This window comes from Kitasatospora sp. NPDC001159 (assembly GCF_053598235.1).
Window position 1 is genome coordinate 1 of record NZ_JBSFJV010000029.1, and the last position, 49,760, is coordinate 49,760.

Annotated in this window: 37 protein-coding genes and 4 pseudogenes; 23 read left to right on the forward strand and 18 right to left on the reverse strand. The window is 69.2% G+C overall.

Annotated elements, in window-relative coordinates; all coding sequences use genetic code 11:
* Positions 1–229: 229 nt before the first annotated feature.
* Entirely contained in the window at positions 230–1,618 is a 1,389-nt protein-coding gene (locus ACWC9T_RS17165) for a HAMP domain-containing sensor histidine kinase (protein WP_449821866.1), read from the reverse strand.
* 467 nt (positions 1,619–2,085) lie between these two features.
* Positions 2,086–2,235 carry a hypothetical protein gene (locus ACWC9T_RS17170; RefSeq protein ID WP_449821867.1) on the reverse strand — a complete coding sequence of 50 codons (150 nt, stop codon included), beginning with the start codon at positions 2,233–2,235 and terminating at the stop codon, positions 2,086–2,088.
* 57 nt (positions 2,236–2,292) lie between these two features.
* Between ACWC9T_RS17170 and ACWC9T_RS17175 the strand changes: the two genes are divergently transcribed.
* Both ACWC9T_RS17175 and ACWC9T_RS17180 read left to right on the forward strand, forming a co-directional pair.
* Complete coding sequence (locus tag ACWC9T_RS17175; protein WP_449821868.1) at positions 2,293–2,502, forward strand: hypothetical protein; 210 nt, start codon at positions 2,293–2,295, stop codon at positions 2,500–2,502.
* Positions 2,503–2,528: 26 nt separating this feature from the next.
* On the forward strand, positions 2,529–3,047 hold the full coding sequence (locus ACWC9T_RS17180) for a hypothetical protein (protein ID WP_449821869.1): 519 nt from the start codon (positions 2,529–2,531) through the stop codon (positions 3,045–3,047).
* A 6-nt stretch (positions 3,048–3,053) separates the two neighbouring features.
* On the opposite strand, the gene ACWC9T_RS17185 is transcribed toward ACWC9T_RS17180, so the two are convergent.
* Both ACWC9T_RS17185 and ACWC9T_RS17190 read right to left on the reverse strand, forming a co-directional pair.
* Positions 3,054–3,731: a hypothetical protein gene (locus ACWC9T_RS17185; RefSeq protein ID WP_449821870.1), complete on the reverse strand. Its 678-nt coding sequence runs from the start codon at positions 3,729–3,731 to the stop codon at positions 3,054–3,056.
* A 302-nt stretch (positions 3,732–4,033) separates the two neighbouring features.
* Positions 4,034–4,768 (reverse strand): SDR family oxidoreductase, encoded by a 735-nt coding sequence (locus ACWC9T_RS17190; protein WP_449821871.1) that lies wholly within the window; start codon positions 4,766–4,768, stop codon positions 4,034–4,036.
* A 71-nt stretch (positions 4,769–4,839) separates the two neighbouring features.
* Between ACWC9T_RS17190 and ACWC9T_RS17195 the strand changes: the two genes are divergently transcribed.
* Positions 4,840–5,784, forward strand: a complete 945-nt coding sequence (locus ACWC9T_RS17195; RefSeq protein WP_449821872.1) for a LysR family transcriptional regulator — start codon at positions 4,840–4,842, stop codon at positions 5,782–5,784.
* Positions 5,785–5,968: 184 nt separating this feature from the next.
* Positions 5,969–7,648 carry a DUF885 domain-containing protein gene (locus ACWC9T_RS17200; RefSeq protein WP_449821873.1) on the forward strand — a complete coding sequence of 560 codons (1,680 nt, stop codon included), beginning with the start codon at positions 5,969–5,971 and terminating at the stop codon, positions 7,646–7,648.
* A 198-nt stretch (positions 7,649–7,846) separates the two neighbouring features.
* Here the strand turns inward: ACWC9T_RS17200 and ACWC9T_RS17205 are convergent.
* The 3 genes and pseudogenes from ACWC9T_RS17205 to ACWC9T_RS17215 form a co-directional block, all read right to left on the reverse strand.
* Positions 7,847–8,080: pseudogene (locus ACWC9T_RS17205) on the reverse strand (helix-turn-helix domain-containing protein); the annotation flags it as partial.
* Positions 8,081–8,089: 9 nt separating this feature from the next.
* Positions 8,090–8,599, reverse strand: a complete 510-nt coding sequence (locus ACWC9T_RS17210; protein ID WP_449821874.1) for a mycothiol transferase — start codon at positions 8,597–8,599, stop codon at positions 8,090–8,092.
* 445 nt (positions 8,600–9,044) lie between these two features.
* The gene (locus tag ACWC9T_RS17215) at positions 9,045–9,395 is read right to left on the reverse strand and encodes a hypothetical protein (protein WP_449821875.1); all 351 of its coding nucleotides are present in this window, start codon (positions 9,393–9,395) and stop codon (positions 9,045–9,047) included.
* A gap of 495 nt (positions 9,396–9,890) precedes the next feature.
* Between ACWC9T_RS17215 and ACWC9T_RS17220 the strand changes: the two are divergent.
* Positions 9,891–10,679, forward strand: a pseudogene (locus ACWC9T_RS17220) (transposase); the annotation flags it as partial.
* A 380-nt stretch (positions 10,680–11,059) separates the two neighbouring features.
* Here the strand turns inward: ACWC9T_RS17220 and ACWC9T_RS17225 are convergent.
* Positions 11,060–11,344: a hypothetical protein gene (locus tag ACWC9T_RS17225; RefSeq protein WP_449821876.1), complete on the reverse strand. Its 285-nt coding sequence runs from the start codon at positions 11,342–11,344 to the stop codon at positions 11,060–11,062.
* A 922-nt stretch (positions 11,345–12,266) separates the two neighbouring features.
* Here ACWC9T_RS17225 and ACWC9T_RS17230 point away from each other — a divergent pair.
* On the forward strand, positions 12,267–13,526 hold the full coding sequence (locus ACWC9T_RS17230; protein ID WP_449821877.1) for an MFS transporter: 1,260 nt from the start codon (positions 12,267–12,269) through the stop codon (positions 13,524–13,526).
* A 467-nt stretch (positions 13,527–13,993) separates the two neighbouring features.
* On the opposite strand, the gene ACWC9T_RS17235 is transcribed toward ACWC9T_RS17230, so the two are convergent.
* Positions 13,994–14,155: a hypothetical protein gene (locus ACWC9T_RS17235; RefSeq protein ID WP_449821878.1), complete on the reverse strand. Its 162-nt coding sequence runs from the start codon at positions 14,153–14,155 to the stop codon at positions 13,994–13,996.
* Between ACWC9T_RS17235 and ACWC9T_RS17240 the strand changes: the two are divergent.
* Positions 14,152–14,429, forward strand: a pseudogene (locus ACWC9T_RS17240) (N-acetyltransferase family protein); the annotation flags it as partial. The gene ACWC9T_RS17235 and the pseudogene ACWC9T_RS17240 overlap by 4 nt on opposite strands.
* 54 nt (positions 14,430–14,483) lie before the next feature.
* Here the strand turns inward: ACWC9T_RS17240 and ACWC9T_RS17245 are convergent.
* Complete coding sequence (locus tag ACWC9T_RS17245; protein WP_449821879.1) at positions 14,484–14,804, reverse strand: SbtR family transcriptional regulator; 321 nt, start codon at positions 14,802–14,804, stop codon at positions 14,484–14,486.
* Positions 14,805–15,683: 879 nt separating this feature from the next.
* Here ACWC9T_RS17245 and ACWC9T_RS17250 point away from each other — a divergent pair.
* A complete protein-coding gene (locus tag ACWC9T_RS17250; protein WP_449821880.1) occupies positions 15,684–16,208 on the forward strand; it encodes a MepB family protein in 525 nt (174 codons plus the stop codon).
* Positions 16,209–16,726: 518 nt separating this feature from the next.
* On the opposite strand, the gene ACWC9T_RS17255 is transcribed toward ACWC9T_RS17250, so the two are convergent.
* The 4 genes from ACWC9T_RS17255 to ACWC9T_RS17270 form a co-directional block, all read right to left on the reverse strand.
* Positions 16,727–17,692, reverse strand: a complete 966-nt coding sequence (locus tag ACWC9T_RS17255) for a ferritin family protein (RefSeq protein WP_449821881.1) — start codon at positions 17,690–17,692, stop codon at positions 16,727–16,729.
* A gap of 476 nt (positions 17,693–18,168) precedes the next feature.
* Positions 18,169–18,573, reverse strand: a complete 405-nt coding sequence (locus ACWC9T_RS17260) for a DUF6009 family protein (protein WP_449821882.1) — start codon at positions 18,571–18,573, stop codon at positions 18,169–18,171.
* Entirely contained in the window at positions 18,570–20,201 is a 1,632-nt protein-coding gene (locus ACWC9T_RS17265) for a phage/plasmid primase, P4 family (protein ID WP_449821883.1), read from the reverse strand. The genes ACWC9T_RS17260 and ACWC9T_RS17265 overlap by 4 nt, the downstream gene beginning before the upstream one ends.
* Positions 20,198–21,304 (reverse strand): bifunctional DNA primase/polymerase, encoded by a 1,107-nt coding sequence (locus ACWC9T_RS17270; protein WP_449821884.1) that lies wholly within the window; start codon positions 21,302–21,304, stop codon positions 20,198–20,200. The genes ACWC9T_RS17265 and ACWC9T_RS17270 overlap by 4 nt, the downstream gene beginning before the upstream one ends.
* A 1,426-nt stretch (positions 21,305–22,730) precedes the next feature.
* Between ACWC9T_RS17270 and ACWC9T_RS17275 the strand changes: the two genes are divergently transcribed.
* The 9 genes from ACWC9T_RS17275 to ACWC9T_RS17315 all read left to right on the forward strand — a co-directional run bounded on the left by ACWC9T_RS17275 (position 22,731) and on the right by ACWC9T_RS17315 (position 35,245).
* Positions 22,731–23,174 carry a DNA/RNA helicase domain-containing protein gene (locus ACWC9T_RS17275; protein WP_449821885.1) on the forward strand — a complete coding sequence of 148 codons (444 nt, stop codon included), beginning with the start codon at positions 22,731–22,733 and terminating at the stop codon, positions 23,172–23,174.
* A 473-nt stretch (positions 23,175–23,647) separates the two neighbouring features.
* Positions 23,648–24,802, forward strand: a complete 1,155-nt coding sequence (locus tag ACWC9T_RS17280) for a ParA family protein (RefSeq protein ID WP_449821886.1) — start codon at positions 23,648–23,650, stop codon at positions 24,800–24,802.
* A complete protein-coding gene (locus ACWC9T_RS17285; RefSeq protein ID WP_449821887.1) occupies positions 24,799–25,998 on the forward strand; it encodes a ParB/RepB/Spo0J family partition protein in 1,200 nt (399 codons plus the stop codon). The genes ACWC9T_RS17280 and ACWC9T_RS17285 overlap by 4 nt, the downstream gene beginning before the upstream one ends.
* A gap of 506 nt (positions 25,999–26,504) precedes the next feature.
* Positions 26,505–26,684 (forward strand): hypothetical protein, encoded by a 180-nt coding sequence (locus ACWC9T_RS17290; RefSeq protein WP_449821888.1) that lies wholly within the window; start codon positions 26,505–26,507, stop codon positions 26,682–26,684.
* 705 nt (positions 26,685–27,389) lie between these two features.
* On the forward strand, positions 27,390–28,238 hold the full coding sequence (locus tag ACWC9T_RS17295; protein ID WP_449821889.1) for a hypothetical protein: 849 nt from the start codon (positions 27,390–27,392) through the stop codon (positions 28,236–28,238).
* 615 nt (positions 28,239–28,853) lie between these two features.
* Positions 28,854–29,465: a Tn3 family transposase gene (locus ACWC9T_RS17300; RefSeq protein WP_449821890.1), complete on the forward strand. Its 612-nt coding sequence runs from the start codon at positions 28,854–28,856 to the stop codon at positions 29,463–29,465.
* A gap of 168 nt (positions 29,466–29,633) precedes the next feature.
* Positions 29,634–31,889 carry an IPT/TIG domain-containing protein gene (locus ACWC9T_RS17305; RefSeq protein ID WP_449821891.1) on the forward strand — a complete coding sequence of 752 codons (2,256 nt, stop codon included), beginning with the start codon at positions 29,634–29,636 and terminating at the stop codon, positions 31,887–31,889.
* A 1,117-nt stretch (positions 31,890–33,006) separates the two neighbouring features.
* Complete coding sequence (locus ACWC9T_RS17310; protein ID WP_449821892.1) at positions 33,007–33,660, forward strand: hypothetical protein; 654 nt, start codon at positions 33,007–33,009, stop codon at positions 33,658–33,660.
* A 1,207-nt stretch (positions 33,661–34,867) separates the two neighbouring features.
* Positions 34,868–35,245: a VOC family protein gene (locus ACWC9T_RS17315; protein ID WP_449821893.1), complete on the forward strand. Its 378-nt coding sequence runs from the start codon at positions 34,868–34,870 to the stop codon at positions 35,243–35,245.
* 221 nt (positions 35,246–35,466) lie between these two features.
* Here the strand turns inward: ACWC9T_RS17315 and ACWC9T_RS17320 are convergent, their stop codons facing one another.
* Positions 35,467–35,616 (reverse strand): hypothetical protein, encoded by a 150-nt coding sequence (locus ACWC9T_RS17320; RefSeq protein WP_449821894.1) that lies wholly within the window; start codon positions 35,614–35,616, stop codon positions 35,467–35,469.
* 4,605 nt (positions 35,617–40,221) lie between these two features.
* Here ACWC9T_RS17320 and ACWC9T_RS17325 point away from each other — a divergent pair.
* The 4 genes and pseudogenes from ACWC9T_RS17325 to ACWC9T_RS17340 all read left to right on the forward strand — a co-directional run.
* Positions 40,222–40,467, forward strand: a pseudogene (locus ACWC9T_RS17325) (beta-ketoacyl synthase N-terminal-like domain-containing protein); the annotation flags it as partial.
* Positions 40,468–40,495: 28 nt separating this feature from the next.
* Positions 40,496–40,987 carry a hypothetical protein gene (locus tag ACWC9T_RS17330; RefSeq protein WP_449821928.1) on the forward strand — a complete coding sequence of 164 codons (492 nt, stop codon included), beginning with the start codon at positions 40,496–40,498 and terminating at the stop codon, positions 40,985–40,987.
* 381 nt (positions 40,988–41,368) lie between these two features.
* Positions 41,369–41,953, forward strand: a complete 585-nt coding sequence (locus ACWC9T_RS17335) for an ATP-binding protein (protein ID WP_449821929.1) — start codon at positions 41,369–41,371, stop codon at positions 41,951–41,953.
* Positions 41,954–42,042: 89 nt separating this feature from the next.
* Entirely contained in the window at positions 42,043–42,354 is a 312-nt protein-coding gene (locus ACWC9T_RS17340; protein ID WP_449821895.1) for a hypothetical protein, read from the forward strand.
* A gap of 548 nt (positions 42,355–42,902) precedes the next feature.
* Here the strand turns inward: ACWC9T_RS17340 and ACWC9T_RS17345 are convergent.
* The 3 genes from ACWC9T_RS17345 to ACWC9T_RS17355 all read right to left on the reverse strand — a co-directional run bounded on the left by ACWC9T_RS17345 (position 42,903) and on the right by ACWC9T_RS17355 (position 45,589).
* On the reverse strand, positions 42,903–43,301 hold the full coding sequence (locus ACWC9T_RS17345; RefSeq protein ID WP_449821896.1) for a nuclear transport factor 2 family protein: 399 nt from the start codon (positions 43,299–43,301) through the stop codon (positions 42,903–42,905).
* 250 nt (positions 43,302–43,551) lie between these two features.
* Entirely contained in the window at positions 43,552–43,980 is a 429-nt protein-coding gene (locus ACWC9T_RS17350) for a hypothetical protein (RefSeq protein ID WP_449821897.1), read from the reverse strand.
* A 226-nt stretch (positions 43,981–44,206) separates the two neighbouring features.
* Entirely contained in the window at positions 44,207–45,589 is a 1,383-nt protein-coding gene (locus ACWC9T_RS17355; RefSeq protein ID WP_449821898.1) for a Mu transposase domain-containing protein, read from the reverse strand.
* A gap of 1,047 nt (positions 45,590–46,636) precedes the next feature.
* Between ACWC9T_RS17355 and ACWC9T_RS17360 the strand changes: the two genes are divergently transcribed.
* On the forward strand, positions 46,637–47,389 hold the full coding sequence (locus ACWC9T_RS17360) for an IPT/TIG domain-containing protein (protein ID WP_449821899.1): 753 nt from the start codon (positions 46,637–46,639) through the stop codon (positions 47,387–47,389).
* A gap of 1,812 nt (positions 47,390–49,201) precedes the next feature.
* A partial coding sequence (locus ACWC9T_RS17365) for an IPT/TIG domain-containing protein (RefSeq protein WP_449821900.1) occupies positions 49,202–49,760 on the forward strand: 559 nt, incomplete at its 3' end.

The following is a 49,760-nucleotide window of genomic DNA, read 5'->3' on the forward strand; positions in this document are numbered from 1 at the left end:
GACGACACGACGCGCCAATACTGCCCGCACACCCCTCCGCGTCATGCCTGACCAGCGGGAATCACACGATCACGCCCGGATTGATAACGGCTTCTCAGCCTCCCCGGCCCGGCGGGTGAGGAGGTGGTCGAGCTCAGTCATCACCGTCGGGGAGATGATCAGCACCCGGGCGAGCGACAGGGCTTCGGCGCCCCGGGGTGGAGGTCGTCCTTGCGGTTGAACGCGGCGATCAGGGCGGAGGTGTCGGCGAGCCCGGCAACCTTACGGTGGCCACCGCACCGCCCGTCGTGCCATCTGGCCCGGGTGCCGCGGGGGCGAGTGACACCTCGCCGCCAGCGTTGCGGATCGCTTGTGCGACGATCGCCAGGCCCAGGCCGGAGCCGGGCAACTGCCTCGCGGATGGCGCGCGCCAGAACCGGTCGAACACGTGCGACATGTCTTCGGGCGCGATGCCCGGTCCGTGGTCGCGAACCGTGAGAACGCCGGAGGTCAGCGAAACATCGACGGCGCCGTCGGTCGGGCTGAACTTCACCGCGTTGTCGAGGAGGTTGACCACGGCCCGCTCCATGGTGTGCGCATCCGCCCATACGTACCAGGGCTGCAGATCAACGTTGAACACCAGAGAGGGCCCGCGCAGCCTTGCACGGTCCAGCGCACGGGAGACAATGTCGTGCAGCCCCAGCGCGGCGACAGGAGCGGCCCCCGCCGATGGCAGGGGGCGGGAGAGGACCAGCAGATCGCCGATGAGGGTAGACAGCTCCGCCATCTGAGCCTTCAGGTTGGCGAAAAGCTTTGCGCGCATGCCCTCGGGCAGTGCCCGCCCGGTCTCCTCGCTGCGGACCAGTAGATCGATGTTGGTGCGCAGGGAAGTCAGCGGGGTGCGCAGCTCGTGGCCGGCGTCGGCGATTAGCTGCGACTGGCTGTCGCGGGAATGGGCGAGGGCGGTACTCATGGCGTTGAATGCCTGGCCGAGGCGGGCAATCTCGTCACTGCCGGCCACGTCAATGGTCGTGCCCGGCTCCTGGGTGCGTGCGATGTTCTCTGCCGCCTGGGTGAGTCGGTCGACGGGCTGCAGGGCTGTACGCGCGAGCCATAGTGCGCCGAAAGCCGAGGCCGCGATCACCAGTGCGGCTGTGATGGTCGTGATCAGGGCAAGTCCGAGCAGTGCGTCGTGTACCGGGCGCAGGGGCTGGGATAGCGCGACGGCTGCAGTGGTGGGCTCGCCGTTGAACACGACAGGTCCGTAGCTGACCACATACACACGCACGGCGTCACCGTTGGCCAGCTGTCCGTCGCGGAAGTAGGAGTGCGCGCCTGTCCCCCATGTCCCGCTGCTCGCCACCGGCAGATCGTCATCCGTGACTTTCACGGACCGGGTGTCGTTCGGTGGACAGGACGTCCCGTCCGCGAAGATCACCGTGGGAATGGTGTCCCTCGTCATCCACGGTTGAGTGACGACCCCGCGGCACCAGTCGTTCATCGCTCTGATCTCGGATTGGGGAGACGCATGGACATTTGGTGCCCATGCGCGCGCCAGAGTCTGATCGACTTGAGCGGTCATCTCCCCGCGGGCCACGAACCAGCCGGTCACCGCACACATCACCACAGCCAGTGACACAGCCGCAGCCGTAAATGACGCCAGCCGACCACGCAGAGTCATCCGGCCGAACCACCTATCACGCAACCGAGACATCCCACCCGTCCCCGCCCGCCCCATCTCAGGGCCCTTATCTGCCTTGGTCACGGCCAAAATCCCACCCCCAAGTCGTCCCTTCCGAATTTGGCACCAGGACGCCCCTACTAAAGGTCGGACACGAAGATAAGAAATACCTAAACAACTACCTGGGATATGTCTGAGAAGCCGTTGTCTTTCCCGAGAGAGACGGGCGTGTTTCCGCTGGTCAGGCATATAAGCGATACCGCACCACGACTTCGCCGAAGGTCGCCAGCCGAGGTGCAATGACCTACACCAGGCGAGCTGGCGGCCCGGCAGGTGGAGGACAGGCACCGGCGAGTGCTGGAGTGGGCTGCCGACGCCGTCGAGCAGGCCTGCGGCCGGGAGGTCGTCCCGGGCGGCGGGGGCGGTCACTGGTCGCCGCCGGCGGCGCGGAGCCGGGCGAACACATCGGCAGCCGGGGTCAACTGCTGCCCGCCGATGGGCGCTGCGAGGGAGTCCATGGCCGCGGGGCTGCTGCGCAGCACCAGAACGCCGAGGACGCCCTCAAGGCCGCCCACGCCGAGATCCTCACCCAGCGCACCCGAACCGGCGAACTCCTTGGCTATATACGAGACTTGGAAGCCGAATGGACCGAGGAGGCCATCCAGCGGATCACCGCAGAGAACACCACCCTCAAGCAGCGCGTCCGCCAGCTCACCGCCGACAATCGAACCCTGGAAGAGCGGCTCCAGGCAGCCCGCTCCAACCTCCGCTTCCAGGACCGCCGCGTCGCCGACCTCGAAGCCCGTCTCGCCGACGGGCCCGATGTCGACACCCGTCGATAGCCTCCGGACCGAAAGGGGATTCCTCCGTGAACGACACCGGAGCGACCGAGGTCCTCGGCCGGTCCTGGTTCACCTCCCAACCCCTGCAGTCGGGAGTCGAAGCGGCCCGGACCGAGCGAGGCCTCCGCGTCGACCTCACCACCTACACCTCCGGCGCTCCTGATCAGCTATTCGATGGAGATCCAGAGCTCGTGTTGGGGGTCCTGCTGGCAGGCGAAGATGAGGAGTTCGTCGCGGGCGCCGCGGAAGCCGGTCGGGTTGTGGAACTCCTCGTCGTAGCCCGGCTCGGCCGAACGGGACCGGTTCTCCGGATGACGCCCGCGCGCACGGCGGCGGGCCGTCGGCGCCTGACCGACGCCGAGAGCGTGCTGGCCGTCCTCGGACAGGGCAAGGGCCCGCTGCGAGCCAGGGAGGTAACCGTCCTGCTCGGACTCGACGACCAGAACGGAGCGGTCGACGCGGTGCGCACGATGCTCGAACGCCTCGCCAAAACCGGGCGGGCGCAGCGGACGGGTCGCGGCGTGTACGACGCGCTGGCCGGCTGACGGCCGTCACCCCTGGCGGACCCGGCTGACTCGGGCGGTGCCGATGGGCACCACGGCACCACCCCGGCCCGTTGAGGGGATGCGCGCTCGTACATCCCCATCTCGCCGTGGCCATTGGGCGTGTGTGGGTAGGGCGGCCTTGAAGCCCTCGCGTCGGGAGGTGGGTTGGAAGCGCTCCTGGTACTGGGCGCACCAGTCCTGCAAGAGGTGGTCGAGGCGTTCGCCGGACGGTGAGGCGTGATCGTGGGTTGCCCCGATAGCGCGGCGCAGCAGGGCGGCCGTGCGTACGGGGAGCCGGTGTGCCCACAGGTCGATGCCTTCGAGCCGGGCCTGGGTCATGAGTCCGGGCTGGAAGAGGCGCTCTCCGGCGATCTGTGGGTCCCATTCGTCGGCGAGCTGTCGCAGTGCGGTCAGCGGGGTGTGCGCGGCGCGCAGTAGGGGGGTGTCGTCGAGGTGGGGCTGGGCGGTGTCCAGCAGGTTGGTGAGTAGCTGTCCGCGGTGGCGCAGCTGGTCGGCGCAGGCGGTCAGGTGGGTGCGGGGGTCGTGGGCTGGGCGGGTGGGGTCGGGGTGGCTGGCCCAGGCGGGGACTTCGATGATGAGGGTGTCGCCGCCGTGGCGTTGGGGGGTGAACCAGGTGGTGGCCTGGACGCCTGGCGCGGTGCTGTCCGCGTCGTCCGTCGCCAAACGCCTCGTCATCACCACCGGCACGAAGAAAGGCCAGCACCCCTCACCCGCCACCGTCATGCGCCTGCTGCGTGAACACGACGAGCACACAACCGCGATGGAAACCACCGGCTGACCCGCGGCCCAGCCCTTGATGCTGACTCCGCGAGATGAGTGATCACGTCGTGCCCGTCTTGGCTTGTGCGCCCACCAACTACCAGTAAGGCCCGTGGGGATGGGCGCCGCGCAAGAGGCCAGTGATCGTCACGGCGGGGGTTGAAAACACCCCGGCAGGCTTCGGGCGGAGACGGCACGGCATGGTCTCACCAGGGAATCGGCCCGTCCTCGGCCAGAAAGGCGCCCGTCGGGCCGTCCTCGCCCACAGTCGCCAGGTCAACCGCCACGGCCGCGCCCTCCTCCGCCGCGCGTATCCCGGTGCGGCGGTTGAGGTCGGTCGCGCAGTAGCCGGGACTCACCGCGTTGACCAGGATCCCTTCGGCGCGCAGTTCATTGGCGTAGAGCACCGTGATCGCGTTCAGCGCGCTCTTCGAGGTGCAGTAAGGGAGGAGGATCGAGTAGTAGGCGGACCACGGGCTGCCCGGGTCGGCCAGGTGGGTGAGGGAGCCGAGTTCGCTGGACATGTTGACGATGCGTGCGGCGGCGGAGCGGCGGAGCAGGGGGAGCATGGCGTGGGTCACCGCGATGACGCCGAAGACGTTGGTCTCGTAGACCTGCCGGACGGTAGCGGCTGGGGTTTCACTCGGCTCTTGCGGTCCGGCGGCGATCGCGGCGTTGTTGACGAGGATGTCGAGGCGGCCGAACGTGGCGTCGATGTGCTGGGCGGCGGCCTGGACCGAGGTCTCGTCGGTGACGTCCAGCGGAACGAACCGTACGTCGGCGCCGCCCGCGCGAAGCTCCTCGGCCGCCGCCTCGCCACGCTCGGCGTTGCGGGCGCCGATCAGCACGGTGATGCCGAGGGCTGCGAGCCTGCGCGCCGTTTCCTTGCCGATGCCCTTGTTCGCGCCGGTGATCAGAGCAGTCTTCTGCGAAGTCGTCATGGCACCCAGCCTCCCCTCACCCACGGGCGGAAGGGAAAGACCAGAAGACTCTGGATCTATAGTCCACAGATATGACTGAGCTGGAGGTGCGGGAGCTGAGGTACTTCATCGCGGTCGCCGAGGAACTGAACTTCAGCCGGGCCGCGCAACACCTGGGGATGGCGCAGCCCCCGCTGTCGAAGGCGATCGCCCAGATGGAGTCCCGGCTCGGTGTACGCCTGCTGGAGCGCACCACCCGGCAGGTGAGGCTGACCACCGCCGGTCAGGTGCTGCTCGACCAGGCCCGGATCGCGGTCGACGCGGTGCACGCGGCGGCCCGGCGTGCACGCCGGGCCGGTCAGCCGACACCCCGGCTCGTCGTGGCGGTCAAGCCGGGAGGCGATGCCGGGCTGCTGCGGGAGATCCTCGCCGCCTACCGGGGAACGGGTTCGCATCTGCCGCCGCCTGAAGTCGTCGTCGGCGGCAGCGGAGAGCCGATCGCCATGCTGCGGGACGGCCGTGCCGATGTAGCGCTGCTGCGCAGCCCGTTCGACGGTCAAGGGCTGGATTCCCAGACGCTCGTGGTCGAGCCGCGACTGGCCGTCCTCCCCGCCGCGCACCGCCTGGCCGGACGCCGGCGACTGCGGCTGGCCGACCTCAAGGGCGAACCGATCCCGCGCTGGAAAGGGGCCGCCCCCTCCACCACCGCCTACTACACAGGATGCGACGGAGCGGAAGCAGGCGATGGCCACACAGGCTTGGCGCCGGCTGACACTCCTGAGGGGCCGCTCGTGGCCAGCGTCGAGCAACTCCTGGAGGTGGTCGCGCTGGGGCAGGCGGTGGCGTTCCTGTCACGCTCCACCACCGAGCGGCACCAGCGCCCGGACATCGCATACCGGCCGGTCACCGGCCTCAGCCCCAGCGCGGTCATGGTCGCCTGGCCGGAGGCCTCGCGATCCGCAGCCGTCGCCACCTTCGTCCAAGCCGCCCACGACGTCGCCACCCACCACCCTGACCACATGACCGCACTGGCCTGACCGGCGTACTCAACCCTTGGCCGACGACGGCCACCACACCGTCCTCACCGGCCACGATGGCCTGTCCGACCCGACCCGAACCGCGTCACCGCCCGCAACCGGCTCCAGCACACCGACACCGGCCGAGCAGCACCTGCGGCGAAAACATCGGGCGGCCGACAGACGGCTGCGCCAGGATGGCGCCATGGCAGAAGAAACGATCACCGCGCGCACCATCGCCGACCGCCACCTCGACCAGGTGGCCGCGCACGACCCGTTGAAGGCCGCCTGGCTCGGCGTGCACCCGGGCGACGACCGGCAGCCGGACCTCTCCCCGGAGGGATTCGAAGCGCTCGCCGACATCGCCCGACGCACCCTGACCGCACTCGACACCGTCCCCACCAGCGCGGACCCCGCCGACCTGACCTGCGAAAAGCTCCTCAGGGAGCGCCTGACCGCCGAACTGGCCATCCACGACGCGGGCGAGAACTTCCGCCAACTGCGCAACATCGGCGCGCACGTCCACCACGTGCGGGACATCTTCACCTTCATGCCGACCACCACCGACGACGACTGGGCGGCGGTGGCCGGGCGACTGCGCAACCTGCCCGCCGCACTGGACGGGTACCGCGCCACCCTCACCGAGGGGATGTCCCGGCGCCTGCTCGCCGCGCCCCGTCAGGCAGCCGCAGTCGTCGACCAGCTCACCGCCTGGACCGGCGAAGACACCAGCGGCGCGGGGTGGTTCGCCGACTTCGTCTCCCCCGGCCCCGAACGGCTGCGCGGCGAACTGGACACCGCCGCGCTCCGAGCCACCACCGCCGTCGCCGGATTCCGCGACTGGCTGCGCGACACCTACACGCCGGCCACCATCGATACCCCGGACGCGGTCGGACGAGAGCGCTACCGGCTCGCGGTGCGCCACCACACGGGCGCCGATCTCGACCTGGCCGAGGCCTACACCTGGGCCTGGAACGAGTTCCACCGCACCGCCGCCGAGATGCGCACCGAGGCCGAACGGGTGCTGCCCGGAGCGAGCGTCCAAGAAGCGATGCACCACCTGGAACAGCACGGCCACACGATCCAGGGCAACGAAGCAATCCGCGACTGGCTGCAACAGCTCATGGACCAGGCGATCACCGCGCTCGACGGTACCCACTTCGACATCTCCGGGCCCCTGCGCCGGGTGGAGTCCCGGATCGCGCCGGCAGGCAGCGCCGCGACACCGTACTACTCCGGCCCCAGCCTGGACTTCAGCCGCCCCGGCCGCACCTACCTGCCCACCCTCGGGCGCGACACCTTCCCGACCTGGCAGCTCGTCAGCGTCTGGTACCACGAGGGCGTCCCCGGCCACCACCTGCAACTCGCCCAGTGGGTCGCCCTCGCCGACCGGCTCAGCCGCTACCAGACCACGCTGGGCATGGTCAGCGCCAACACCGAGGGCTGGGCCCTGTACGCCGAACGGCTCATGGACGACCTGGGCTTCCTCACCGACCCCGCCCACCGCCTCGGCTTCCTCGACGAGCAGATGCTGCGCACCATCCGGGTGATCATCGACATCGGCATGCACCTGGGCCTGGCCGTCCCCGCCGATGCGGGCTTCCACCCCGGCGAGCGCTGGACTCCCGAGCTCGCCACGGAGTTCATGGCCACGTACAACGGCAGCCCCGCCGAACTGCGCGACAGCGAGATCGTGCGCTACCTCGGCCGGCCCGGCCAGGCCATCGGCTACAAGCTGGGCGAACGTGCCTGGCTGCGGGGGCGTGAAGCCGCCCGCCGGCGGCAGGGCGCCGCGTTCGATCTCAAGACCTGGCACATGAAGGCGCTCGCCCAGGGCTCGCTCGGCCTCGGCGACCTGGTCGACCAGCTCGCCGCACTCCAGTGACCTGTGCCGGAGATTCGTCGGCAGGAGTCGGCGGCCTTGCCGAGGATCTCGTCGGCGGTCCTGGTCCGGATGAACGGGCGAAGGTCGTCGTTCCGGTCGGCGAGCCGGCTCCGGATGGCGGTGTCGGGCGCGGCGAAGAGCGTGGTGGTGCCCGAGCGACGCACTCCTGACTGCGGCACTCGGGCACCGGCCCCGCTCGATGAAGCGCCGACGCCAGGTGCGCACCGTGTTCGGGACGATGCCGAACCGCCCGGACACCTCCGAGATCGAGTGACCCTCGGCGCACACCAGGATGATCCACGGCCTCAACGCCGCCGCCTGGCCGGCCGAACGACGACGCACCCGGGACCGCAGCCCCCGCTGGGCATCGGTGACCGACGACGGCGGGATCCTCGGACCAGGGCGACTCGCACCCGGCCAATGCCCGATCACCGACCCGGGTCACCGGCGCCGGGTCAGCAGGCCGCGCACGAAGGCCGCCTGGCCGACGTGTTGGAGGTCCTCGGCGATCACGCTGATCAGACGCACCCCCAGGGTCACCGGGGGCTGCCACGACTCGTCGACGATCCGGGCAAGGGATCGGTTGTCAAGGCCGCGCACGTAGTCGGCGGTCCGCGCGTGGACGGCCTCGTGGTAGCCCAAGAGCAGGTCGGCGGTGGCGGTGACCTTGGCGACCTGCGCGGACCGGTGCCCGTAGCCGGTGGACGACACGGCGAACGGCAGGGCGAACCGGTCCGCCCAGCCCTCGGCGGTCCACACCTGTTCACGGCCGGCCGCATCCGCGAGGTGGTCGTCCTGCACCCGGGTGAGGTGCCAGACCAGCCAGGCGATCGGGTTGGCCGAGTCCCGCACCCGGAACGCCAACTGCTCGGGGGTCAGGCCGTCGACCACGTCGGCGACCGTTTCACGGATCCTGTCGAACGCGTCCACGAGAAGATCGGCGCTGGTCACACCGGTCACTGTCGCCTCCCGGTCGAGTACTCCGCCTCACCGGCGGCGTGGCGGGTCGCGCGCCGCCCCGACGATTGTGTCCCGCCCGCGGAGCCCCAGCCACCCGGGCCCGGCGGGCCGCCGCCCGGGCGGCCTCAAGGGCGTGGGCCGAACTGTCAAGGTGCTGATCTCGATCGGGCCGGGCGGCCAGACAGGCCCGCGCACCGATCGTCGAAGACCACGAGGGGCTGTCGTGGTTCTCACGTGAGGCCCGCCGGTCGAGCGGGAGTTCCGATACGCCCGCGCACCCCGCAAGGCCCCGACCGCGAGATTGGGGCCCTGCGGGGATGTCCTTCCAGGCGCTTTCCGCCTCGTCGAACCAGGCGTCCAGGAAGCAGACCCCCAGGTGCTGTGGGGCGGCGTCGCTGACCAGGGGACGGACCTTCCCACGCCCCGTCGGCGCCGATCACCAGGACGGCCTCCACGGTGGTGCCGCCAGCGAACTCCAGGCGGTGCCGGCCGTGGCCGAGCGGGGTCGCGCGGACGAGCCGGTGGCCCCAGCGGACGGTGCCGGGCCGCAGGCGGTCGACGAGCAGGCGGCACGCCTCCGGCGCGGCCTCGACGCCGGGCCCGGGGCGAACTCCGCCAGGACCGTGCCGTGGTAGTCGCGGCGAGTCTTGACCTGGCCCTCCGGCCGGGCCTGCGCCGTGAAGGCGTCGAGCAGCCCGGCGTCCGCGAGGGCGATCTGTCCGGAGTCGGCGTGCAGGTCGAGCGTCCCGCCGGGTCGCAGGAGTCCACGGCGTCGTCGGCGTCGCACACGGTGACCTCGATGCCGTGCTGTTGCAGGATGCGGGCGCAGGTCAGGCCAGCGGGCCTCGCGCCGACCACGCAGATCCGGGCTGTGCTGTTCGTCATCGAAACCGGACGGGTGCTCACGACACCCGGCGCCGTCCACAACCCGGGGCCTGTCGACCGTGACCGGCGCAGCCAGAAGCCGATACGGCTGGAGGTCGTCGCCCGCCGCCATCACGGCGACCTGCCCGCCGAGACCGCCGACCCCCGAGGCCTCCGACCGGCCGCCGTGACACGCAGGCCCGGAAGCGGGGGCGGCCCCGCGACCGTGGTTCGGCGCATGGGTCCCGAGCTGCTAATATTCTTCTTGTCACGAGGGATATGATTCCTCGTCAGGCGTCAGCGGTGCTACCAGAGCACGTCCTACTTTCAGTGGGAAGAGTCCGTGCAACCCGGGCCTGGCGCTCCACTCTCGGACGGGGTCCGGCGCCTACCCAGATGCCGGGCCCCGTTCGCGTTTGCGGTCGCGGCCTGCGGAGCCAGCGGGATGCCGGGCAGGAGCGGCGTGCAGCGCAGCCGGGCGCTGCGGGAGCGGTCCCGACGCAGCGGGTGCAGGCGGCCGGGTCTCGGGAGCAGGGAGTGTTCCGCGGGACCCCGGCCGTGGGAGGCCAGCCTCGCCACCGTCAAACGGTACGCCCGCATGAAGGAACCCACCGGCGACCGCCGCGCACCCCCGTTACAAGCCCGCGCTCGTCGACCCTTACCGCGACCACCTACGGGCCCGTCGCGTCGCCGAACCGGCCGCCCCCGTCAAGCAACTGTTCCGCGAGATCCAGGAACAGGGATACGCCGGCAGCCTCAACCTGCTCTACCGCTACATCACCCAGGGCCGCGCCGAGGGCGACAAGCCCGTCACCACCCCACAGCGCTTCGCCCGCCTCCTCCTCACCCGCCCCGAGAACCTGCGCGACAAGGACACCGTCTCCTGCGGGAACTCACCAATGCCTGCCCCGAGATGACCGAACTCCCCTGCCTTACGCGCGAGTTCGCGAAACTGCTGACCCCGGCCGAGGGCAACGACGCCAAGCTCACCGACTGGATCACGGCAGTCCGCGCCGTCGACCTGCCCCACCTGCACTCCTTCGCGAACGGCCTTGAACTCGACCACGCCGCCGTCGACACCGGACTCACCACCCCGTACCACAACGGCCGCACCGAGGGCGTCAACACCCGAACTAAGAAGATCACGAGGCAGATGCACGGCCGAGCCGGGTTCCCCCTGCTCCGCCACCGCCCCCTCCTCCAGTGATCACCACACAGCGCTACCACCGATTACGAGACAGAGTAGTCCGGGGGCCTTGAGGCCCCACCCTGATGGGCCGAAAATCTGGGTGGGGGTTGGCTGGACACGCCCACGCCCGCCTCGTCGTCCGTGATGCTGGTGCCCTTGGCGGCCCGCGCCCAGAGGGCGAGCAGGGCGGGGATCTCGTCGGGGATGGCAGCGCGCAGCACGATCCGGTCGCGCGCCTGTCTAGCAGCCGGTTCCGCCCTGGCACCGGGAATTCCACGCCTTGGGCAGCCACAGCCCACCACCGCGGTCGGCCACCGCGGCCTCGGCGGCGAAACGACGGCGCCGCCCGCCCCGGCGGGCGGCGCCGATCACGCGGCGATCGCCAGAGGCGACGACCGTCAGATGTGGTGGCTGGTGTCGCGCTCGGCCTTCTCCAGCTGGTCGATCCGGCGCTGCAGCGCGTCGGCCTGGGCACGGACCCGGCGCGCCGCGTCCCGCTCGCCCTCGTGGTCCAGCCGGTTGGCCTTCTGGCGCAGCTCGTAGACCTGCTGGCGCATCTGCTTGAGGTCAACAGTGATCGAGGCGGCGGCCGCGGGCTGGGCGGTGGCGACCTGGGCAACCGTCGCCAGAGCGCCGCCGGCCAGGGCTGCGGTCAGGACGAGGGCGGACATGCGTCGACGCATGGGTGACTCCTTACGGTGGTGCGCGGTTCTCTGACTGGACATCACTGGATTACCAGTCAGTAACTATCATGGCACGATCTTGCGTCGCCCTTGTACCCGTCCCGACGCCGGCCAGGACGAGGGCAGGCATCTTTCGGATCTTGTCGGATCAGCACGCGAACCTCCCAACTGCCGGGGGACTGGGAGGTTTTCGACGTCGTGCACCTGGCAGGCGCGAATGCAATCCGCTTGCCACCCCCTCCGCGACGTCCCTAGGGTCGGTGGAATGACACACAGCACTGTGGATCTGGTGACGATCACGCCGGAGATGGCTGTTCAGATCCGCACGTGGCGAGTCGATGCTGACTTCTCCTGGCGAGCTGGTCAGAGGTTCTGCCGGCAGGCGAGCTGGGCGACGCTGGCACCCTTCCAGCCTCGGGCATCGCTTCGGCTCGGGAGTTCGGCGTCCAGCTCGACAGCTGGGGGTTGCCCATGTGTTCGGTCAGCTCTCTTGTCAGGCGAATCGAACCTTTGAGGGGCTTCCTCGGCGCCTGTCGACCGGAGCCGAGGAAGCCCCCCTCGCTGCGATCCTCACGCCCATGACACGCCCACGACAAACACGCATAGTCACCACGGTCAACCACCACCCGACCGGGCTCACCTAAAAGCTGATCTGGCTCCCGGACTCCGCGGCCGACGCCCGGCAGCCCGGGAACCGGGAACCGGGACGAACTGTCCGCACTGCTCCCTGCCCCGGGCCCGGCGATCGCCGGGATGCTGCTGTTCCGGTCCATCGGCTGCTGGACTCTGCAGCCGATCGTCGCGGAGAGCCAGCTCGCCGCCGTCCTCCGCCCCGACCGTAGAATCCGTAACCGTCCGTCTTCGCGCCGTGTCGGACGGCCCGTGCACGGCCGTTGCGGAGCGCACACGGCACTATGGGTGAGTGTTCGCTGCTCTGCGGGTGCCGAACTTCCGGCTGTACTTCGCCGGGCAGTCGGTCAGCCTGGTCGGCACCTGGATGCAGGCCGTGGCCCAGTCCTGGCTGGTACTCGAACTGACTGGATCGGGCACCGTGCTCGGGCTGGTGGTCGCCGCGCAGTTCCTGCCCGTCCTGCTGGGCGCCCCGTACGGCGGGCTGATCGCCGACCGGACCGACAAACGTCTCCTGCTGATGGCCACCCAGACCACGCTGGCATCGCTCGCCCTGCTGCTGGGACTGTTGGCGGTGACCCACGCCGTGCGGCTGTGGATGGTCGTGGTCCTCGCCGTCGCGTTCGGCTCGGTCAATGCGGTGGACAATCCCGCCCGGCAGACCTTCGTCCCGGAGATCGTCGGACAGGGGCTGCTGCGCAACGCGGTCAGCCTCAACAGCGTCATGACCAACACCGCCCGGGCGATCGGTCCCGCACTGGCCGGCGTCCTGATCGCCATGGTCGGCGTGGGCGTGTGCTTCCTGGCCAACGCCGTCAGCTTCCTCGCGGTCCTGCTGGCCCTGCGCCTGATGCGCACCGACCAGCTCACCACGACCCAGGCCGTCGAACGCGGGCCCGGACAGCTCATCGCCGGGCTGCGTTACGTGCGCGACACCGCCGGGTTGTGGGCACCGCTGGCGATGATGGCCCTGATCGGCACCCTGGCCTACGAATTCCAGGTCGTGCTCCCGCTCCTGGCCCGCACCGCCCTGCACGGCGGCGCGCGGACCTACGGCTTCCTCACCTCTGCCATGGGCCTGGGCTCAGTGGTCGGCGGCCTGGCCGTCGCCGCGATCGGAGAGGCGGGTGTTGTCCCCCTGATCGGGGCCGCGGCCGCATTTGGTGCCGCGCTGACGGCGGCCGCCACCGTCCCCGGCATCCCGGCCACACTCGCGGCGCTGACCTTCGTCGGCGTCGCCAGCACTGTCTTCCTGGCAACTGGCAACACCACACTGCAACTGGTCAGCCACCCCCAATTCCGCGGCCGGGTCATGGCCCTGTGGTCGGTCACCTTCCTTGGCAGTACTCCGATCGGCGGCCCGATCCTCGGCGTGGTTTCCCAGCATCTGGGCCCCCGCGCCGGACTCGCGCTCGGCGCCGGCACCTGCCTGCTCGCCGCCGTACTGGGGCTGTTAGTCCTGCCCCGCGTCCCCCCGGAACACCGCTTCCTCGAGCGCCGCGCCGCCCGTAGACAGCACCCGCCGACCGTTACCGGGGCCGACCGGGCCTGACCGGAAGCTGCCCGCACAGACGGGAACCGCCTCACGCGGGCTCCTCCTGCGGGCGTGGCAGACAATCCGCGCGCACGCTGGCGTCGCCTGCGTCGGTGATCGTTTTCTCGCGCGAGCGCCGCAGCAGGATCGCAGGCGGCGGCACTACGCAGTGCGCCTGCCGCTGGCTGCCCAATCCGCCCGGCAGGGGTGGACGCCCGCGCGCACGGCGTGGTTCCTGCTACAGGAGAGCGGGGATCACCGTCGGTGAAGGGCCGGGAGTCCTGCCCGGAGACTTCCGCTTCACGATGCACAACCCGGAGCCCTGCCACTGCCGCATCACCGTGGCCGGTGAGTTCGATATCGCTGCGGCGCCGTACCTGCGACCCTCCGGCCCGTCCGTACCGCCACCACACAGGGCCCATCGGCCGTGCTCGGCGGGCTGGTCGATGAAGGTGGCGAAACCTCGGGGCGGAATGCCTGTTCGGCTACCAACCGGAGTCGACCAACACGCTGTCTAAGGTGATGTAGTGGGTGCAGCCTGAGTAACCGACCATCCGGCAGTGGCTGGTCACCTTGAGGCGGGGCGCGATCGCGGCTTCCTCCAGGCGGATGCCGAAGCCGCCGTACATGCCCGGCAAAAGCCGCACCGACCTGGGAGGCCTTCGACGCCTCCCGGCTCACCGAGCACCGCCTGGTCGCCCTCAACGAGGCGGGCCACGTGCTCGGGTGGTCCGCAGTCGTGCCGGTCTCCGACCGGTGCGCGTACACCGGGGTGGTCGAGCACTCCGTCTACGTCCACCCGACACCCACGGCCTGGGCGTTGGCCTCGCGCTGCTGGAGACGCTGCTGGCCTCCACCAACGCCGCCGGGATCTGGACCGTGCAGTCCGGCATCTTCCCGGAGCACGCGGCAGGCCGGGCATCTCGCGCTGCCGGAGCTGCTGCCCGCCGCCAGGCTTGGGCAGTGCCGGGAGGGCTATCGGCCCGTGCCGTAGCGGAGCCCGTCGAGGAGCAGGTCGAGGAGGCGGCCGGCCCGTTCGCGCTGGGCGGGAGTGCTGGTGACCGGTGCGACGCCGGCGAGGCTGAAGCCGACGTCGAGGGGGTCGACGTCGGGGCGCAGGAGACCGGCGTCGGCGCCGGCGTGCAGCAGGGTGCCGATCGTGGTGCCGAGCTTGTCGAGGGTCTCGGCGAAGGGGTCCGCGCCGGAGGCGACGGCGGCGCGCAGGGCGTCCGCCGGGCCTGGCGGCCGGACAGCGCGACCCCGCCCAACAGGCCGAGCCAGGGCGGGCCGGGCCACCAGCGCGAGCCCGGCGGCCCGGACGGCGGCACTGTCGGTTCCGGTGAAAGTGTCAGCACCGAGTCCCCGTGGGCGGTGACAGTTGCACCTCGTCGGGGAGGACGATGATGCGGGTGCCGTTGGGCGCGGTGCGGCCCAGGGACAGAACTCGTCCCGGTTACGGACGAAGACCAGTCCCGTCAGGAGGTCCCAGTCGACGGGGCCGGGGCCGCAGGACGCCGTACGGCCGGTCGCCCACGTAGAAGGGTGTGCCCGAGGACCCAGCGGCGGTCGCCGTCCTGACGGCGCAGGACGGCGTGGACGTTGTGCAACGCGCGGGCCTCGGCGAGGACGGTGACGTGCAGACGTCGTGCTCGTCGCGGGGTAGATCGACTTCCCACTGGAGTTCGGTGTCCGGGACATCGCGCACGGGGCGTTGGGGTGACAGCGCCCGCGTCGCCGCTGATGCGGCCCGCGGTTACCTCCGCTCGCCGCTGTGCCAAACGGCGGCGGGACTCGCCGTTGTCGCGGACCTCGACGCGGAACAGCTCACAGTAGGCGGTGAACTTCGCGGCGCCCCGGGCGGGCGCGGTGCCGCCGCGCACGAACGCCACACCGTCTCGTTCACCGCCATCGCGTGCGGGGCGCCCGAGGCCCCGGCGCCCCGGGCCGTGGAGCCCATCTCGGTGCGGGGGAGCCAGAGGACGTGCCCGGCCGCCTCCAGCCCGGCCGCACCCTCCAGCCGCCACGTCTTGTGCCGCGCCGCGGTGTTGCCGTCCGAGGCGACCAGACCGTGCAGCGCGCGATCACCCAGCGCCTGGCGGATCGCCTTGTTCTGCGCCGCTGCGGGGCGCAGCGGGCGCTGGAGCTGGTCGGCGGTGGTGATGGCAGGATGACGGGATGGTGATGAATCAGCCGTGGGCGGGGTTCCACGGTGACCTGCGGGCGGCGAAGGCATTGGTGTACGACCCGAGCGGGTTCGTCTGTTCGCTGCCGGTGGCCGAACCGGAGAGCGCCGAATACGCGGCTTGCGGAATGAAGATCGATGGGCGCTCGGTCCGGTTCCGCGTGGCCAAAACCACCCCGACGAAGGTGGGCCAGTTCGTCACCGTGTGGCAGCGGTCCGAGGAGGGGCCGATCCGGCCCTTCGACGCCGCCGACGGGGTGGATCTCTTCGTCATCGGCAGCCGTGACGACAACGGCTTCGGGCAGTTCGTTTTCCCGCGCGAGGTGCTGTGCGGGCGCGACATCGTCTCCCGCAACGGCTCCGGCGGGAAACGAGGATTCCGCGTCTACCCGCCGTGGGTGATCACGACCAACCGGCAGGCCCGCAGCACGCAGGCATGGCAGGTGGACTACTTCTTCCACATCGGCCAGGACGGGCCTACCGACGTGACACGTGCCCACGCCCTCTACCACCCATAGGTGCCCCTTCGGTCCTGACGTCGGTCTGCTGGTCGAACGGGTCGTACAGGAGTCGTCGGGCACGGGCCTGCCGCTCCCTTGCTCCGCCGCCAGGTCAGGCGGCCACGGCCACGAACAGCATCATTGACGTGTACCGGATCGGTGACTCGGGTGCGAAGGCGGTCTGGCAGGGCCGTTTCTCAACAAACCAGTCCGATGGCAGGCGGTGACGCGGCAACAGTCGCGCCCGTGGCAACGCGGTCGGCCCATGTGACGTGTCAATCGGCCGGCCGTTGCGGCTTGCCTCCGGCCGGTCTCGCGGCTTGGCCGGGGAGCCGGCGCAGTTGGTTGAGTGCCTGCTGGTAGGCGGCTGGGTGCGTGGCCTCATCGGCGGCCGGACGACCTTCGCCGACTCACCCCGGGCGGACCAACCGCCCGGTCCGAAGGGCTCCGACGCGAGCATCGTCCGGGAGATGTGCTGACGAAGAAGGCCGGGGGCGGTCGAGTCGACCACCCCCGACTTCTCTGGCACCGTCCGGTCAGCCCAGGCCCTTGCGGGCGGTCTGGAATGCCTGGGCGTGGCCGGCCTCGTCGGTGGCGTTGTGCTGGAAGAGGGTGGCCGCGGCGGTGTCGCCGGCGGCCTTGGCCTGCTGGGCGAACGTCGGGTACATGGTCTGGGACTCGTAGGTCTCGCCGGCGATGGCCGTGGCCAGGTTCTGGCTCGTGGTGCCGACCGTTCCGGCCAGCGCCGCCTCGCCGGAGAGGTGCTCCTGCAGTTCCACGTTGGAGACGGCGGTGAACAGGCGCGCCAGGGCGGGGTTGCCGCTCTGCTGGGCGCGCTGGGCGTAGAGGCTGTACTTGGCGTGTGCCAGGGCTTCACCGTGCATGGCGGTGTCGAGGTTGGCCTTGGTCTGCGCCGAGGTGACCTTGGGCTTCCCGGCCGGTACCGTCACGGGGTTGACGGCCGGTGGTGCCGGGATGGCGCCCTTGCCGGTGCGGAGCGCGGTGAGGGCGGCCTGGTACGCGGCCTGGTGGGCTGTCTCGTCCTTGGCGATCTCGGTGAAGAGGTCGGCGGCGGCGGTGTCGCCGGCCGCCTTGGCCTGGCGGGCGAACGTCGGGTACATGGTGGTGGACTCGTACCCCTCGCCGGTTATGGCGTCGGTGAGGTTGGCCTCATTGCCGCCCACGAGACCGCTCAGTGCGGCTTCCTGGGTGAAGTGCTCACCCAGCTCCACACCGGCGGTCTTCCGGAAGAGGTCGGCCACCGTCGGCCGGCCCTCGCGCTGGGCCTGGGCCGCGAAGAGAGTGTAGGAGGCGTTGGCGAACGCCTCGCCCTGCATGGACTGCGTGAGGTTGGTCTGCGTTTGATGCTGCAGAGCCGGGATCGCGGTCCTGGCAGCCGAGCCGTCGACAACCGGTGCGGCAGACGCGGCGGAGACGGCACACATGGCGACGCTCGCGGCCAACGCACCGGTGACCAGAGCGCGTATCGGGTAGGCGGTCATCTCAACCTCCTTGACGGACGCATTCATCGGACACGCTCGCCCAGCACAGCAAGACGCCCCGGATGCGGCCAACCGGCCGCACCCATTCAGGTGAATACGCAAAGTGACGACCGCGCGCACAGGCGCCTTGGCCGCTGCCCGCGGACCGCGAGGATCGCACAGGCCCTGACCTGCGACGGGGGTCCGCAGGACGTGGTAGGCGCGGGTGAGGAATTTGCGGGCGACAGCCGTGGTGGCGATCTTCTTGCCCCGGCGGTGGGCCATCTGCTGGTAGCCGGGGGCGAACAGCGGGTGCCGTTTGGCGGTCTGCGCCGCCTCGCAGAGGATCCAACACGCAGCCAGGGGGAGCCCTGTGTGGAGACTGTAGTTCCTCCTGGCGGGCCAGGAGGAACTACGCCGAGAGGGCAGGTAGGTTCCGGGCCGGACAGCGGTGGGGGGCGGCCCGTGGCGCACCCCACCGTCGAGTTCGGAAGCCATCAGGCCTTCGGCAGCGTTATCCCCAGCTCGAGCATGGCCGGCGAGGCCGGGCCGCCCTCGGAGCGCTCGGTCTTGTAGCCCTTGACGCCCGGGGCGACGGTGCGCGGGTCCACGGCCTCCGAGGGGGCGCCGGTGGTGTAGAGGCCCTGCGGGTCCTGATCGCGGTCGTGGGGGAGCAGCCAGAAGACGCGGCGGCGGAAGGTGCCGGAGGCTCGGGAGGACTTGGCGTCGGGGCCGAGGATCGCGTAGCCGACCATGCGGCCGTCGCGGTGGTAGGCCGGGCGGCCGCGCCGGGTGGTGAGGCGGTCGAGCGACTGGCGGACGTAGTCGAGGTCGCTGGTGTCCTCAAGCCAGACGAGGTCGGTTTCGTGGGCGAGCTCGGCCGGGTCGATCAGCGCGCTCACGCGTTCTGCTCCTCTGTGTCGTCGGTGATCAGGCCGATGCCCGGGTAGTACTTGCGGCTGTTGGACAGGACCATCTCCTTGGGAGAGGTCATACCCAGTGTCTCGCGAACTCGTGCGGCGAACGCGCGACCGGATACGGGATTGGCCCCTTCGAAGCCGCACCAACGGGTGTAGGCGCCGAAAAGCTGGGACTGCTCGGCGCGCGTGCCCTCGCCGGTGATGCAGGCCTCCTTGAGGAAGCGGCCGACGTGGTCCTCCGTCTCGGCGTACGCGGTGGTGGCGGTCTGGACGGCCTGGGGGCCGGCCAGGTCCTTCTCACCGGCGAAGTAGCGACGGGCACCGTTGATGAGCCAGGCGAGGATACCCGGGCCCTCCTCGGCGACGAGGACGTGGGCCAGGTTGTCGATCTTGCGTTCCTCGGGGACGACCCGTTCGAACGGGATCAGGCGCATGCGCCGCCAGAAGGCGAAACCGCCGGTGCCGACCTCGGGGCGGTGGTTACCGAGCAGCCAGAGCTTGTGGGTGGGCTCGAAGGAGAAGAAGTCCTGGCGCATCCGGCGGGCCTTGATCTTGTCGCCGCCGGTCAGCAGCTTGACCCGGGCCTCGTCGAAGCGGTCGCCGGGCTTGAGCTCCGAGCAGACGATGATGCGGCGCCCGTGGAGTTCGGCGAGGTCGGTGGGGTGGCCGTCGAAGGTCTTGGCCATCAGGAAGCCGGGCGGGGCCGCGTCGGCGTAGTCGCCGAGCAGCTGGATCATGACGTCCAGCAGGACGGACTTGCCGTTCTTGCCCTGCCCGTAGAGGAAGGGCATGACCTGGGCGCCGACGTCGCCGCTGATCGAGTAGCCGAGCAGCAGGTGGAGGAAGTCGCGGGTCTGGCGGCCTTCCCTGTCGTCGCCGAAGGTGTCGGTGAGGAAGCGGTCCCAGCGCGGGGTGGGCATCCGGGCGGGGGCCAGGGTGGTGGAGCGGGAGTGGTGGTGGACTTTGGGGTCCGGCGGGACGATGGCGCCGGTGCGCAGGTCGACGACGCCGCCGGGGGTGCACAGGGCGTAGGCGTCGGCGTCCAGGAGGGCGGCGTTGAGGACCATGCCGGGGGCGGATTTGGCCTGGGCGAGCATGGCGTTCATGCCCGAGGTGGACAGGGCGCGGCGGCGGTGCCGGCGCAGGTCGGTGTTGGTGTAGAGGCCGCGGGGGTCGTGGGTGGCGATGCTCTCGGCCATCTCGCCGGCGGCCCACAGGACGGTGTCGTCCTCGTCGAGCTGCCAGCGGTGGGTGGCCCAGCGGTACCAGCCGATGCCGGGGACGTGGCGGTAGTCGCGTCCGTAGAGGTGGACGAAGAGTTTGGCGTTGCCGCGGTCTGACAGGGAGTCGGGCAGCAGGCCGTTGGGGCTCGCCTGCGGGCCCGCCTGGGCCTGGGCAGGCTGGGGGACCTGGGCCGTCGGAAGGGGCTGGACGGGCGCCTGCGGGACATGCGGGGCCGCGACGGGGGCGGGGGACTCGAGGAGGCTCTCCTGGACGGCGGTGCCGTGCCAGGGGGCCTGTGAGGGGCCGGGAACCGGCGGGTACTCCAGGATCTGCTGGGCAGCGGCCACGGGGTCGAAGACCGTCCTCTTGCGGGTGCTGTCGTTCATCCGCGGGCCTTCCCTACGTGCAGGGGCTGCCGGGCTCCGGCGGCGAGACCGGAGCGGATGACGGCGGAACTGTGCCGGTCCTGGGAGGGACGGGCGGTGCGGGCGGCGTCGGTGAGCAGTTGTTCGGCGGCGGCGTGCGTGAGGTGTCCGGCGGAGACGAGGCCGCCGACGGTGTAGGCGGCGCGGTTGAGCTTGCCCGTGAAGCCAGCGCCCTCAGGGGTGGTGGCGCAGTCGGTGACGTCCTGCAGAACCGTGTCGAGGGCCCGCTCGGCGCCCCGCTTCCCTCCGCCCGCCGCGACGACGGCCTGGCGGGCGCGGTCGGGGACGGCCGACTGGGGGGTGCTGGGCTGCTGGCCGGGGCGGTCCTTGAGGTGGCCGGTGCGGATGAGTTCCCCGGCGAGCCACTGGGGGAGCGGGGCGGGGATCGTGGCGCCGGGCAGGGGGGTGTAGGTGCCGTTGGCGGTGGTGGTGCCGGGAACGACGATGTAGCCCCCGTGGGCTCGGACGTCGACCTGCCAGGCGAGGGCCCGTCCGGTGGAGGAGCCGGCGGAGCAGGCGAACCGGTGGTGGGCGTGGTCGCGGTACCAGATGTGCATGCCCCCGGAGGGGGTCCGCACCCGCAGGGTCCCGGTGTCCTCAGCCGGGTCGGGGGCCTTGCGCAGGGCCGCGAGCAGGGCAAGGGTGTGGTAACCGTTCTCCAGGCCTTCGAGATTGACGTGCTCGTGGATCGGGATGCCGGGCAGGATCCGGTCCCGGGAGGGGACGGCGCCCGGGTGGCTGTCGACGTCGATGACGACCAGGCCCGCGGGGCCGCAGGCCACGCCGGCGCCGAAGCCGGGGTTGACGTGCCACCAGGCCGACAGGACGTCCTGGTCGACGGTGGCGGCGTGGAAGCCGTGGCACCAGCGACCGACGCGGGGGCAGGCGCACTCGGCGGGGGAGTGCGGTGAGGCCTGGCAGGCCTGGCAGTTCGCGGGCGGGGTCTTGCGCCCAGGCGCCAGCGGATGGACGGGCCAACCCTGAGCCGCACACCAGCGCGCGACGGTCAGCGCGTCCGGCTGACGCTCCGCTCGGTCGCTCCCCACGGCCTTCGGCGCCGTCACCCTGGTCCCTTCCCCTTGGTTCGGTAGCTGCTTCAGCTTCTTCGGTCGCTCGGTAGCTGCCCGATTTTGAGTCGCTCGTTCAGTCGCTGAGGGCAAAAAGCCAGGTCAGAGCACTGGCGGGTGCCTAAGCAGCGACTGAAGCGACCGAAGTCCAGAAGATAGCTCACACAGACTAGCCGAGCGAGGACATACGGTCCCGAACTGGCCGAGTTTGCGGGCAATCTCAGCGACCGAGTCCTGGGGGAGCGACCGAGTCGCTTCGGTCGCTGTTTTCGGTCCACCGGCGTTTTCGCAGGTCAGAGCCAAAAAACCCAGCAAACAGCGACTGAAGCGACTGAAGCCCGGGTCTATAACGCGCACACGCACACGGGAATGTCTTCATATACCCAACCTTGAGTCGCTTGAGTCGCTGATGGGACGAGTGTATGGCCGCTGACCTGCGGTTTTATCCAGCGACTGAAGCTCAGCGACTGAAAGCGACTGAGTCTCTCGGGCGCTGGACCTCGGCGTGTCGGGCGTGTCAGGTCTGCTGGCAAGTCCTGGTCTCGGTCGCTTGAGTCGCTTCGGTAGCTCCGCTCCCCGTAGGACTGGGCAATGTCAGAACGGAGGCTCGTCGGCCCACAGGGTCTCGGCTGGCCTGGGCCTGTCGTACCGCTGGAGAACCTCCACGGCGTCCTTGACCCGACCGAGGTCGATGAGATGCCGAGCCAGGTCGTGGCTGTTGGCGGGGGCGTGCGGTTCGAGAACCGCAACGGCCTCCTCGGTGCGACCGGCGCCGGCCAGCAGCCTGGCAACGTGCGGTGCCGCCTACCAGGTGCCGTCCTCAGGGTGAACCCGTACCTGTGCGACCGCTTCATCGCCCGGTCGCTGGCGGCCGTAAGCGACCGCCGTGTCCAGAAGAGCTCCCATGCCTCCTTGCCACGGCAGGGCTTGAGAGCGTCGGGGTAGGCCAGCCCGTCCTGGCGGCGTCCTTTGGTCTGCGTACAGGGTGCACAGCGTGTTGACGATCCAGTCCTCCGTGTCACCGGGAACATCGGCGAGGGTCCGCAGCACGTGAATCGCCTCGTCGCCACGACCATGACGGGCGAGTCCCGACGGCGCACCCTAACCACCTCCTCTGACACAGGCCCGCGCTTGGTCGGCTGGGAGCCCCTGGCCTCGGAGCAGCCGGCGATCAGCGACTCAAGCGACTGAGCCCTGGGTACTTGTGTGGGTTCCGCTTCTGATCGGGATCGACACTGTCAGGGTGGTCTGATAAACCGATCTACGTGTCATTGCCCTTCGGGCCCCGCCCGGGGAGAGGCGGCAGTGCCGTATCGAAGCCTCAGGCCGTCCTGGGCGGGGGAACTGATCAGGGGAGGCTGCGCGGGATGACACCTCCGGGCACGCCGAGTGGGGAGTTCCCCCCTGCTGGGTCGCGCCGACCTTGCGGACGGCGCGCCCGTGCACGTGCTCGCGGACCGGCTCGGCTGCGGCGGCCTGGCGCCTGCGCCGAGACACCGTCGATCGCTTCCTCGTCGGCGGTCACCGGCCCTCGCAGGACGCCCTGGAGCGACTGGCCGTCAACACTCTCCTCGACCGGGTCGGCGTCCTGGTCCTGTTCCTGGACGAGCGTCAGATCGTGCGCCCCACCGAAGGCAGCACCCTCGACGAACTGACCCACCACGCACACGAGTCCGAGGCGGTGTTCCGGCACATCGACCTGGAGACCCAGTTCCGCTGCAACGGATCCCAGGGCTACGACCAGTGGGTGGTACACGTTTGCCAACTGTCCTGGCTCGTGGCGACCGACAGTCCATACGCGGGCCTTCCCAGGCACCATTGCGCGACAGGATCACCAGCCCGGAGGCCACCTTCAGCCGGACGTTGAGGACCAGATTCACCCGGACACCCACGCCTGACCGTCCGGGTGAAGTCGTCCCGCACCTGGTCAGCGCGTTGCTACCTGACGACTTCACCCGGACAGGACAGCCGTATTGGGTCGTCGATGCTGGAGCCGGATCGTGGTCGCTGGCCTGTCGTCCGGTGAGGCTTTGGGCAGCCCGATGTTGTCCGCGGACAACATCGGCAGCTCCTGCCCGGGGTTCTGTCGTTCGGGCTCGCCTGGATCTCCATGAGGCCGTGGACCGTGGACTTCCCGGACCCGAGCCAGCGCCACCGTGTTGTCCGCGGACAACACGAGATGGAACGTCTGTCCTCGCGGGCTGCCCCGGCGTGCTGGAGATGTTGTCCGCGGACAACATCCGCCGACAGGCTGGCATAGCCGGGGGATATGGATGGAAAGTCTGAATTGCTCCGTGTCGCGTGTACTGACATCGGGCCAGCGGTTAGTAAACTCCCCTCATGACCGCACCAGCCATGCCCGATGACCGGGACAAGGTAGTTACCAAACTCCCCCAGCAGTTGCGGCGGGAGCTGAAGATCCGCGCCGCGACCGTCAACATCTCGATCCAGGACGCCGTCACCCAGGGCATCCAGGCATGGCGGGAGGCCGACCACCCGCTCGACGTGATCGACACCGCCCGGTCGGACTCGTTCTCCACCTACGTCCCCTCAGCGCTGTACAAGGCCTTCCGCGCCGACTGTTCGGACCGCAGGCTCAACTTCAACCAGGGCCTCGCCCAGGCGATCCGGCTTTGGCTGGACGCGAACCCGCTTCCCCACCGCAGCCGGCCGCAGACCGGAGCCCGACGCGTGGCGTTCGGCAACCAGAAGGGCGGGGTCGGCAAGACTGCCATGTCCGCCGGTGTCGGCCAGGCCCTCGCGGAGATGGGCTACCGGGTGTGCCTGGTCGACTTCGACCCCCAGGGCCACCTCACCAAGCAGTTCGGCCACGACCACCTCCCGATCAAGGGCGACAGCCTTGTCAAGAACATGTGCGGCGAACGGCAGGCGGACCTGCGCGAGCTGCTCATCGGAATCCCGGGGGAGACGTTCGGCGACCGTCTGCACCTCCTGCCGGCCTGCACCGACGGCTTCCTGCTCGACGCCAAGCTCGTCTCCTCCCGTGACATCCGCGTCAAGGAGACCGCCCTTGAAAAGGCTCTCGGCGCCATCGAGCGCGAGTTCGACTTCGTGATCGTCGACTGCCCCCCGAGCCTCGGGTACGCGATGGACAACGCGATCTACTACGTACGGACCCGCGAGGGCGAGCCCGAGGGCAGCTCCGGCATCGTGATTCCGGTTCAGGCCGAAGACTCCTCCGCCGACGCCTACACCCTCCTGCGCGAGCAGATCGACTCCCTCTGCGACGACCTCGACATCAACGTCCATGACCTGGGCTTCGTCGTCAACCTCTACGACGTCCGCAAGGGCTACGTCGTGACCTCCTCGCTCGACTCCTGGAAGAGCCTCGGCCACCCCGAGGTGATCGCTGTCGTGAACGACCTGAAGGACCAGCGCGAGGCCGTGCGGATGAAGACGCCGCTGCTCGTTCACGCGCCCGACAGCGACCAGGCCGACGTCATGCGCGACATCGCGAGGAGGATCGCCAAGTGAAGGCAGCCGACCGACTCGGAACCGGGGGCGCCTTCGGGGCCATCAGCCGCACGCCGCGCAGCGAGCGGGGCCGGGCCAAGGCCCAGGCCGAAGGAGCGATTCCGGACTACGAGATCCAGCGCCTCCCCCTGAACCGGGTCGCGCTGTGCCCCATGAACCCCCGCCGCTACTACGGCACGGAGGAGCAGCGCGAGGCTCTGGGGCAGAGTCTGGCGAAGAAGCAGACCACGGCGTGTGTCGCGGTCACCCGCGCCGCCTACCTTGCGCTGTGGCCCAACCACGTCCGCCTCATCAACGAGGAAGCCGAGTACGTCCTCCTCAACGGCGAGCGCCGTCACCGCTCCGCCGCGCAGGTGGGGCTGGAGGTTCTCGACTTCGTGGTCCGCGACGACCTGGCGACCAGCCCGGCCGACTTCATGGACTACCTCATGGCCGAGAACGAGGACCGTGAGGACTTCAACATCATTGAGCGGGCCATGGGCCTGGAGCAGCTCCTGAAGGCTTGCGATGGCAACGCTGCCGAGGTCGCCCGCCGTCGTGGCCGGGACCGCTCCTGGGTGGGCAACCAGATCCTGCTCCTGACCCTCCCCTCGGCGATTCAGGACCGGCTGGCCAGCGGTGAGATGGCCGAGCGCTACGGCCGGCGCCTGGCCCGCGCCTACAAGGACGACAGGTCGCTGACAACCGACGGTCTCCTCGCCCTCGAAGAGCAGCTCAAGGAGGAAGAGCGCGCCAAGCGCATCGCCCAGCGGGACGCACTCAAGATGTTGTCCGCGGACAACATCCCCGCCCCGGCCGCGCGGCCAGCCGTTGCCGAGCCACCGCAGGCCGTGTTGTCCGCGGACAACACGGCGCACGAGACCGAGCCGGGCAGGGGAGTAGCCCCGGCCGCGGTCGCCGCTTCGGAGCCGGAGATGTTGTCCGCGGACAACACAGGACAGCCCGCAGTCCCGCGGGACGAGGATGCGGGCGCACCCGTGCCGGTTCGGCAGAAGCCAGTCGATCGCGCTGCCGAGACCCAGCAGGCCCCGCTGCCCAGGCAGACGCCTGCCCCGGACCCGACGCCCGCTCCCACGGCACGCCAGCTCGTACAGGCGCTCGGAGCGACCGTCGATGAGCAAGCCGCGACGCTTCGCGCTGGGCTGGACTCCGACGGGTTCCTCGCTCTGGTCGAGGTGCTGAACTCCCACGTCTAGGTCCGTCTGCTCGTCCTCACGCGTGGCACCCGATGTTGTCCGCGGACAACATGTGGCCCCGGCGACCCGGCCGGGGCCACATTGCTTTTCCAGAGATCCCCGTTCCACGACGCCAGCGCTGGGTCCAGCCCTGACCGGCCCCGGACTGCCCGCCCTCGACGCGGCCCCGTCCTCGCCCCGCGGCACCCGTTGACGGGTTGAAGTGTGTGGCAGCCCGCCGACCCGTCCGTGGCCGTGCCGCTGGACGCCGAGGTGTGGGCGTACCTGGCCTTCCCGAGGGACGGTGCCCTCGTTGCGGCGACGGGCGGGCTGCCAATGGGCGTCCAGTACAGACGATCCGCTGCCGCCGCGCCCGCCGTCCGGCTTCCGCGCGATCAGGGCGCTGCTCCTGCGTACCCCAGCCCGCCTCCCGGCCGCCCGCGAGCCGTGGCTGCGGGCGGTGTACGCCAAGGCCCCCGGCCGGCCGGAGCCGCAGGACGACGCCGTCCGCCGTCTTCGTAGACGAGTTGCGCGAGCAGAAGTCCCTGGCCATCCGCTCCCAGCTGATCAACTGCACCGCCTCCGAGGTCGCCGCGACGGTAGAGGGCACGATGCGGCACGGCACCACCATGGACGACGAGGCCAACTACACGATTCGCATGGCCAGTCGGAAACCGGGTTCGGCATCACGCGGATCAACAAGATGAAGCCGTACCGGCCACTGGCCGGCGCCCCGGACGCCTACCCCCGGCTCACCCCGGCGTTGACCCGCCCGATCCGGTGGGCACTCATCGCCCGGACTGACTCCGTTGTTCTGGTCCCACGTTCGCCCGTAGGGGGAAGTGAACCTCGACATCTCGCCTCCACCTCACTTGGGCCAGGGTGCCCGGACCGCGCACCACGACCGAAGCCGAAACCAACCAGAGCACTCGGCACGGGATCACGCCGACGCGTGACCTGGTAACCGTGCGTCACCCGTCTGCACGGCCCGGCATGACAACAGTGCGACCGGCCGCCCAAACTGAACACCGTCCGGTACCGGACAAACCTGCTTTGTTAGGGATCGTTCGACCCCGGCAGGAGCTACCGACGGCTCGGCAGGCAGCAAAGCATGATCACTATCCGTACTAGTAGGCCGATGGTGCCCGACGGTCCCTCCGTCCTCGGCCCGCCGACTCGGCACCCCGTCACACAGCTGCCATCGGCATCGTGGGGCTCACGACGGTCTTCGAGGTTGTTCCGTGTCAGGTCGGTTCTCCGACAGGCGAGGTCGACCCCGAAGTGCGGCCGACTCCGAGGAGCGTTCGGGAGAACCCCTCATCCGCTCCTACCGGCTGCCATCCGCCGGACAACGCAGAGCCCCTTCCATGACCTCTCTCAAGGAGAACACCCCAATCATGCGCAAGTCGTTCGTGAACCTGGCCAAGACGCTCTGCGTCGGTCTCGTCTCCACCACCGGGGCGTTCGTCGCCCCTGCCGCGGCCCACGCACAGACCTTCGTCCCCTGCGACACCACCGATCTGGCCGCCGCAATCACGGCCGCCAACATGGCGACCGGGCCGGTGGTCCTCGATCTCGCACCCGGATGCACCTACAACCTGACCAGCCCGTTGCCGGACATCCTTGCCGACCTGACCATCCACGCACGCCACAGCACGATCACGCGCACCGCCGCACAGCCCTTCCGCATCCTCACGGTCAGGAAGTCCCTCCGCCTCTGTGAGGCCACCATCAGCAACGGCGACGCCGACGGGGACTTCGGCGGAGGCATCGCCAACTTCGGGACGCTCACCGTCACCGACAGCCGGATCCGCGACAACCGCGGCAACTTCTCCGGCGGCATCGGCGCTGTCGCCGGCACCACGACCGCGATCACCGACAGCATGATCACCGGCAATCACGCAGTGCACAACGGCGGCGGCGTGGCCAACGACGGCGACATGACCATCAGCCGCAGCCGAATCATCGACAACTCCGCTGACCAACTGGGGGGTGGCCTCGCCAACGACGGCACGCTGCGCATCGACGACAGCAACCTCAATGAGAACCAGGCCGGGACCGGCGGCGGCGGGCTCGCGACCTTCGGCAATGTGACGGTCACGGTCGACCGCAGCAACATCAACAACAACCAGTCCGCCATTGCCCCGGGCGGCATCTACAACAACGGCAGTTCCGTGACCCTCATCAGAAGCCGGGTCAACGGCAACAGTCCCACCAACTGCCTCGGTAGCCCGACCGCAGTGGCCGGCTGCTCGGGTTGATCCCCGGCCGTACCCGAAGCGCCCCGGTCGACGGCAGCTCGGGACCGGCCCACTCCACTCGGAGCCGGTGGCCGCGGCCGGCAGGGCCTGGCCGCCTGGCGGCCCCCTTCGAGCGCGAAGGCCCCTCGGCACCCACACCACCGCTGAGGGGCTTCGCCGGGCACCTGGCTCAACAACACCCGAGCCCGGCAGGACAGGCCCGGCAAGGAGCTGCGCGGGCAGCCAGGGCCATGGGGGTGGCCAGGCGATTCGCCCCCGGAACTCCGACGGCCCGTGCGCGGAGACGGGCCAACATATGCTGCGGCGCGGACCTGGCCCATTGCCCGATCGCCATACATGATCGGGCACCGGCCGGCACCGCCGACGCAGCGATCAGCACCACGCTCACGAAGTTGGCGCTTCCGCACCGCCGCCGGGGATCGACCAGACCCCCGCAGCCGCTCCACCGGTCCGATCGCTGTGACGCGGTGACGAACACGAGGCTTGCCGAGGCAGGCGGCGGCAGACGCCCTGCGCCACGGCCACTCCCCGCCCTCAGGAAGAGCGTCGAAGTCCTGCTGGAGTGTCAAGCGCACCCCACCAAGTCGGTGAACCGGCTGACCCCGACCGCCTGGAGTGCCCGGCCTACGCCGACAAGCGCCGGACCTCGTGCGCGTGGTCCCCTCGATCCGCGAGGGCCGGCTCTCCTCGGCCGCGCTGCTGCGGAGACCGGGCAACGAGTCCAAGCGCAAACAGATAGATCTACCAGGCATAGCGCGAGCTGCGCGCGTGATCAGGACGATCGTGCTGCTTCGGTATCTGCCGGAGCCGAAGTTGCGCGATTCGATCCAGTCCATGACGAACAAGACTGAAGCATTCCACGAGTTCAGAACCTGGCTGATGCTCGCCTCCGACCCGCTCGCCGACAACGACCCGGAGGACCAGGAACAGGTCATCAAGTTCAATGAGCTGCTGGCGAATTCGGCACCTCGCACCGCGCGATCACCTGGCGGACGGGCATCTGCGACTGGCCGCCTGAGCCGGCCGGGGCGAATCGGCGTCCTTGGGGCCGCGGTTATGCGCTCGGCCGTTCGGGTGAGATGCGGATGTGCGGTCTTGGCATGTGCGGCGGATGGTGCGTTACTGGGATCGATACCTGGTGGGCCGCCCATCCCTTGCCGGGGGGTAGCCTGCCGGATGGATGGGACTTCGCGGGCTCGGCTGCCTCGGGGTGCCCTGGTGAGGTGATTTCAGCTTCCCTGCCCTTGCGTGTCGTCAGGCAAGAGGCCTGGGGTGGTTGACGGTCCCCCCTTCATCGATGGGGACGTCATGGACACGACTCTCGATCCGCTGACCCTGTCGCGGCTGATACAGGCAGCGATGGCGGCAGCGGGACAAGGAACGCACCAGCTCGGGATGCCCACTGCGACCGGCGCGCCCGCCTTGCGGGCCGCAGCCGTGGGGGATCCGACGGTCACGGTGGGACTGGGGCCGATCGGTGTGGCGATCAACCCGGCAGGCACGCAGGCCTACGTCGCCAACAACAGCGACAACACCGTGAGCGTGATCGACACCGCGACACTCGCCGTCACCGGCATCACCGGACTGAACGGGCCGCTCGGCGTGGCCATCACACCAAACGGTGCGAAGGCGCTGGTCACCAACAACGGCAACAACACGCTCGCGTTCATCGACACCGCCACCAGCACGGTCAGCACCTTCAGCGACCCGTCCTTCAACAGTCCCTTCGAGGTGGCGGTCAACCCCGCGGGCACGCGCGCGTACGTCGCCAACCACGGCGGCAGCACCGTCACCGTGATCGACCTCACCACCGCGATGCCGAACGTCATCGCCACTCCGGCCGTGGGCACCCAACCCAACGGCGTGGCGGTCAACCCCAACGGCGCCCAGGTCTACGTCACCAACACGGGCAGCAACAACGTGACGGTGCTCGACCCCAACGGCGTCGTGCTCGGCACCACCACCGCGGGCACGGTGGGGGCCGGGCCGATCGGGGTGGCGTTCAACCCGGCGGGCACGGTGGCGTATGTGGCCAACAACGGCGGCGGTTCGCTGACCGTGCTGGACGCCACGGTCACGCCGCCCACCCAGATCACCACCGTCGGGGGCCTGTCCCTGCCGGCCGGTGTGGCGGTCAGCCCCGACGGCACCCGCGCCTACGTGGTCAACTTCGGCGCGGACACCCTCAGCGTGATCGACACCGCCGGCAACTCGCTCATCACCTCCCTCGCGGTCGGGCACCACCCCTCGCGGGTCGCGCTCACTCCCGACGGCAACTTCGCCTACGTCACCGACAACAACGACGGCAACCCTCCCGGCACCGTCAGCGTCCTGCAGGTCCGCCCGATCGTCACGTCGATCAGCCCGTTGTCCGGCTCCACCCTCGGCGGCACCCCGATCACCATCACCGGCAGCGGCTTCACCGGCGCCACCGCGGTGACCTTGAACGCCACCCCGGTGGTGGGGTTCACGGTCGTGGACGACAGCCACATCACCGGCACCACGCCCCCGCACGCCGCGGGCACCGTGCACGCGACCGTGACCACCTCGCTGGGCAGCGGGACCGGCGGCAGTTTCACCTACGTCGTTCCGCCGCCCACAATCACCAGCATCGTCCCGGTCTCCGGCTCCACCTCCGGCGGCACCCTGGTCACGATCACGGGCACCAACTTCACCGGCGCGACCGCGGTCAGCATCGCGGGAACCCCGGTGACCCAGTTCCAGGTCATCGACGACAGCCACATCTCGGCCGTCACCGCACCGCATGCGCCCGGCATCGGCACGGTCTCCGTCACCACCCCCGGCGGCACCGCCGCAGGGCCTGCGACCTACACCTACGTCACCCCGGCTCCTACCATCACCAACTTCACCCCGACCTCCGGCAGCACGGTGGGCGGCACCCAGGTCACCGTCACCGGCACCGGCTTGACCGGCGCCACCGCGGTCAGCATCGCCGGGGTCCCCGCTACGACCTTCCAGGTGCTCAACGACACCACCATCGTTGCCACCACCGCCCCGCACGCCCCGACCAGCGGCCCGGTCTCGGTCACCACGCCGGGCGGCACCGCCACCAGCGCCGGCAACTACACCTACGCCACCCCGGCCCCGACCGTCACCGGCATCTTCCCCACCAGCGGCCCGTCCGGAAAGAGCACGCAGGTCGCCATCAGCGGCACCGCCCTGACCGGCGCCACCAGCGTCACCGTGAACGGCAACCCCGTGCCGTTCACGGTGGTCTCCGACAACGAGATCACCGCAACCCTGCCGCCGCACGCGGCCGGAACCGTCACGGTCACCGTCACCACCCCCGGCGGCAGCGTCAGCATCCCGTTCACCTACACCCGTGACCGGACCCAGCTGACCGCCAGCCCCGCGCTCGCCCAGCTCTTCCCGCCCCAACCCCACGCGGGGATCCTGACCGCGATGCTGACCGACCTCGACACCGGCCAGCCCATCCCCGGCCAGCCCATCACCTTCACCACCGGCAGCACGCCACTGTGCACCTCCACCACCGACACCAACGGTGTTGCGACGTGCAACGCCCTCCTCGCCCTGCCGCTGATCATCCTCAACGGCGGCTACACCGCCACCTACCCCGGAAGCCCCAACTTCCAGCCCGCTACCGCCCACGGCGGACTGATTACCCCCTGAGCCCACAGGACAGCCCCTGCCCGGACCTTCCGCCCCGTAGGTCCGGGCAGGGGCCCTTCACACGGCCCCTGCCACTGACAGCTCGGCCCGCGTCAAGGCCCTGAGCTCCCGAAGCTGCCATGAAGCGACAAGTAGATCCGTGCAACCTCCGTCACCGTCCAGTAGCCCGGGTATTGCATCTGCCGCGCCGTAGGCGTCGTGGAGGGTTGACCAGCTGGTTTCGTGGGCGTGTCGGACGTCGCTGGGGGCGGGCCGGCGCGGAAGTGAACGTCTCCAGTTTGACCGTTTCCTGGACCGGCCGGCCAGGAATTACATGTTCATGGCGGAAAACTGGCCAACGGAAAGGCCCCTTGAGGCGCCTTTCCGGATGTGGCCGGTACGTCGGGCTTGTCGATCGGTCAACAGGGCGCCAGAAGACCCTTCTAGGGATTTTGATCACGGTGGCGATCGCTCTGGTGGCGAAAACTCTCCTCGAGGCGTGCCCCAGGCGACCGGACGGCCGTCAGGTAGGTGGCCGGCTCCCGCTGAGGGCTGGCATGCCACCCAGAGCTGCCGACTTGACTGACCGGCACGGGGCGGCCTCCATCGGCGCGCGAGACCACAGCTCGGGGGCGTCCCTTTCTCCGGCCGGGGTGTCGGGGGGCGGTAGGCGGAGAGGCCGTGGGCGGGCTGCCAGCCCTGGGGCGGGCGAGGGCTTCGGGTCTGCGGGCCGGGAGGGCCGCGGCCTTGTCCAGGTCCTCGCGCTCGGCAACCAGGCCGGCGACATCCTCGCCCGCGTCCAGTCCAGCCGGGCCAGGGACTACGTCCGCGGTTCAACGCTACGATTCATGTCGTGGGAAGGCAGAAGACCTGCGAGTACCCCGACAGTCTGGTCGAGATGGCCCTCCGGTGCACCATCTGGAATCACATCACCGAGAGCATCGGCCTGGCGATCGCGGCCTGACCCAGGCATCTCACCGCGCCCGGCGCACTCTCAGCCGGACACGCGCACATCAACGTGACAGCGCCCCCGGGGGAGTGCGTTCGGGCTTCACAGACCCTAACCCGCCTGTGTCGCCGTACAGTTTGACCACCACTCGCGCGGCTGTCCGCGTCAGGACCATCTTGAGGATCACCCTTGGCACACAATGCGGACACCCATCTCAGCGTGACGTCCACCATCGCCGCCCTGCGTGCCGAGCTTCCCGAACTCGAGCGGCACCAGCAGAGGCTGGAAGTGGAACTGGCCGCCGTCACCGGTCGGCTGGAAGCAGCACGGGACGCCCTGCGCGCCCTGCAGTCGCTCTCCGCTGCCCCACTGCCCAAGGAGACGGCCAGCCAAGCCCCGCCATCGGCGGCATCGGCGGCATCGGCGGCGGAGCCGGACAGCGAGCAGGCCACCGCGGGCGCAGCGGCAGCATCCGGGCGCAGGTCAGCCGCCGTCCGCGGGAAGCCCGCTTCCCCGGCCGAGCCGCGGACTACGGCACGCCGCAAGGTCTCAGGGAGGACGGCCCCGACGAAGGCACGCGGGAGCGCCGCCACGACGAAGGCCACGACCGCCGCATCCGAGCCGGCCCCGGCGCGCAGGCGCACCCCCGGGCTGACCACCGGTGTCCTGGCGTACCTGGCCGAGGTGAAGGAACCAGTCCGGGCCGCACAGGTCACCCAGGCCCTGGGCCGCGAGACCACCCCCGCCAACGTCAACGCCGTACGCACCAGCCTCGAACGGGCCGTGAAAGCATCCCAGGCACAGCGCACCGGCCGCGGCCTCTACCAGGCACTCCCACACTGACGCCCAGCCACACAGAGCGCCGATCCGGCCGACCGAGGGCAGCAGGTGCGGGCGGGCCGGGTCGTGGTCGCCGGTGTCGAGAACGCTGACGATGCCCGTCTCGTGCTGCCCGTAGAACTGGGCGAGGACCGGGCCGAAGCGCCGGACCGGTCGGTGAGACGGGCCGACTCGGGCAGTCAAGGGCGTCTGCGGCGTCGCTGCGCGATGGGCTCCGCTCACCCTGGACAGCCCGCTCCGTCCCAAAGTGCGGCTGGCTGACGGGCGACTCCGAAGGGCTGCCGTACCGTCCCCCCGGCGACTTCCGGGGCGGGCCCGGCTTCGGTGCGGAACTCGCACAGCATCGGCACTGGTTGTCCTCCGGCCCTGGATGGTACGGCTACGGAACGATCGTGACCGTAGAGCGGGTCGTTGTCCAAGATCCGGTCGGGCCCGCTCGTACTACGACCGCCTGCCGCCTCGGGGCAGCAGATCCTGCTCCAGGTGGTCGAAGGCGAAAGCAATTGCGCTGCAGACGAGTTGAGGGCAAACGGCCGGAACCTGCGGGGATCCACCGGCGCCTTCCGACGTGTGCTCTCCGAGGGAAGTGGACTGGCCTCTGGCCGGAGGCTCTGCCCGTACCGCTGGCGTCCCACATCGTAGGTGGACAGTTCAAGAAGCTCGAGATGCCAGGGTGCGGCACCGACCAGTACGCTCACCTGGCTTTCGAGGAAGGCCTGCGTGACCTGCTGAAGTCGTGACTGATCACGGTGGACGCGGCATAAGAGATGGCCGATCCAGTTGCTGCTGGGCCCGGTGCCGGCCGGAGGAGGCGCCGGCCATCGTGGTTGGTGAGTCCGGCCCCATCACCGGGCGGGTGATCGGGGCCGGCTCGCCGCCGGGTGGGTCACACAACCGCTAGAGCAGCCAGCCGAGGACGGCGAGGAGGCCGCCGAGCAGACCGAGGATCATCAGTGTCGTTCCTTTCGTGATCGAGAGCATGGTCACCGGCCCCGAATAGATTCGATGCCGGGGCGTGGCTACGGTCTGCAGCCCCTAGCACGCCTTCCGTAGCTACCCGCGCCAAACGTGAGATCACCCGAAAGGTGGAAGGTTCACTCTATTGGGCCAACTCGTTGTGACCCGTCTCGTCAAGGTGCTACTCGCCTGCAAAGGTCCATTGCCCAGTACTCCGTAGATCGTGATCACGCCTCGTGAGATGCTGCCCGGCATGATCGCGAAGCTGCAGTGTGTCGTGTTGGACTGTGCCGATGTTGCTGAGCTGTCCCAGTTCTACCAGTCGCTTCTCGGCGGCGTGGTGAACCAGCCGGATCCTCGGTGGTCGCTCGGCGAAGGCTGGGCGACTCTCCACACTGATGCTGGGTTCGTGCTGGCCTTCCAGCGCGTGGAGAACCATCAGCCGCCGCAATGGCTGGACTCCGCCCGCCCCCAGCAATTCCACCTCGACCTCGGGGTCGAGGACCTGGACCAGGCTCAGGAAGGCGTGCTCAAGCGGGGCGCCACGCTGCTCGACGGTGGCGACGGAAAGCGGAGTTGGCGCATATTCGCTGACCCCGCAGGACACCCGTTCTGCCTGGTCCGGGACTGAGCGGAGACATCGAACGGGTGCGGCCACCGTTGAGCCATCGACGACCGGATAGGACAGGTCGGCGGACAGCTGTCCGGCGGGCGGCCAGAGGGCGTGGTTGTGCATCACTCCGTCATCGGGGATGAATCCAGCTGCGTAGTAGGAGTTGAAGGCGGCGTTCGTTGACTCGTGCAAAGCACCCTCCTGTTCGCGTCACGGTGGATCTCGGCTGGCGGTCTCAATCAGTCTGTCTCTGATCGATACAGCCGCATCGAGAATTCAAACTCGAGTCGACGCAGGACGCGGAAGAGTTCGGCCAGCTGGCGTGAGCAATGCGTCAGCGCCACGCGTTCGCCATTCTTTACGAGATAACCATTTTCCAGATCACCCACGGCATTCCTCCGGCCTGGAACGAATAGCCAGTTATCACCGGCGCTACAGATCCTGTCTCGCTCCAGCAGCAATGGAAGAGTCGGCTTGGCTGTTGGACTCATGCCCCGACAACGATGGGCTAATCACCGAGAAATGTACGGCATCCGGGTGTCCTGAAATATGCTCATGCTGCCCGCGCTCAGGGCTTTTACTCAGGTCGCCGAGCTCCTCGTTCAGGCGTGCAGCGGTCCTGCGGCTGGCCTTGGAGGGGAACGGTCGGAGCAAGCGCTACCGTCTCCGCTCGCTCGGCTTCCCCACTTTCCAGGCGTGGTGGCCGCGAAGGGTGCCAGATACTCTGCGATTCTCCCCAACATGGCGCGCCGGCGCACGGAGCCGCAGGTGGCCAGGCATCGGACGGACGCACCCGTTGTGACCCCCGTCGTTCAGTCGGCCGATCAACGGAAGCTCAGGTTGTCTGAGCGGCACGTCAGTTGTGTGTCTCATTTGGGTGACCAATGACAGGACCGTTTGATGCCGCGCCATGGCCGTCGGCATGAGCCGTGGTGGCGACCGACGCAGGTGCGCCCACTTGGTGATCAACTGGCAGCCCCCACGTCGGCCCGTGGACGACTGATGGCGGCGTCCCATCGCGACCGCGGAATCTTCGGCTGACCGTGGGTTTCGACCGTCCCGTCCGAAACCTTCCCCGGCGACGGGAGCGGGACGAGACGAGCCGTCCGCCAGCCGACTCGAACGAACTTTCCCGCAAGCAGTTGCAGCAGGTTCCGAAGATGAGTCGTGTACGAGAAGTATTCACACTCTGTTATGGACCGGGTACTCTTGGTCAAGCCATGGCCCAGCCATGGATCAGCCGCCCGGACTCTGGCAGGTCCGGACGGCTCCAGGGGTAGTCGGCGCGACACCGCTGTTCCAGATCACCCCGCAGGCATCTGGACGCGAAACCGCGTCTGGCAGAAGCGACCGCTCATGATCGCCTCTCATTGTTCGTTCGGCCTTCTTCAACCACCCTGCACCCCTACGGGGAGGTCTTGACATGACCTAGCAGCAACGAGACGGCTCGGTCCGCACCACCGGACCTTCACCGTCTTTGCGCCAAGCACATGCCTCGGCGTCTGAACGTTTTGCTTCCGCCGTCACTGAGCACATGCGCAAGTCGACGACGGAATCCACCGTTGCCTCGGCCCATCTGCACACCTGGGATCCTGCGAGAACCTGTGTCCTGACGGGCTGTTGCCTCCTCACGTCCGTAAGTAGGCAATGCCATTTTGCATCACCGAATCAAAATCTGCCAGCTAGCCCCTGCTCGTGTCCTGGATCGTGGCTCCACTCGTCCAGGAGGCGGGCGCAGAGTCCTCAATGAGCGAAACCTCCAAGGACCTCCCCAAGCGGGCTCTCGAGCACGAGTGATCACCGCGCAAATGGAGCCGACCGCAGGAAAAGTCGCCTCGACGACTTTGGGACGGCCAGCGCATCGCTGCTCGACCAATCCAGATGTCGATGGGCAGCCGGCCGGGCTGGGCAGGGAAGTGAGCGAGCGTCGGGCTTTCGGCGGTGCTCCGTGAGTCCGCGATACTCGGGCGCCGTGCACACGGAACCGGCCGGGGGTCCCGGGGCTGCTCACGGGCAGGCGCGTGCGACCGATCAAGCTCGCCTGCCCGCTACCCGGTTCCCAGCGGCGTGGCTCGGTGACAAGGATTTGACCGGTGACCTGATCCGGGTCGTGACGCTGCTGCAGGACTACGGCTGGAAGTCAGGATTGTGCTTCGCCGCTGACGAGACGATCGGGAGACAGCTGGGGCTGTCCCGGGGTGGTGTGAACCGTCTAATCGCCAAGGCAAAGGCCAAGAATCTGGTTCGCGCGTCTCGAAATCCTGCCACCCGAACCATGAACCGGCGTGTTCGCCCACTGGCCGACGATCAGCTGGCCGTGTGCGTCGGCTCGTATGCCCGGGCGCATCTGGCCGGTACTCGGTTCAAGGTTTATGCGTTGCTCTCCCTGCGGCAGCGGTTCACCGAATCGACTCCCGTCGCGCGAATCGCACGCGAGTGCCAGATAAAGGAGGACACGGCCCGCGAAGCGGTGGCCGAACTCCTGGTCCAGGGCTGGGTGAGCAGAAGACAGGGCGAGAAGAGGGGGTACAGATACGTCGTCCATCCCATGCCCGTCCGCGTACCGAGCGGGCAGAGCGAGTCTCTCCCGAGCGGGCCCGTTCCCGCGCTGCGATCCGCGGACGGGCCCGCAGGCGGCGGTGTCGAGGTCTTCGACTCCGGACCGGATTCCCATCTCGGCGCCTCGCTCGGCGTGCGTCGGGAAGCCCCCGGTTCGGTGACAGCCGGCCCCCCCGGTCCGGTGACACTGGGCCCCCCCGATCCGGTGACAGAAACACGATCCCCCCAACATGACGTGCTGAACATGCCGGTCGTTGTGGGTGGTTGCTCGTCCCGCGAACCGGAAACCGCGCGCCCCCACGCGCGAGGGCGCGTGGCGGGAGCCACGGGGGGCGGAGCAGGCCCGGCAGGGCGCGGCCGATGGCAAGCCGACCAGAAGATGATCCAGTCGATGACCAACGAGCAGAGGCGATGGGGACAGCAAGCCGCGTCATCGGCTCTTGGGCGCCTGCCGAGGCAACTGGTGGACCGGCTGACCGAGCGACAGCTCGACCTCCTCGCTCAGCACATTGTCGCAACATTCGCCGACTACAGCACATCCCCTGAGGTCCATGGCGCCGTGATTCTCAAAGCTCTCGAGTCGGCGTGGGAGTTCGCGCGCCGCAGGGAGCCGGTCGGCGCTGTGCCGTGGTCTTCGGTGGTCTCCCCGCTGCCCTGGCTGATCAGGGTCGTCGACCGGGCAAGCGAGACGGTCACAGGGACCAGACCGGTCCGGATCCCCGAGTGCGCACTCTGCCGCGGGCCCCTGGTCGTCCGCGACGCCGAGGACCCGGAAACCTGCCGATCCTGCGGTCCCGCCGCCGCCGCTGCCGCCTGCCGTCGGCTTCGGGAGCAGTGGGAGCTATCCGATCACCGGTGGGACGCGCCACCCCCAAGAGACCCGCTCACGGCGCGGCCCGCGCCCGTCCACCGACGGAGTACGCCAACAACCGCTGCGAGCGGACTCTCGGACGGGATGGCGACGGAGGGCGACGAGTCGGAAGGAACCGTCCTTCGCCGGCGGCTTGCCGCTCGCCGCCTTGAGCGGGAACAAGCCCGCGTCCGGGCCGGCGAGGATCTGGCGGCGGCCCGTACCGCCTTTGCCGGTCAGCGTCGGCAGGGCACCACCGAAGCCGCCCGCCAGGAGGACACCGGTCGGGGAAGCGCCGACCAGGCGTGCGGGCACGACACCGGGCTCCGTGACGTGCCCCCGGAGGCCGGTGCGGCGTCTGATCCTGCTCCACGGCGGGACGGCCGACCTGATGCGGGGAAGCCCGGCGTGGTCGCCACAGCGCGACCGGGGCCTGGGAGACGCCACCGTGGGACCTCTCGTCATGTCCGCCTTTCCGGTGGTCCAACAGCTGTCCCCCTGGCGCCAAGGGCCGACCGGGCGCGGGGACCTGCGCGGGCGTCCCCGCGCCCGGACCGGAGGCGGGAGACTGCCTGGGGAGTCCGCCGTGATCGTTGCCGATGGCAGGCCCGTCGCGGGCGCCGTCCCGGGTGTGCCACGAGCGGTGGGCCGCCTGCGTTTGTCTGGAAGTGTGCGTTCACCGTCAACGTGATGAAATCCTCCGGTACATCCGGCAGGGGGTCCGGCGGGCGGCGATCCGCTGGCACAGAGCTGCCCGCTCCGGTGCTGTCCGAGCTTGAGGCCGCGGTTTCCGAGGCGATCAAAGACTCGGCTGTTCACGTCAGCGTGAGTATTGCGGAAGCCACTCGTGGTGAGAAGAGTCTGATCCGATCTGGGCTGTGTCAGCTCTTGACTGAGCATTTCGTCCCGGGCGCCGGGAAAGGCCGGTACGTTCGACTGGAGGATCGCGTCGAGGAGGGCCTCAGAAGTCGTCGCGGGCAGGTCGGCCAGGGGGCCGAGAGCCGGCATCGTGATTGATCGACGAACCGCGCAGTGAGAACGCTGCGAGCCATCGGACCACGGTGCCGATCACCGCCTACCGGCAACCATTTACCGAGCCGCGAGGCCGGGGTCAGTGTGTCCTGATCGCTGTCGCGGATCCCGACCGGCTCCCACGGGCGGTATTCCGCGATCATTTGGCAGTCTCCTTCGAATATGCTGTCCAATTTTCCGAGCGAGCAGTCCAGAATACGAAAAGTTCCTGATGGAAGAGGCTTCCGATCCGGCCGCACAGGCGTTTGCACTGCCGGCACGCTCGGCCGTACGGGTGAATCAGCAGGTCAGGGGATTGCGGCTATTTCGGCTCGATGGGTAAATAGGTACATCCGAACAGGGTGGGTCACCCATCCTCTCCCGGGGTAAGCGTCTGCCGCGTCTGCCAGCGCTTCCGGCTTGCGCCTCATCGCTGAAGAGGCGTGTTGCCATCCCCCCGTTTGAGGAATTGGATCCGCAGGCCGGTGCGATTCTTGTCGCACCGGCCCTCAGCGGTTCAGGGGGTCGTCTCCGCAAGAGCCGGCAGAGGCTCTCCGGGCGGGCGCATACGGGCGTGCGTAGGCTGCTGGCCGGGTTCCGCTCTCGGTCGCTCTGCACCCGGCTGCCTGTCAGGCACTCGGCCGGCGCGGGCAAGGCCCCGCTCCGGCGCTCCGGGATCACACTGATAGTCAGCGACCGGACGGCGAAATCGTTCTCGAGGATGCGCATGCCGTCCCCGACGGGTCGCTGCATGACCTTCGATGCCGCCGCGGACGAGGTCGTCCGCGGCGAAGGCTGCGGAGTCGTCATCCTGAGGCGCCAGAGCGAGGCGATTCCCAACGGTGACCGTGGTTCACGCAGTCATCCGGGGCTCGGCGGTGAATCAGGACGGCCGACCCCACGGGCCGGCGACCCTTCCCCGCCGCCCCGCCTGGCTGCTTCTGTACTGCGGAGCGCTGGTACGTGCCGGAGTCGACCCCGGTGCAATCGGGCTGGTCGAAGCCCACGGCGCAAGCAGTCCGCTGGGCGCCCCGTCGAGTCCGCAAGCATCGCGGGCGTCCGCGGACAGGAGCCGGCTCGCCGCCATCTCGCAGTTCGGCTTCTCGGGCGCCAACGCACCTCGTGCTCGAAGAGCCTTCAGCAGGGAAACGGCGCCGGATTCCGCCCAGCCGGCGCGGTTCCTCGGGGCCGACGGTGCTCTTGGTGGCCGCCTGCTCGCCGACGGTGCCGCCGGCTTCGGTGCACAAGCGGAACGGCTGATTTCGGCCAGGTCGGTGCGGAATTCCATGAGCGAGTCGCCGACCGCCCTTGGACACCCGCAAGAAAACTTGCCCGAATAGCTCCACCGAAGACCAGGATCAATGGCCCGGCGTCCGCATTCGCCGTGAAACCCGGGCTTGAGTGAACGAAACAAGCCAAGTTCATTCCGCCAGATCCCGGTGGCGCGAACAACTCTTCTTACCGTCACACTAGGCGCCTGCATTACATAAACACGCCCCCTTTCTTTGGAGCGGATCGCTCCCCGCGGATAATCTATTTCTGATTTACTTCGACCAGTCCGGCGCCCGCTCGGCCGGCTGCTCCAATCCTCCGGTGGGAGAAGATCCCTGGACGGACCGAGGAGCCTTCCGCGGCGAAACGTGGGCCACGAGCCGTGGAGAACGCATGAACCAGCGTCGAGCGAACAGGGAGCCCCCTGTTCGCCGGAGGAAATGGTCCTCATGTACCGGGCACGGCCTGAACCGCGAAGCCGCGAGCGGTCGTACCGGCAGCCGCTTTCGACTCGTCAGCCGAGAAGCGACCCCGCCGTTCACCGAGGAGGAGATTCCACTGACCACCGCAGAGATCGGCCGACGGGAGCTCTCGTCGAGGATGTCCTGAGCCACTGGGGCAGGGGCCGTCCGCTGTCCTTCAGGCTGCCGTCTCTCGGTCGCGCGGTACCGATCTCCCGGCGGCTGGCAGGGCTGTGGCTGGACGCCGAGGACGTTCGGGCCGATCATGCCCGGGACGCGGCCTTGCTCGTGATCTCCGAACTGGTCACCAATGCCCTCGAGCACTCCAACAGTGCACACATCACCGGTTGGTTGGGCCGGACCGCGGACCGGCTCCTGCTGGAGGTCCGTGATCAGGGAAAGACTTCCGCGGTGCCCCGGCTGCGCCGTGCCACGCCGGACGAGGACCACGGCAGAGGCCTGGCGCTCGTTGCGGGTTACTCGCAGGAGTGGGGGATGCGACTGAGCAGGGACGGCAGCTGCTCGGTGTGGGCCGCTGTCCCGCTGTCCAGTCGGAGCACTGCCGCGTGGTGACCATTCAGGGGCGGTCGCCGGCCACGCGCCGCAGTTGCCGATGCCCGCCGATCCTCAACCATCCACTGTGCACATCGTTAGGAGAACCCATGCCCAGCTCAAGCACCGAGAGCCGTGAAGTCCTCAACAGCGTCATCAACTCGGTGACTCAGCTCGACCGCGACGCCCTGCGTCGCCTCGATCCCGAGCGGCTCAGCGCGCAGTTCGACGCGCGTCTGGAGCTCGAGGACTACTTCCACGCGCTCTGGGAGCATTTGAAGGCCTGTGGTGAGCGCCCTGCCATCCGCACGGAATATCAGCCGCTTGCCGCTGTCCTCGATCTGCTCACGGGTTTGAGCGAAAATGTCATGTTCGCAGACTGCGTGAAACAGCGGGATCTGCACCGCTTGCTCCAGCGGTGACAGGCTCGTCCGGAGTCAGGTAAGGGGCTTCGCCCGGAGGGTGCCGCCGTCCGTGGCTGGTCATCCGGCTGAAGCCGCGGCTGTCGGATCCGACGACGGCGTCTGCTTCGACCGACTGGGAGTCGATCACGCCAGCGCTCGGCTCCGGATCCCGGCCCAGCGTCTTGCGGACCCGGCGGCGGAGCCGGTCGTGGAACTCCTCCGGCATCCGACATGTCCGTCGGACAGCGCCGCTCGCGCACTCCGTGGTCGCGGCGTTCCCGAACTGGTGAGCCAGGCAGTCACACGCGAGAGTGGCCGAGCTGGACCCTGTCCCGCCGATGGCGTACAAATACGACAACACGTCCTCCTGGACAGCTTGTTGGCGTAACGCCGACATGGATCCGGCAACAGCCGCAACCGCTCCACCAGCGGCAATCCCACCACGCCGTCCACAGCGGGAGACTTGACCAGGCAGGCGGTCAGACTGACGACACATCGAAGCTCCGGTGGTGCGAGGCGACTCGGGAAGGTCACCCCGTTCTTGGACCGCCGCGACCTGCGGACCCTCAGGGCTGGTCGTACCAGGAGAACGCCGTGATCCGCCAGCCCTCCGGGGTGCGGACGAACTGGATGGTCTTGGTCCCGCCGCCCTCGAACGGCTCGCCGTCCAGGACGCCGGCCTTCCGGTACTCGCCGAAGCGCGACGCGATGTCGCCCGCGATCTCGGTCCGCTCGGAGGTCTCCCACTCCGAGAACTCGACCAACCGGCCGTCGGCGAGGAGGCGTTCGCGCGGCTCGATGAACTCGTCCACGGTGTAGACCGTGTACTTCGGCCCGGTCAGCACGATCACGCCACCCGGAATGACCAGCCGGCGGATCCGGGCCACGTCCGCGGCCTTGCCGCCGCGGTTGTCGAAGGCTCCGAAGAACTCGGCGGTTATCGCGTCAATCTCGATCTTGGACATGGCGCGACAGTAACACCGCTAGGGGCGACGGACATGGCGTCGAGGCAACTTCGACCCAGGGCACCCACGAGATCACGCGACTCTGCAGCAGCCCTGACCAGTGGGTGGTGGTCGACGCCGACAGCTGGCTCGTCGTCGCCGTCGGCCCGCCTCCGCCCGGCAACCGCAATGACGGCCCCACAACGAAGCCCAACCACCAAGGCCCCACACCCGGGCAGGTCAACAACGAGCACCCGTGTGCCGTGAGACCTCACACCTCGGCATACGGGACAACCTCCAGGGCGTCCGTCAACGCGGCCGCCACGGCGTTCTCGCTGTTCAGCGCAGCGGCGGAGTCGCCGATCGCGTTGGACATCGCCGCATGGATGCTGTCGGTCGCCGCGGCGATGATGTCCGCGTGGACCTGGGCCGGCTGGCAGACGCAGGTGAGCCCCGCTCTGGCCAGGATGACGAGGGTCCGGAGGTTGTAGGTGCGAGCGTCGGCGGTGTCGCCGACAGCGTCGGCGACGATGGCGGCCGCGTTGCTGTCGATCGCGGCCGTGAGATCGGCGGCACACGTCGACACCTGGAGCCTGGGGGCTTCCGCGGCCTGCGCCGCGGGGGCGATGGCGAGGGCGGCGCCGGATGCGATGGCGATGGCGACGGCGACGACGCCGCCGGCAAGACGAGAACGGGTCATCCGAAATCCCCTCCGAAAAGAAGCGTTCATGCCGGCGGGACCCCAGCATGAACGGAACGTAATTCACCGCTGACGGCGGGCGGCAGGGCGCGCAGACCGGCAGAGTGGCGCGAAGAATTGACGTTCCGGCGATCGAAGGCGAATTAAGGAGTCTTCATACAACTTGGCGCTACTCCATCAGAGTCCGCCAGGTTGGTGCGGCTTCGCCGGTAGGGCGTTGGTCATGCTACCGATGCATCGCGAGGTGGATCACGGTCTCCGAACGGACGAGCTCGTTGCCCTCGGTCGGTTCCTTCAGGAGCCGATCGAGAACGCCCGTCCACCAGGCTCGACCGGGGCGCTCCGGCGAACCGTCAGTCTCGTGACCGGGCTCTAATCCGTCCTCCTGACAGGCGTCCTGTCGGAGCGCTTGGGCCGCCGCGAGCGCTTCGGCGGACGGCGGTCTGTACATCTTGCTGTGGCAGGCCGGCCTCGGGACCGGGAGCGGGCGTTCGAGGCTGATCCCGTGCCGGTGGCCGATAACCGACAGGCTGGCACCGTCGGGCGCCAGTGAATGCTGAACGATCACCCTTCCACGAGGGGTCGCGATCGCCAGAAGGGGATCACCGAGCCTTCGGCGCACTTCCACGGTGTGACCGTGCAGATGCCGTGGAACCGCGTAGAGGTTGCCCCGGTAGGACACCATGCTGTTGGCCGAGACCGCACGAGCCACGCTGATCTTGGCAGGGTACGGGTCGTGGGGAAGGTCGAGCAGGACCGTCGCAGCGGGTACGGCGTACCCGTCGTGGCCGCCGCTTGCCGCGGCCCGGCGAGCGTCCATGAGCCTGGCCAGCCTGCCGAGGCTCTCCTGCGCTTCCAGCAGGCCGGTGTCCGCACCAATGGTCTGCCACCACAGAACGAGTGCTTGCCCGATGGCCTGGTCGTCGGCCTCTTGCCGCGCCGGACTGAGATCCGCGACAACACCGTAGTGCTTCGCAACCTTGCCCAGCGCCGTGGTCAATTTGCCGCCTCCCGGGCAGGGGATCGGCTGCGTCTGGTCGAAGCGCCAGCGCCAGCCGGTTCCGCCGAACTGGCGCAGGATCCGGTCGACGGCGTCGACCAGGTGGCCGAGATCGATCTGCTCCGCGAGCACTGCGCTCCAGCGCTGGGAGTGGGTCAGGCGTCCCACCAGGATGCAAGCATGAGTGCTGCCCCAGTCCGCAGGGGGGTCGGAGAGGACGAACCAGCGGAAGTGCACTTCCTCCGCGTTGTCCGGCCGGCCGGGGCGGGTGCGGGGTGGACGCTGGCACAGCGGGCATCGGGGACGCAGCTGATGGGTCCGCAGAGCGCGGGTGAAGGTCGAGTAGCCGCCCTTGTAGCCGAGATCGACGAGTTCGGCGAACAGCATCGATGCCTGGAAGTGGGCATCGTCCTGCAGCCGCCGGCGACAGTAAGGGATGAACCGCTCGAACTCGCCCCTGCCGGAGCTGCGGACTCCGACAGTGCGCTTCCCGCTCAGATAGGAGCTCACCGTCTTGCGGTCGCGGCCGAGGAGACGGGCGATTGCGGCGATGGACAACCCCCGGGATCGGAGGGCGCAGATGTTGATGTATTCCTCTCCGGTCAGCATTCCACTCCTAGCAGGCTTCGATATGGCTTACGGCTCCCTCATGGGACCCATGGGAAGCCAGGAAATATACACGAAGCCCAGAAGTGGGAGAAGAAAGGTTTCTGCAAGACATCGCCGATTGCTGTGCAATTTGAGTGAGCGAATCACCCGGCAGTCAATTGGCAAAGACCCCACGCATGCCATGTCAAGTCGTACGCGGAGATCGGCCAAACAGTGGCCGGATCTCGGCCGTTGAGTGCTTGACAATTTTCGCACCGCGCAATGGAGGGTGACTGGCATAGACCTCTGCGGTGCGAGAGCGCTCGCGGTTCTCCCCGGAATTTCAGGCCAGACATGCGTCTGGCCGCCCGTCGCACAACCGTGCTCAGCGTGCCGGGGTTGGCAGGGGCACGGATCCCCGGTTGCCCTGCCGGTACCGCCGCCCGGCGAAACGGTCGCTGGCATATGCCGGTGTACATGCTCGCCCGCGCGCCCCCCGTCTGCTTCCATGCCCGGCGCTGACCAGGCCGGGCGTCAGCAACGGTTGACACTTCGTAGGTTCCGCGCCGCACATCAGAAGCGCACGCGGCCGCCAGGGGGTCAGCCCCCGGACACTCCCGCCGGTGTGGCCAGGAGGAGCGCGCCCTGCGGTCCTGGGGAGAGCTCCGCGTGTTCGGGTACCAGTGCCGCCCGTGCCGGCGGGACCCGAACCACCGGTGTCCATGCCGGTGGCGATCCCGGCCACGTGCGCGGCCGACGGCCTCGGCGAACGCGGCCCGGCGCTCGCGCAGCCGGTCGGGCCGGCGGTGCGGTGGGCTCTCCTGGCAGGGGCGTGAACGATCCGCCCGCCACCGCGACCGGCGACAGTCATCCAGGACCATCTCGCTCTCACGCCCGTTAAGAGGCCCGGCCACACCCGTGGACCGGCCCGTCGGCGCCCGGTTCACCGCCTCGGCCGTCCGTTTCGCCCTCGCCGGGGCCTGGTCCGACCCGCACCGTGCGTGGACTGCGGCTCTTCCTGGGCACGCACGGTGCGCGGTTCCCCTCACCTCGTTCAAGGAGGCAGTCATGCCCATCTCCCCCAACCAGGGATCGTCCGGCGGCGGACAGAGCGTCGTCATCACCGGCAACAACCTCGATGGGGCCACGGCCGTGCACTTCGGCTCCAAGCTGGCCGCCATCGCCGCCAACACGGCCACGTCGGTCACCGTCACCTCACCCTCCGGCAGCGGGGTGGTCCAGGTGAGCGTGACCACGCCGGGCGGCACCAGCAACCCGCTGACCTTCTACTACGTCGGCGCGCCGTTCAAGGCCGCGCTCAGCGACAGCTCCGGGCCGCTGGCGGGCGGCAACGTCATCACCATCACCGGCACCGGGCTGTCGACCGCTACCGCCGTGCACTTCGGGCCCAACACCGCCACGCCGACCATCGTCAGCGACGGTGTGATCACCGTCGCCGTGCCCGCGGGCACGGCGGTCGGATCGGTCGGGGTGAGCGTGACCACCGCGGGCGGAACCAACAACGGCTTCACCTACACCTACGTGGACGCGCCCACCGTGACTGCGTTCACCCCCGGCTCGGGCCCGGCCTCCGGCGGCACCGCGGTCACCATCACCGGCACCTCCCTGAGCAGCACCCAGTCGGTCACCTTCGGCGGCCAGTCCGCCCCCTTCGTCGTCATCAGCGACACCACCATCACCGCCGTCGCGCCGCCCACCCTCGACGGTGCCCCCGGGCCGGCCAACATCACGGTCACCAACGTGGCCGGCAGCGCGACCGCCGCGACCCCGTACCAGTACCTCGCGAGCCCGGGGATCTGAGCCAGAGGTCTGGCACTGACCACCCGAACCGCGTGGCCAACGAGGCCGTCCGCCCGGGCGGGACCGTCATCGGTCTCGCCCGGGCAGACCCCGTCTCGCCGCACCCGGTGCCCGAGTCCTCAGCCGGCCCCGGAAGGGCGACTCGGCCGGTACCGGGCTGCTGAGGACTCTGACACGGCTGTGAGACCGATCGACCCGGCCGGACCGTGAAACGGCGCGCGAACCGCCCAGGGCACAGATCGCCGTCCGCCACGTGGGGCGCGACTCCAAAACTTCACTTCCACGAGAGCCGAGACGGCGTCCACCCGGGTCGGAGCGTCGATCGTGCCCACCCGCCGGGCCCCGGCCGACGCTTCGCGCGGTGCATCCCGGCTGGGATGAGCAATTCCGAACGGCAGAAGGTGGGGAATTTGTCCATCCGTGGCCGCTCCGTCTCTTGGGCGGCGGGCAGGGAAGTCGCGATCTCGCCGAATGGGGAATAAGCATGAAAATTCCGCACGGACAGGTCTGTTTTCGCTGATCAGCGTCGGTTGCGCGCTGTGACACAGGCCATTTTCCGTATTGCGGGAGATGGCCGGACGTTGAGCCAAGCGGGTGAAAGTGGGTCGGAAGGCTTGTCACCGATTTCACGGCTCTGGTTACTTTTCTGTATCCAACCGGCGGGCCGCCCATCCCTCCCCGGGGGAACGTGCAGTCGGCGCCCGCTGTGCTTCTGGCGGCGGTGACGTGCGGCTCGCGATGGGCACCCCCGTGGAGGACTTGGATCCATCTGCCGGCGCCGTCTCAGCGGTTGCCGGCAGATGCGGCGGCTTACATACGCCAGGAGGCGTCATGCAAGCAATCCAAAGGTTCCGAAGCGTGCTGGCCCGTTCGGCGACCGGGTGGTCTGCCGGCTCCTCTCCCTCGTACCGTCGAACGAGGATTTCAGCGGTGTGGTTCTGGGGGCTTCTGCTGGGGTGGTACGTACCCACGGTGTTGGCGGGCAGTCAGTCCGTACGCGGATCGTCGATGACGGAAGGCGTGACCGCAGCCGTTCACGACCACGTTTCTGAGCGGGACTCCGGCAGGATGCGCTCGGCCGAGTCCGTCCGTGGAAAACACAGGCGGCGTCGAGGGCGGATCGGCCGAGGACGGCGTGTCGGCCACACAGACGAGCGTCCCGACGACAGCGACCCGCGCAAACGGCGGTGAGCTCCTTCACGGGGGCAAACAGGCCCTTTCGTGTCGGCCCACGACGTGGGTCAACGGCACTACCGGGCCACCTGTCATGGCGTCAGACCACTTCGTACCCCGACTGCCTCCGAGCCGGACAACGAGATCGCCGGTCGGTCAAGCGTCGTCGTGCCGGTCACCTGGGTCCGACCTCGGGGCCCGCCGGTGAGGGTTCCCCGGAACGAATCCGGCGACCTCTCTACCGACTCTGACCGGAGATGCGCCCGCGTCGCCCGCGGACGTCCCGGACGCCGGCCGACGGTCGCCACCGTACCCGGGACCGCCGACGCCCAGGACGTCCACCACCGGTGGGACCAGGCGAGCGCACTCACCCGCGTCTCGCCGCCCGGACTCTGGTGACCGGCGGCCCGCGCTCGACATGGCGGTCGGGAGTCGGCACAAGCCCCAGCCTGGGCGGGGCTGTCCCGCTGCCCAACGGCTCACCACCCCTGACGAGCCCCGGTCGATGTTCCCTCCGTCGACCGGGGCTCCCCGCCTTGGCGGCCGTCGCATCCCTGGGCAAAGAGCCGACGCTTCAGGCGCCTTGCGCACGCACGGCATTCGTCAACTCAGAGACTGCACAACCAACGGGGGTAAGTCATGGTTGATCCCAACGTTCCGGTGATTGGCTCGGTCAGTCCGGTGTCGGGGGCGGCGGGGTTGGTGGTGACGCTGACGGGCAGCGGGTTCTCGGGGGTGACGGCGGTGCGGTTCGGTGGCGTTGCCGCCTCGTCGTTCACGGTGGTGTCGGACAAGCAGATCACCGCGACGGTGCCGGCGGGTTCGGGCACGGTGCAGGTGACGGTGACGACGCCTGGGGGAACCAGTAACGGTGTCGCCTTCACGTACGCGGTTGCTGCTCCGGTGATTGGTTCGGTCAGTCCGGTGTCGGGGGCGGCGGGGTTGGTGGTGACGCTGACGGGCAGCGGGTTCTCGGGGGTGACGGCGGTGCGGTTCGGTGGCGTTGCCGCCTCGTCGTTCACGGTGGTGTCGGACAAGCAGATCACCGCGACGGTGCCGGCGGGTTCGGGCACGGTGCAGGTGACGGTGAGCACGCCCGGGGGAACCAGTAACGGTGTCGCCTTCACGTACGCGGTTGCTGCTCCGGTGATTGGTTCGGTCAGTCCGGTGTCGGGGGCGGCGGGGTTGGTGGTGACGC

Excerpts from the sequence above, each read along its gene's own strand:
- ACWC9T_RS17255 (WP_449821881.1), bottom strand. The coding sequence starts at position 17,692 with ATGACCGCCTACCCGATACGCGCTCTGGTCACCGGTGCGTTGGCCGCG.
- ACWC9T_RS17190 (WP_449821871.1), bottom strand. The coding sequence starts at position 4,768 with ATGACGACTTCGCAGAAGACTGCTCTGATCACCGGCGCGAACAAGGGC.
- ACWC9T_RS17335 (WP_449821929.1), top strand. The coding sequence starts at position 41,369 with ATGTACCGGGCACGGCCTGAACCGCGAAGCCGCGAGCGGTCGTACCGG.
- ACWC9T_RS17315 (WP_449821893.1), top strand. The coding sequence starts at position 34,868 with ATGATCGCGAAGCTGCAGTGTGTCGTGTTGGACTGTGCCGATGTTGCT.
- ACWC9T_RS17195 (WP_449821872.1), top strand. The coding sequence starts at position 4,840 with ATGACTGAGCTGGAGGTGCGGGAGCTGAGGTACTTCATCGCGGTCGCC.
- ACWC9T_RS17280 (WP_449821886.1), top strand. The coding sequence starts at position 23,648 with ATGACCGCACCAGCCATGCCCGATGACCGGGACAAGGTAGTTACCAAA.
- ACWC9T_RS17350 (WP_449821897.1), bottom strand. The coding sequence starts at position 43,980 with ATGACCCGTTCTCGTCTTGCCGGCGGCGTCGTCGCCGTCGCCATCGCC.
- ACWC9T_RS17250 (WP_449821880.1), top strand. The coding sequence starts at position 15,684 with ATGGTGATGAATCAGCCGTGGGCGGGGTTCCACGGTGACCTGCGGGCG.
- ACWC9T_RS17345 (WP_449821896.1), bottom strand. The coding sequence starts at position 43,301 with ATGTCCAAGATCGAGATTGACGCGATAACCGCCGAGTTCTTCGGAGCC.
- ACWC9T_RS17360 (WP_449821899.1), top strand. The coding sequence starts at position 46,637 with ATGCCCATCTCCCCCAACCAGGGATCGTCCGGCGGCGGACAGAGCGTC.
- ACWC9T_RS17225 (WP_449821876.1), bottom strand. The coding sequence starts at position 11,344 with ATGCGTCGACGCATGTCCGCCCTCGTCCTGACCGCAGCCCTGGCCGGC.
- ACWC9T_RS17200 (WP_449821873.1), top strand. The coding sequence starts at position 5,969 with ATGGCAGAAGAAACGATCACCGCGCGCACCATCGCCGACCGCCACCTC.
- ACWC9T_RS17355 (WP_449821898.1), bottom strand. The coding sequence starts at position 45,589 with ATGCTGACCGGAGAGGAATACATCAACATCTGCGCCCTCCGATCCCGG.
- ACWC9T_RS17305 (WP_449821891.1), top strand. The coding sequence starts at position 29,634 with ATGCCCACTGCGACCGGCGCGCCCGCCTTGCGGGCCGCAGCCGTGGGG.
- ACWC9T_RS17340 (WP_449821895.1), top strand. The coding sequence starts at position 42,043 with ATGCCCAGCTCAAGCACCGAGAGCCGTGAAGTCCTCAACAGCGTCATC.
- ACWC9T_RS17265 (WP_449821883.1), bottom strand. The coding sequence starts at position 20,201 with ATGAACGACAGCACCCGCAAGAGGACGGTCTTCGACCCCGTGGCCGCT.